Annotated in this window: 55 protein-coding genes and 1 riboswitch (1 of these 56 running past the window's edge); of the genes, 39 read left to right on the top strand and 16 right to left on the bottom strand. The window is 53.8% G+C overall.

Annotated elements, in window-relative coordinates:
• The 7 genes from leuB to thiQ all read left to right on the top strand — a co-directional run.
• A protein-coding gene (gene leuB, locus SPK40_RS10205; RefSeq protein ID WP_330960408.1) for a 3-isopropylmalate dehydrogenase crosses the window boundary here: on the top strand, positions 1-806 show its 3' portion. It extends 286 nt beyond the left edge of the window; 806 of the gene's 1,092 nt are visible here — the last part of the coding sequence; the start codon falls outside the window, past its left edge; its stop codon occupies positions 804-806.
• Between the two features lie 26 nt (positions 807-832).
• Complete coding sequence (gene leuC, locus SPK40_RS10200; RefSeq protein WP_330960407.1) at positions 833-2,269, top strand: 3-isopropylmalate dehydratase large subunit; 1,437 nt, start codon at positions 833-835, stop codon at positions 2,267-2,269.
• 35 nt (positions 2,270-2,304) lie between these two features.
• A complete protein-coding gene (gene leuD, locus SPK40_RS10195) occupies positions 2,305-2,907 on the top strand; it encodes a 3-isopropylmalate dehydratase small subunit (protein WP_330960406.1) in 603 nt (200 codons plus the stop codon).
• A 141-nt stretch (positions 2,908-3,048) separates the two neighbouring features.
• Positions 3,049-3,849 (top strand): DUF547 domain-containing protein, encoded by an 801-nt coding sequence (locus tag SPK40_RS10190; protein ID WP_330960405.1) that lies wholly within the window; start codon positions 3,049-3,051, stop codon positions 3,847-3,849.
• Between the two features lie 72 nt (positions 3,850-3,921).
• Positions 3,922-4,040: riboswitch (TPP riboswitch) on the top strand.
• Positions 4,041-4,149: 109 nt separating this feature from the next.
• The gene (thiB, locus tag SPK40_RS10185) at positions 4,150-5,136 is read left to right on the top strand and encodes a thiamine ABC transporter substrate binding subunit (RefSeq protein WP_442957565.1); all 987 of its coding nucleotides are present in this window, start codon (positions 4,150-4,152) and stop codon (positions 5,134-5,136) included.
• Positions 5,137-5,152: 16 nt separating this feature from the next.
• A complete protein-coding gene (thiP, locus tag SPK40_RS10180) occupies positions 5,153-6,766 on the top strand; it encodes a thiamine/thiamine pyrophosphate ABC transporter permease ThiP (protein WP_330960404.1) in 1,614 nt (537 codons plus the stop codon).
• Positions 6,767-6,781: 15 nt separating this feature from the next.
• Positions 6,782-7,495 carry a thiamine ABC transporter ATP-binding protein gene (thiQ, locus tag SPK40_RS10175; protein WP_330960622.1) on the top strand — a complete coding sequence of 238 codons (714 nt, stop codon included), beginning with the start codon at positions 6,782-6,784 and terminating at the stop codon, positions 7,493-7,495.
• Between the two features lie 28 nt (positions 7,496-7,523).
• Here the strand turns inward: thiQ and SPK40_RS10170 are convergent, their stop codons facing one another.
• Positions 7,524-8,900 carry a PhoH family protein gene (locus tag SPK40_RS10170; RefSeq protein ID WP_330960403.1) on the bottom strand — a complete coding sequence of 459 codons (1,377 nt, stop codon included), beginning with the start codon at positions 8,898-8,900 and terminating at the stop codon, positions 7,524-7,526.
• Positions 8,901-9,186: 286 nt separating this feature from the next.
• Here SPK40_RS10170 and rapA point away from each other — a divergent pair, with 286 nt between their 5' ends.
• From rapA to SPK40_RS10135, 7 genes are all read left to right on the top strand, one after another.
• Positions 9,187-12,102: an RNA polymerase-associated protein RapA gene (gene rapA / locus SPK40_RS10165; protein WP_330960402.1), complete on the top strand. Its 2,916-nt coding sequence runs from the start codon at positions 9,187-9,189 to the stop codon at positions 12,100-12,102.
• Between the two features lie 102 nt (positions 12,103-12,204).
• On the top strand, positions 12,205-12,897 hold the full coding sequence (rluA, locus tag SPK40_RS10160) for a bifunctional tRNA pseudouridine(32) synthase/23S rRNA pseudouridine(746) synthase RluA (protein WP_248141538.1): 693 nt from the start codon (positions 12,205-12,207) through the stop codon (positions 12,895-12,897).
• Between the two features lie 309 nt (positions 12,898-13,206).
• Positions 13,207-15,009, top strand: a complete 1,803-nt coding sequence (gene frdA / locus SPK40_RS10155) for a fumarate reductase (quinol) flavoprotein subunit (RefSeq protein ID WP_330960401.1) — start codon at positions 13,207-13,209, stop codon at positions 15,007-15,009.
• Positions 15,006-15,770 carry a succinate dehydrogenase/fumarate reductase iron-sulfur subunit gene (locus SPK40_RS10150; RefSeq protein WP_330960400.1) on the top strand — a complete coding sequence of 255 codons (765 nt, stop codon included), beginning with the start codon at positions 15,006-15,008 and terminating at the stop codon, positions 15,768-15,770. The genes frdA and SPK40_RS10150 overlap by 4 nt, the downstream gene beginning before the upstream one ends.
• A complete protein-coding gene (gene frdC, locus SPK40_RS10145; RefSeq protein ID WP_330960399.1) occupies positions 15,767-16,150 on the top strand; it encodes a fumarate reductase subunit FrdC in 384 nt (127 codons plus the stop codon). Before SPK40_RS10150 ends, frdC begins: the two co-directional genes overlap by 4 nt.
• A gap of 4 nt (positions 16,151-16,154) precedes the next feature.
• Positions 16,155-16,538 (top strand): fumarate reductase subunit FrdD, encoded by a 384-nt coding sequence (gene frdD / locus SPK40_RS10140; protein WP_442957564.1) that lies wholly within the window; start codon positions 16,155-16,157, stop codon positions 16,536-16,538.
• Between the two features lie 169 nt (positions 16,539-16,707).
• Positions 16,708-17,661 carry a D-2-hydroxyacid dehydrogenase gene (locus SPK40_RS10135; RefSeq protein ID WP_330960397.1) on the top strand — a complete coding sequence of 318 codons (954 nt, stop codon included), beginning with the start codon at positions 16,708-16,710 and terminating at the stop codon, positions 17,659-17,661.
• 11 nt (positions 17,662-17,672) lie between these two features.
• Here the strand turns inward: SPK40_RS10135 and djlA are convergent, their stop codons facing one another.
• Complete coding sequence (gene djlA / locus SPK40_RS10130) at positions 17,673-18,527, bottom strand: co-chaperone DjlA (protein WP_248141544.1); 855 nt, start codon at positions 18,525-18,527, stop codon at positions 17,673-17,675.
• Between the two features lie 367 nt (positions 18,528-18,894).
• On the opposite strand from djlA, the gene lptD reads away from it, so the two are divergent.
• The 6 genes from lptD (at position 18,895) to SPK40_RS10100 (ending at position 25,658) form a co-directional block, all read left to right on the top strand.
• Complete coding sequence (lptD, locus tag SPK40_RS10125; RefSeq protein WP_248141545.1) at positions 18,895-21,234, top strand: LPS assembly protein LptD; 2,340 nt, start codon at positions 18,895-18,897, stop codon at positions 21,232-21,234.
• Positions 21,235-21,292: 58 nt separating this feature from the next.
• A complete protein-coding gene (gene surA, locus SPK40_RS10120; protein ID WP_330960396.1) occupies positions 21,293-22,597 on the top strand; it encodes a peptidylprolyl isomerase SurA in 1,305 nt (434 codons plus the stop codon).
• A complete protein-coding gene (gene pdxA, locus SPK40_RS10115; RefSeq protein WP_248141547.1) occupies positions 22,584-23,576 on the top strand; it encodes a 4-hydroxythreonine-4-phosphate dehydrogenase PdxA in 993 nt (330 codons plus the stop codon). Before surA ends, pdxA begins: the two co-directional genes overlap by 14 nt.
• On the top strand, positions 23,573-24,385 hold the full coding sequence (rsmA, locus tag SPK40_RS10110; protein WP_248141548.1) for a 16S rRNA (adenine(1518)-N(6)/adenine(1519)-N(6))-dimethyltransferase RsmA: 813 nt from the start codon (positions 23,573-23,575) through the stop codon (positions 24,383-24,385). The genes pdxA and rsmA overlap by 4 nt, the downstream gene beginning before the upstream one ends.
• Positions 24,386-24,447: 62 nt before the next feature.
• Complete coding sequence (gene apaG, locus SPK40_RS10105; RefSeq protein WP_248141549.1) at positions 24,448-24,831, top strand: Co2+/Mg2+ efflux protein ApaG; 384 nt, start codon at positions 24,448-24,450, stop codon at positions 24,829-24,831.
• An 11-nt stretch (positions 24,832-24,842) separates the two neighbouring features.
• Positions 24,843-25,658: a symmetrical bis(5'-nucleosyl)-tetraphosphatase gene (locus SPK40_RS10100; RefSeq protein WP_330960395.1), complete on the top strand. Its 816-nt coding sequence runs from the start codon at positions 24,843-24,845 to the stop codon at positions 25,656-25,658.
• On the opposite strand, the gene SPK40_RS10095 is transcribed toward SPK40_RS10100, so the two are convergent.
• Complete coding sequence (locus tag SPK40_RS10095) at positions 25,655-26,557, bottom strand: LysR family transcriptional regulator (RefSeq protein WP_248141551.1); 903 nt, start codon at positions 26,555-26,557, stop codon at positions 25,655-25,657. The two genes, SPK40_RS10100 and SPK40_RS10095, sit on opposite strands and share 4 nt — an antisense overlap.
• Before the next feature lie 110 nt (positions 26,558-26,667).
• On the opposite strand from SPK40_RS10095, the gene SPK40_RS10090 reads away from it, so the two are divergent.
• From SPK40_RS10090 to thrH, 3 genes are read left to right on the top strand one after another with little or no spacing between them, the layout of a single operon-like run.
• Positions 26,668-27,399, top strand: coding sequence for a 2OG-Fe dioxygenase family protein (locus SPK40_RS10090; RefSeq protein WP_330960621.1), 732 nt, complete (start codon positions 26,668-26,670; stop codon positions 27,397-27,399).
• Positions 27,400-27,423: 24 nt separating this feature from the next.
• Positions 27,424-28,041 carry a LysE family translocator gene (locus tag SPK40_RS10085; protein ID WP_330960394.1) on the top strand — a complete coding sequence of 206 codons (618 nt, stop codon included), beginning with the start codon at positions 27,424-27,426 and terminating at the stop codon, positions 28,039-28,041.
• Between the two features lie 4 nt (positions 28,042-28,045).
• Complete coding sequence (gene thrH / locus SPK40_RS10080; RefSeq protein ID WP_330960393.1) at positions 28,046-28,642, top strand: bifunctional phosphoserine phosphatase/homoserine phosphotransferase ThrH; 597 nt, start codon at positions 28,046-28,048, stop codon at positions 28,640-28,642.
• 63 nt (positions 28,643-28,705) lie between these two features.
• Here the strand turns inward: thrH and folA are convergent, their stop codons facing one another.
• The 6 genes from folA to rplU all read right to left on the bottom strand — a co-directional run bounded on the left by folA (position 28,706) and on the right by rplU (position 32,546).
• Positions 28,706-29,203 carry a type 3 dihydrofolate reductase gene (gene folA, locus SPK40_RS10075; RefSeq protein ID WP_330960392.1) on the bottom strand — a complete coding sequence of 166 codons (498 nt, stop codon included), beginning with the start codon at positions 29,201-29,203 and terminating at the stop codon, positions 28,706-28,708.
• A 14-nt stretch (positions 29,204-29,217) separates the two neighbouring features.
• Positions 29,218-29,691 (bottom strand): threonine/serine exporter family protein, encoded by a 474-nt coding sequence (locus tag SPK40_RS10070; RefSeq protein ID WP_330960391.1) that lies wholly within the window; start codon positions 29,689-29,691, stop codon positions 29,218-29,220.
• Positions 29,688-30,467, bottom strand: coding sequence for a threonine/serine exporter family protein (locus SPK40_RS10065; protein WP_248141559.1), 780 nt, complete (start codon positions 30,465-30,467; stop codon positions 29,688-29,690). The genes SPK40_RS10070 and SPK40_RS10065 overlap by 4 nt, the downstream gene beginning before the upstream one ends.
• 117 nt (positions 30,468-30,584) lie before the next feature.
• A complete protein-coding gene (cgtA, locus tag SPK40_RS10060) occupies positions 30,585-31,766 on the bottom strand; it encodes an Obg family GTPase CgtA (protein ID WP_248141562.1) in 1,182 nt (393 codons plus the stop codon).
• 191 nt (positions 31,767-31,957) lie between these two features.
• Complete coding sequence (rpmA, locus tag SPK40_RS10055) at positions 31,958-32,215, bottom strand: 50S ribosomal protein L27 (RefSeq protein ID WP_036750185.1); 258 nt, start codon at positions 32,213-32,215, stop codon at positions 31,958-31,960.
• Positions 32,216-32,234: 19 nt separating this feature from the next.
• The gene (gene rplU / locus SPK40_RS10050) at positions 32,235-32,546 is read right to left on the bottom strand and encodes a 50S ribosomal protein L21 (protein WP_036750187.1); all 312 of its coding nucleotides are present in this window, start codon (positions 32,544-32,546) and stop codon (positions 32,235-32,237) included.
• Between the two features lie 277 nt (positions 32,547-32,823).
• On the opposite strand from rplU, the gene ispB reads away from it, so the two are divergent.
• Positions 32,824-33,795, top strand: coding sequence for an octaprenyl diphosphate synthase (gene ispB / locus SPK40_RS10045; RefSeq protein ID WP_330960390.1), 972 nt, complete (start codon positions 32,824-32,826; stop codon positions 33,793-33,795).
• Between the two features lie 142 nt (positions 33,796-33,937).
• A complete protein-coding gene (locus tag SPK40_RS10040) occupies positions 33,938-34,129 on the top strand; it encodes a hypothetical protein (protein WP_036750193.1) in 192 nt (63 codons plus the stop codon).
• 101 nt (positions 34,130-34,230) lie between these two features.
• Here the strand turns inward: SPK40_RS10040 and mdh are convergent, their stop codons facing one another.
• Positions 34,231-35,169, bottom strand: coding sequence for a malate dehydrogenase (gene mdh / locus SPK40_RS10035; protein ID WP_248141565.1), 939 nt, complete (start codon positions 35,167-35,169; stop codon positions 34,231-34,233).
• Positions 35,170-35,537: 368 nt separating this feature from the next.
• Here mdh and argR point away from each other — a divergent pair, with 368 nt between their 5' ends.
• The 4 genes from argR (at position 35,538) to SPK40_RS10015 (ending at position 40,538) form a co-directional block, all read left to right on the top strand.
• A complete protein-coding gene (argR, locus tag SPK40_RS10030; RefSeq protein ID WP_036750199.1) occupies positions 35,538-36,008 on the top strand; it encodes a transcriptional regulator ArgR in 471 nt (156 codons plus the stop codon).
• Between the two features lie 293 nt (positions 36,009-36,301).
• Positions 36,302-37,270: a TAXI family TRAP transporter solute-binding subunit gene (locus SPK40_RS10025; protein WP_248141566.1), complete on the top strand. Its 969-nt coding sequence runs from the start codon at positions 36,302-36,304 to the stop codon at positions 37,268-37,270.
• 158 nt (positions 37,271-37,428) lie between these two features.
• Positions 37,429-40,023: a TRAP transporter permease gene (locus SPK40_RS10020; RefSeq protein ID WP_330960389.1), complete on the top strand. Its 2,595-nt coding sequence runs from the start codon at positions 37,429-37,431 to the stop codon at positions 40,021-40,023.
• Between the two features lie 80 nt (positions 40,024-40,103).
• Positions 40,104-40,538 (top strand): universal stress protein, encoded by a 435-nt coding sequence (locus SPK40_RS10015; protein WP_330960388.1) that lies wholly within the window; start codon positions 40,104-40,106, stop codon positions 40,536-40,538.
• Here the strand turns inward: SPK40_RS10015 and SPK40_RS10010 are convergent, their stop codons facing one another.
• A complete protein-coding gene (locus SPK40_RS10010; RefSeq protein WP_248141571.1) occupies positions 40,539-41,156 on the bottom strand; it encodes a flavin prenyltransferase UbiX in 618 nt (205 codons plus the stop codon).
• A complete protein-coding gene (gene mpl / locus SPK40_RS10005) occupies positions 41,146-42,510 on the bottom strand; it encodes a UDP-N-acetylmuramate:L-alanyl-gamma-D-glutamyl-meso-diaminopimelate ligase (protein ID WP_330960387.1) in 1,365 nt (454 codons plus the stop codon). The genes SPK40_RS10010 and mpl overlap by 11 nt, the downstream gene beginning before the upstream one ends.
• A gap of 194 nt (positions 42,511-42,704) precedes the next feature.
• On the opposite strand from mpl, the gene fbp reads away from it, so the two are divergent.
• Both fbp and ppa read left to right on the top strand, forming a co-directional pair.
• The gene (gene fbp, locus SPK40_RS10000) at positions 42,705-43,721 is read left to right on the top strand and encodes a class 1 fructose-bisphosphatase (protein ID WP_248141576.1); all 1,017 of its coding nucleotides are present in this window, start codon (positions 42,705-42,707) and stop codon (positions 43,719-43,721) included.
• A 149-nt stretch (positions 43,722-43,870) separates the two neighbouring features.
• Positions 43,871-44,401 carry an inorganic diphosphatase gene (gene ppa / locus SPK40_RS09995; protein WP_248141577.1) on the top strand — a complete coding sequence of 177 codons (531 nt, stop codon included), beginning with the start codon at positions 43,871-43,873 and terminating at the stop codon, positions 44,399-44,401.
• Positions 44,402-44,435: 34 nt separating this feature from the next.
• On the opposite strand, the gene SPK40_RS09990 is transcribed toward ppa, so the two are convergent.
• From SPK40_RS09990 to tamA, 3 genes are read right to left on the bottom strand one after another with little or no spacing between them, the layout of a single operon-like run.
• Positions 44,436-44,822, bottom strand: a complete 387-nt coding sequence (locus tag SPK40_RS09990) for a gamma-glutamylcyclotransferase family protein (protein ID WP_330960386.1) — start codon at positions 44,820-44,822, stop codon at positions 44,436-44,438.
• Between the two features lie 19 nt (positions 44,823-44,841).
• Positions 44,842-48,615 carry an autotransporter assembly complex protein TamB gene (gene tamB / locus SPK40_RS09985; protein WP_330960385.1) on the bottom strand — a complete coding sequence of 1,258 codons (3,774 nt, stop codon included), beginning with the start codon at positions 48,613-48,615 and terminating at the stop codon, positions 44,842-44,844.
• A complete protein-coding gene (gene tamA, locus SPK40_RS09980; RefSeq protein WP_330960384.1) occupies positions 48,612-50,333 on the bottom strand; it encodes an autotransporter assembly complex protein TamA in 1,722 nt (573 codons plus the stop codon). Before tamA ends, tamB begins: the two co-directional genes overlap by 4 nt.
• 210 nt (positions 50,334-50,543) lie before the next feature.
• On the opposite strand from tamA, the gene msrA reads away from it, so the two are divergent.
• The gene (gene msrA / locus SPK40_RS09975) at positions 50,544-51,176 is read left to right on the top strand and encodes a peptide-methionine (S)-S-oxide reductase MsrA (RefSeq protein WP_330960620.1); all 633 of its coding nucleotides are present in this window, start codon (positions 50,544-50,546) and stop codon (positions 51,174-51,176) included.
• 32 nt (positions 51,177-51,208) lie between these two features.
• Here msrA and SPK40_RS09970 read toward each other — a convergent pair whose 3' ends face one another.
• Positions 51,209-51,424, bottom strand: a complete 216-nt coding sequence (locus tag SPK40_RS09970; RefSeq protein WP_248141727.1) for a DUF1107 domain-containing protein — start codon at positions 51,422-51,424, stop codon at positions 51,209-51,211.
• 299 nt (positions 51,425-51,723) lie between these two features.
• Here SPK40_RS09970 and SPK40_RS09965 point away from each other — a divergent pair, with 299 nt between their 5' ends.
• From SPK40_RS09965 to SPK40_RS09935, 7 genes are all read left to right on the top strand, one after another.
• A complete protein-coding gene (locus SPK40_RS09965; protein WP_330960383.1) occupies positions 51,724-52,281 on the top strand; it encodes a YtfJ family protein in 558 nt (185 codons plus the stop codon).
• A 69-nt stretch (positions 52,282-52,350) separates the two neighbouring features.
• Positions 52,351-52,647, top strand: coding sequence for a hypothetical protein (locus SPK40_RS09960; RefSeq protein ID WP_330960382.1), 297 nt, complete (start codon positions 52,351-52,353; stop codon positions 52,645-52,647).
• 40 nt (positions 52,648-52,687) lie between these two features.
• Positions 52,688-53,296, top strand: a complete 609-nt coding sequence (gene zrgA, locus SPK40_RS09955) for a zinc uptake protein ZrgA (protein ID WP_330960381.1) — start codon at positions 52,688-52,690, stop codon at positions 53,294-53,296.
• 49 nt (positions 53,297-53,345) lie between these two features.
• A complete protein-coding gene (locus SPK40_RS09950; RefSeq protein ID WP_330960380.1) occupies positions 53,346-54,038 on the top strand; it encodes an ABC transporter ATP-binding protein in 693 nt (230 codons plus the stop codon).
• On the top strand, positions 54,035-55,294 hold the full coding sequence (locus tag SPK40_RS09945) for an ABC transporter permease (RefSeq protein ID WP_330960379.1): 1,260 nt from the start codon (positions 54,035-54,037) through the stop codon (positions 55,292-55,294). The genes SPK40_RS09950 and SPK40_RS09945 overlap by 4 nt, the downstream gene beginning before the upstream one ends.
• Positions 55,295-55,306: 12 nt before the next feature.
• Positions 55,307-55,795, top strand: a complete 489-nt coding sequence (locus tag SPK40_RS09940; RefSeq protein WP_248141587.1) for a DUF3299 domain-containing protein — start codon at positions 55,307-55,309, stop codon at positions 55,793-55,795.
• Positions 55,796-56,054: 259 nt separating this feature from the next.
• Positions 56,055-56,945 (top strand): TIGR03899 family protein, encoded by an 891-nt coding sequence (locus tag SPK40_RS09935; RefSeq protein WP_330960378.1) that lies wholly within the window; start codon positions 56,055-56,057, stop codon positions 56,943-56,945.
• Positions 56,946-57,671 lie beyond the last annotated feature (726 nt).

The raw sequence follows: 57,671 nt of genomic DNA, 5'->3' as shown, positions 1-57,671 counted from the left end.
TGCTGCCGCTGCGCAAACACTTCCAGCTGTTCTGTAACCTGCGTCCGGCGCAGATCCACAGTGGTCTGGAAGGATTTTCTCCGCTGCGTGCTGACATTTCTGCCCGTGGTTTCGACATCGTGGTGGTCCGCGAACTGACCGGCGGGATCTACTTCGGCCAGCCGAAGGGCCGCGAAGGGGAAGGCGCGATGGAAAAGGCCTTCGATACCGAGGTCTATCACCGTTACGAGATTGAACGGATTGCCCGGATTGCCTTTGAATCTGCACGCCTGCGCCGTAAAAAAGTCTGCTCAATCGACAAAGCCAACGTGCTGCAAAGCTCAATCCTGTGGCGCGAAGTGGTGGAACAGATCGCCAAAGATTATCCGGATGTCGAACTGAGCCACATGTACATCGACAACGCTACCATGCAGCTGATCAAAGATCCGTCCCAGTTCGACGTCATGCTGTGTTCCAACATCTTCGGCGACATCATCTCAGACGAGTGCGCCATGATCACCGGTTCCATGGGCATGCTGCCGTCAGCGAGCCTGAACCAGGACAAGTTTGGCATGTATGAACCTGCAGGCGGTTCCGCACCGGATATCGCAGGCAAAAACATCGCCAATCCGGTGGCACAAATCCTGTCGGCAGCCCTGATGCTGCGCTACAGCCTGGGTGAAGAAGAAGCGGCACGCGCCATTGAGCAAGCCGTCTCTCAGGCACTGGAAGCCGGGGAACTGACTGCAGATCTGGCCGGAGACCGTCCGGCACTGTCGACCGACGCCATAGGCGACAAGATCGCAGCCTACATTCGTCAGGCGTAAGCTGAACCACGAGGAGCAAACGAGCAATGTCAAACACAACAACAGGCAAAACGCTGTACGAAAAAGTTTATGATGCCCACATCGTGGTCGAGGCTGAAGGCGAAAACCCGATCCTGTATATCGACCGTCATCTGGTTCATGAAGTGACTTCTCCGCAGGCCTTTGACGGCCTGCGCGAAAAAAGCCGTCAGGTCCGCCAGACCGGCAAAACTTTTGCCACCATGGACCACAACGTCTCGACCCAGACCAAAGATATCAAGGCTTCGGGCGAGATGGCCCGCATCCAGATGGAAACGCTGGCGAAAAACTGCAAAGAATTCGGCGTCACACTGTATGACCTGAACCACAAATATCAGGGCATCGTGCACGTCATGGGGCCGGAACTGGGGATCACCCTGCCGGGCATGACCATCGTCTGCGGCGATTCCCATACCGCTACCCACGGTGCATTTGGCTCACTGGCCTTCGGTATCGGCACGTCTGAGGTTGAACATGTGCTGGCGACCCAAACCCTGAAACAGGCCCGCGCCAAGACCATGAAAATTGAGGTCAAAGGCAAAGTCGCACCGGGGATCACTGCCAAAGACATCATTCTGGCCATCATCGGAGAAACCACTGCCGCCGGTGGAACAGGCCATGTGGTGGAATTCTGCGGCGAAGCCATTACCGACCTGACCATGGAAGGCCGGATGACGGTCTGTAACATGGCGATCGAACTGGGCGCCAAAGCCGGTCTGATTGCGCCGGACCAGACCACCTTCGACTACATTCAGGGCCGCCACTTTGCACCAACGGATGCCAACTTTGAAGCTGCCGTCGCATACTGGAAAACCCTGAAATCTGATCCGGATGCGCAGTTCGACAAAGTCGTCACCCTGAATGCCGCAGACATCAAACCTCAGGTCACCTGGGGCACCAACCCGGGTCAGGTGATTGCGGTGGACGAGCCAATCCCGGCTCCGGAAAACTTCAGCGATCCGGTCGAGCGTGCTTCTGCCGAGAAAGCTCTGGCCTACATGGGTCTGCAGGCCGGCAAAAAACTGTCAGACTTCCCGGTCGATAAAGTCTTCATCGGCTCCTGCACCAACTCCCGCATTGAAGATATGCGTGCCGCGGCCGCCGTTGCCAAAGGCCGCAAGGTTGCACCAAACGTTCAGGCGCTGGTGGTTCCCGGCTCTGAGCAGGTGAAAGCGCAGGCGGAACAGGAAGGTCTGGACAAAATCTTCATTGAAGCCGGTTTTGAATGGCGTCTGCCGGGCTGCTCCATGTGTCTGGCGATGAACAACGACCGTCTGGGTCCCGGGGAGCGCTGCGCTTCCACCAGTAACCGGAACTTCGAAGGCCGTCAGGGCCGTGATGGCCGCACCCATCTGGTGAGCCCGGCCATGGCAGCTGCTGCAGCTTGTGCCGGTCACTTCGTGGATATCCGCGAGCTGGACCAAGAAACCCTTGCGACCGCCTAACAGAGCCACCGCCTAACAAGAGAAGGAAAATACCCATGGCAGGAATTCAACAACATACCGGACTGGTGGTGCCGCTGGATGCCGCGAACGTCGACACTGACGCCATCATTCCGAAACAGTTTTTACAGAAAGTAAACCGCATTGGCTTTGGCAAGCACCTGTTCCACGACTGGCGTTTTCTGGACGATGCGGGTGAGCAACCCAATCCGGAATTTGTCCTGAACTACCCGCGCTATCAGGGTGCCAGCATCTTGCTGGCCCGGGAAAACTTCGGCTGTGGTTCTTCCCGCGAACACGCCCCGTGGGCGCTGGCGGATTACGGCATCAAAGTAATGATTGCACCCAGCTTTGCCGACATCTTCTACGGTAACTCAATCAATAACCAGATGGTGCCGGTACGCCTGACGGAAACGGAAGTGAACGAAATCTTCCAGTATGTCGAAGCCAATGAAGGCGCCGAAGTGACGGTTGATCTGGAAACCATGACGGTCAGTGCCAACGGCAAATCGTATTCATTTGAAATCGACGAGTTCCGCCGCCACTGCCTGCTGAACGGTCTGGACAACATTGGCCTGACGCTGCAACACGAAGATAAAATCGCGGAATATGAAAGCAAGATCCCGGCTTTTTTAGCCTGATCTATACTCAAGAGTCAGCCTCAGACACCCTGCTCCGGCAGGGTGTTTTGTTCAGGTCTGCAGGCAAGACATCACACGAACCAGAAAGAAACGCGTTTCCTTTCGGTCTCTTAGATATCAACCATCTACAGAGGTGTTCACATGTTTTCGTTCCGCCGGGCTCTGCCTTTATTCACTGTCCTGATTTTACTCAGCTTCTCATCAGCCCCCATGGCCGCGCCAAAAGCCGACCTCTGGCCGTTCTGGCAAACCAGCAACCCCAAAAGCACCACCACAGTGGATCACAGCGTCTGGCAAAGTCTGCTGAACACCTACCTGCTCGTCGCCCCACAACAGACCCGTTTTCGCTACGCTGCAGTCAGTCCACAAGATAAAAGCAGCCTGAATCAGTATATTGCCGGGCTGACCTCACGCGATCCCCGTCGTTTAAACCGCAATGAGCAGTTCGCATACTGGGTGAATCTCTACAATGCGCTGACCGTCAAAGTGATCCTCGACCACTATCCGGTCAGCTCAATTACCAAGCTGGGGGGGCTGTTCAGTTTCGGGCCCTGGGATGAACAGCTGATCACCATTGACGGCAAAAAACTGTCCCTGAACGATATCGAGCACCGTATTCTCCGCCCGATCTGGCAGGACAAACGCATTCACTATGTGGTGAACTGCGCCAGTCTGGGCTGCCCGGATCTGCTGCCGGAAGTCATGCATGCCGACCAGATCAATGCTCAGCTCGACGGCGCCGCACGCCGCTTCACCAACAGCCCCAAAGGCGTCGATGACAAAGGCGGGCAAGTCCGGCTGTCTTCGATTTATGACTGGTATCAGTCTGATTTCGGCTCACTGACAGATCTGCAGAAACACCTCAACCGCTACCGTAAACAGCCGGTCACGCTCACCAGCCCAAGGTATGATTATGACTGGCGCCTGAATGAGATTCGCTAGTTCCCGGATCCCAGACTGGCATCCGCTAATAATTCCGGCTGGCAACCCGTGCCCGCCCCGTTTACAATGAGAGCCGTTCTCATGGGGAGTCTCCGGACTGAGATCGTGTCTGTTTATTCATATGCAGCACACGGGACCCATTGAACCTGAACCAGGTCATGCTGGCGTAGGAATTGAGAAACTGAAAGCACATCATTACTTTCCCTTTTCGTGACTTTCCTGGGACGTGCTCCCGCTCACTCAACGCCGCGCCTTGAAGAAATCGGAATTCCCTGCCAAGCAGGTACTCAGGAGCGCTTTGTGAAACACATACTGAAAGCTTTACCCTTACTGGTTGCCACCTCGTCTGCAGCCGCTGCTCAACCGACTCTGACGGTATACACCTACAGTTCGTTTACCGCAGACTGGGGCCCGGGCCCTGCAATTGAAAAAACCTTCGAAAAAGAATGTGGCTGTGATTTGCAGTTCGTTGCGCTGGACGATGGGGTGTCCATCCTCAACCGTGTCCGTCTGGAAGGCAAAAACACGAAAGCCGATGTCCTGCTGGGTCTGGACAACAACCTGATGACGGAAGCGAAGAAAACCGGGCTGCTGGCAAAAAGCGGTGTCGACACATCCGCTGTCACCATTCCGGGGGGCTGGCAGGATCAAACCTTCGTGCCTTTCGATTACGGTTATTTCGCCTTTATTTACGACAGCCAGAAGCTCAAGAACCCGCCAGCCAGCCTGAAAGCGCTGGTCGAACGTGACGACCTGAATCTGATCTATCAGGATCCGCGTACTTCGACCCCGGGTCAGGGGCTGATGCTGTGGGTGAAATCCGTCTACGGAGACCAGTCCTCTGATGCCTGGCAGCAACTGGCCAAGAAGACCGTGACCGTCACCAAAGGCTGGTCAGAAGCCTACAATATGTTCCTCAAGGGCGAGACCGATCTGGTGCTGTCTTACACCACTTCCCCGGCCTATCACATCATTGCCGAGAAGGAAGACAAATATAAAGCGGCCAACTTCAGTGAAGGCCACTACATGCAGGTGGAAGTTGCCGCTAAACTGAAGCACAGCCCAAATCAGGCGCTGGCGGATAAGTTCATGAACTTTATCCTGACGCCGGGCTTCCAGTCCCAGATCCCGACCGGCAACTGGATGTATCCGGTCACCGATCAGCCGCTGCCTGAAGCGTTCAAAGCACTGCCGCGTCCGGCCAAATCGCTGGAATTCAGTGCTGACGAAGTTGCGAAAGAGCGCAAAACCTGGGTCCGCGAATGGCAAACAGCCCTGACGCAATAATCCTGTAGGACTGACGTTGTTACTTTCCCGTTCCAGCCTGCCCGGCCTGCTGAGTGCCGGGCTCATTCTGATCCTGGTCGGCGGAGCGCTCAGCGCTCTGCTGGCGCAGGCGACCGACATCCGGCCGCTGGCGCTCTGGCAGGATCCTTACCTGCGCCATGTCACTGCATTCAGCTTTCAGCAGGCCATTTTATCAACGCTGCTGAGCGTGCTCCCGGCCATCCCAGTCGCTTATGCCCTGTCACGCCGCCGTTTTCCCGGCCGGGCGCTGCTGCTGCGCCTGTTCGCCATGACCGTCGTTCTGCCGGTTCTGGTCGCCGTGTTCGGTCTGCTGGCCATTTATGGCAACAGCGGCCTGCTGGCCCAGTGGCTGGCGACGCTGGAGATGAAACTGCCGTTCAGTATTTATGGCCTGAACGGCATTCTGCTGGCCCATGTTTTTCTTAACCTGCCGCTGGCCAGCCGGTTGATGCTGCAAAGTCTGGAAGGCATTCCCGCCGAACAGCATCAGCTCGCCGCACACTTAGGGATGCGAGGCTGGCCGCTGTTCCGGCTGGTCGCCTGGCCGCGGCTGCGTCAGCAACTGCCGCAGGTGGCAGGTCTGGTCTTCATGCTCTGTTTCACCAGTTTTGCCGTCATCATGTCTCTTGGCGGCGGCCCGAAAGCAACCACCATCGAGCTGGCCATTTATCAGGCGCTGCGATATGACTTTGATTTAGCCGCCGGTGCCATGCTGGCGCTTTGGCAGATGCTGCTTTGCTGCTCGCTGGTCCTCGTGAGTCAGCGCTTTGCCCGGCCACTGTCGACCCTTACCGGCCGGGTACAGCAGGGCCACCCGAACTATCTCGACAGCCGGGCGGCCCGATGCTGGGATGGATTCTGGATCGGTGCCGTGCTGCTGCTGGTGATACCGCCGATGCTGGCCGTGCTGAGTGCAGGGATCAACAGCAAACTGCCCGGCTTACTCAGTACGCCTGCACTCTGGCAGGCCGTCAGCCACTCGCTGCAAATCGCTGCACTGGCCTGCCTGCTGGCCCTGATCGGTGGGATTGCCATTCTCTGTGCCAGCCGGTTCTGGCGTTTGCAGCATTACAAAGCCTCAGCCGATGGCCTGGAGCTGATCGGCACCATCATTCTGGTCACGCCGGGCCTGGTGATCAGCACCGGGCTGTTTCTGTTACTGCGCGAGTTCACCGATGTATTTGCCTCGGCTTTCTGGGTGGTGGTCGCCGTCAATGCCCTGATGGCGCTGCCTTATGTCATCAAGACCCTGAGTCAGCCCATGCTGCATCTGGCCCAGCAGTACAACCCGCTGTGTCAGAGTCTGGGCATGCGCGGCCTGTCCCGGTTGTATCTGGTGGAATGGCGGGCGCTGCGCAAACCAGTCGCTCAGGCGATGGCAATCAGCTTTGTCCTGTCACTGGGCGATCTCGGGGCCATTGCCCTGTTCGGCAGTCAGGATTTTCAGACGCTGCCGCTCTACCTGTTCCAGCTGATGGACAGCTATCAGATGGATGCTGCTGCCGTTGCCGCACTATTCCTGCTGCTGCTCAGCCTGGGAATTTTTACTGCGGTGGAGCGCCTGCTCATATCCCGCACCGCTTCCTCCGTTCACGCTTCACATGGATAACCTATGACTGCCCCGATGCTGACCCTGTCCCAACTCTGTCACTGCTACCGCCATGGTCATCAGGAATCCATGACGCTGAGCTTCGATCTCAGCGTCGATAAAGGCGACATCCTGGCCGTAATCGGCCCCAGCGGGGCTGGCAAAAGTACCCTGCTGGCGATGATTGCCGGATTCCTCAAACCCGACAGTGGCGAGCTTTATATCGACGGTGAAAAAATTGACCGGCAATCACCGGCAGAGCGACCGCTGTCGATCCTGTTTCAGGATCACAACCTGTTTCCGCACCTGAGTGTGTTCGACAACATTGCGCTGGGGATCCATCCCGGCCTCAAGCTCAGCGCCGCAGAGAAAGTGCAGGTTCAAACGGCTGCCCAGCGGGTGGGGATCGGCCCGTATCTGGATCGCCTGCCGGAGCAGCTTTCCGGCGGCCAGAAACAACGGGTCGCACTGGCTCGCTGCCTGGTGCGCCACCGCCCGCTGCTGTTACTGGATGAGCCTTTTTCTGCCCTGGATCCGGCGCTGCGGCAGGAAATGCTGGATCTGGTTGCCGGTCTGGCGAAAGAAGCCGGGATCACGGTGCTGATGATCACCCACAGCCCGGATGACGCCATGAAGATCGCCGACCATTGTGCCTTTGTCGATCAGGGTCGCATTCAGGTGTGTGGCCCCACCCAGCAGGTGCTGAGTGAGGCATCAGATGATGGGTTAAGAAAATATCTGGGGCGCTGAGTACTCCGGCAGATCACACGCCCTGTGATTACAGGTTTTCTTCCGCAAATTCCGCCAGACGGCTGCGGACCACGCCATTCAGATAAATGTTGGCACTGCCTTCAAAATCCTTAAATCGTTCAACGATATAGGTCAGGCCTGATGTCACAGGCGACAGGTATGTAGAATCGATCTGTGCCAAGTTACCGGAACAGACCAGCTTGGTGCCCTCACCACACCGGGTGATGATGGTCTTGATTTGCGACGCGGTCAGGTTCTGACACTCATCCAGCAACACAAAGGCGTTCTGAATCGAGCGGCCGCGCATAAAGTTAATCGATTTGAACTGGATGTTGGCTTTTTCGAAAATGTATTTCATCGAGCCGTCGGTGCAGACATCATGCTTGTGCAGTGCTTCCATGGTATCTGTCACTGCGGCCAGCCAGGGCATCATCTTCTCTTCTTCCGTCCCCGGCAGGAAACCGATGGATTCGGCGATATCCGGGGTATTCCGGGTCACGATAATCTTGTCATACATCCCTTTTTCAATCACCTGCTCCAGCGCAGCCGCCATCGCCAGGATCGTCTTACCACAGCCGGCCGGGCCGGTCAGGATCACCAGATCAATATCCGGATCGAGCAGCGCATCGAGCGCCATGCCCTGATAAATATTCTTCGGATGAATCCCCCAGGCCTGACGGTGCATCAACCGCTCATGCCCCAGATCTTTCAGAGTGACGTTTTCCCCGTCGAGATCCTGGATCCGGGCGGCAAAATCCGTGTCCTGATCAATCAGGTACTGATTGACAAAAGGTGAATCAAACAATTCCTGCGGCAGCTTGTGCAGGGTTGAGCGGCCGCGTTTTTCAGAGTGACATTCTCCCACCCGCTCCCAGAAACTGCCCGGATAGCGGTGGAACCCTTTGGTCAGCAGACTGACATCGTCAATCAGCTGGTCGGAACGGTAATCATCGACATTAAACACCCCGGCCCCTTTGGCACGCAGACGCATGTTAATGTCTTTGGTGATCAGCACCACTTCCCGGGGAGCATAGTGATGCTGCAAGTAGAGCACCCCATTCAGAATCCGGTTGTCACCGGCTTTATCCGCAAACGCATGCACCGTTTCGTGAATCTCATAGTCGGCAAAAATCGCGATCCGACCCTGATGTTCACCGTCGCGCGTGAGCGGAATACCGGCAGAGATCTGTTCCGGCGTTGCATCATGAAAAATATCTTCCAGCGCGCGAATCGCGACCCGGGCATCTCGGGCAACATCCCGTTTGCTGTCTTTGATCCGGTCGAGTTCTTCCAGGACCGTCATGGGAATCACAACGTCGTGCTCTTTGAAGGAGTAGATGGCGAGGGGTTCATGTAACAGGATGTTGGTATCAAGTACAAAGACTTTCCTATCAGCATCGTCCATAGACGTCTCCTTGATCATCTGGGATAGCCATTGGTCTCGGCTATCATTATTAAGCGTAAACCCGCATCCCATTAATGACCGCAAAAAATGAAAATATTGTGACAATTTTCTCACTCGATAAGAGTCTCACTTAGCTCGTGACCTCGCTCCCATCATGCAGTACCATTAGCCCCCTTTTTTCTGGTGCGATTTCTGGCTTACACTTAATTTCAGTGTAGCCAAAATATAAACCGCCACCGGAAAGCAACTCCCCAGTATTTCAAATAATTAGAAGGTTTTTTCCACTATGCCATTTGCTTTGGGTCAACGCTGGATCAGTGACACGGAAAGTGATTTAGGGTTAGGAACTGTGGTCGCGCTGGATGCACGTACCGTCACCCTGATGTTTGCCGCCAGTGAAGAGAATCGCGTTTACGCCCGTCATGATGCCCCTGTCACCCGTGTGATGTTTAACACCGGCGATCTGGCTGAAAGCCAGGAGGGCTGGTCACTCAAGGTAGCGCAGGTGGAAGAACAACAGGGCATGCTGACCTATATCGGCACCCGCACGGACACCGGAGAAGAAAATGTCACACTGCGTGAAATTTTCCTTAGCAATCAGATCCGTTTTAACAAGCCTCAGGACAAGCTGTTCGCCGGTCAGATTGACCGCATGGACCGTTTCGCCCTGCGCTACCGTGCGCTGAAAAACCAGCACGAACAACACAAAAGTCCGTTGCGTGGCCTGTGCGGCATGCGTGCCGGACTGATCCCGCATCAGCTGTTCATTGCCCATGAAGTCGGCCGCCGTTTTGCACCGCGCGTCCTGCTGGCGGATGAAGTCGGTCTGGGTAAAACCATCGAGGCCGGGATGATCATCCACCAGCAGGTGCTGGCCGGCCGTGCCGAACGGATTTTGATCCTGGTGCCGGAAACCCTGCAGCACCAGTGGCTGGTGGAGATGATGCGCCGCTTCAACCTGCATTTCTCTATCTTTGACGAAGAGCGCTGCGTCGAATCCTTTGCAGATGCACACAACCCATTTGATACTGCCCAATATGTGCTGTGCTCACTGGATTTCCTGCGCAAGAGCAAACGTCGCTTTGAACAGGCTCTGGAAGCCGACTGGGATCTGCTGGTGGTCGATGAAGCGCACCATCTGGTGTGGAGCGAAGACAAACCGAGCCGTGAATATCAGGTCGTTGAAGCGCTGGCTGAGAAAACGCCGGGCTGCCTGCTGCTGACGGCAACCCCGGACCAGCTGGGCCATCAGAGTCACTTTGCCCGTCTGCGCCTGCTCGACCCGGATCGCTTCTACGATTACGACGCGTTTCTGGAAGAAGAGCGCCAGTATGCCCCGGTCGCTGATGCAGTTTCCGAGCTGCTGGCCGGAAAGGCACTGGATGACCACACCCGCCAGGCGCTGATCAGCCTGCTGCCGGAGCAGGACATCGCTCCGCTGCTGGAAACACTGACTTCAGACAGCGATGAAACCGCTCAGGCAGCCGCCCGTCAGGAACTGATCGACAGCCTGATGGACCGCCACGGCACCGGCCGTGTGCTATTCCGGAATACCCGTGCCGCCGTGCAGGGCTTCCCGCAGCGCCACCTGAATCTGTATCCGCTGGCGATGCCGTCTCAGTACAGCACAGCGATGCGTGTCGCGGGCATGATGATGGGCAAGATCAGCGAAGAGGAAAAAGTCCTCAAGTTGCTGTATCCGGAAGATATTTATCATGAATTTGAAGGCGACGCAGCCACCTGGTGGAACTTCGATCCCCGCGTGACCTGGCTGCTGGATTTCCTCAAAGCCAACCGCAACGAAAAAGTGCTGGTGATCTGCTCCCGTGCGCAGACCGCGCTGAATCTGGAACAGGCACTGCGGGAAAAAGAAGGCATTCGTGCCACCGTGTTCCATGAGGGCATGTCGATTCTGGAGCGTGACAAGGCAGCGGCTTACTTCGCTCAGGCCGAAGACGGCGCTCAGGTGCTGCTGTGTTCCGAAATCGGATCTGAAGGCCGGAACTTCCAATTTGCCAACCAGCTGGTGATGTTCGATCTGCCGAACAACCCGGATCTGCTGGAGCAGCGGATCGGCCGTCTGGACCGGATTGGTCAGCTGCGCGATATCGAGATTCATGTGCCGCATCTGCAAGGCACTTCGCAGGCGCTGCTGGCGCACTGGTATAACGAAGGCCTGAACGCCTTTGAGGAAACCTGTCCGACCGGCCGTGCCGTGTACGAAGCCGTGCAGCCACAACTGATCAGCCTGCTGGCCAGCGATAACCACAGTCCGGAAGCACTGGAAGCGCTGATTACCGACAGTGCCCGCCTGCACAGCGAACTGAAAAGCAAGATGGAACAGGGCCGCGACCGCCTGCTGGAAATCCATTCCAACGGGGGCGAAGCTGCCCGTGAACTGGTCAGCAAGATTGCCGCCAAAGACGGCGACACCAATCTGGTGACGTTCGCACTGGGTCTGTTTGACACCATCGGTCTGAATCAGGATGACCGCGGTGAAAATGCCCTGGTGATCACGCCGTCCGAGCACATGCTGGTCTCCAGCTTCCCGGGACTGCCGCAGGACGGCTGCACCATCACGTTCGACCGTGATACCGCACTGTCGCGCGAAGACATGCACTTTATCAGCTGGGAACACCCGATGATTCAGGGCGGGATCGACCTGCTGCTGTCAGAAGGCGTGGGGACCACTGCGGTTTCCCTGCTGAAAAACAAAGCGCTGCCGGCCGGGACATTGCTGCTGGAACTGGTGTATGTGGTGGATGCGCAGGCTCCGAAACAATCCGGAATCGGCCGCTTCCTGCCGCACACGCCAATCCGCATTCTTCTGGATGCCAAGGGCAACAACCTGTCCGACAAGGTGGAATTTGAAGGCTTCAACCGTCAGCTGAGCCCGGTCAACCGTCACCTCGGCAGCAAGCTGGTCAACTCGGTCCAGAAGGAAATTCACGCCCTGATTGCGGCGGGTGACCAACTGGTCGACCCTGAGCTGGACAAAGTCCGCCATGCGGCACGCCAGGAGATGGAAGCGACGCTCGGCGCTGAGCTGGCCCGATTGCAGGCGCTGAAGGCGGTGAACCCGAATATCCGTGATGACGAACTGGACCTGCTGCAAAGCCAGATTCAGGATCTGACCGCTTACATCAGCAAAGCCCAGATCCAGCTGGATTCGCTGCGCCTGATCGCTGTCAGTCATAACTAATCTGACTGGCCGAACCCGGCCAGCCTTCAGGGCGGTAGGCAGTGTCTGCCGCCCTGTGATACCATCCCGCCGCAACGACGATAACCCTGAGATGACCCGAGCATGAAATCCTTACCGCCGATGGCCTATAACCCGCCGACTGATCCCTGGCTGGATGTTCTCTACATCGATCGCGACATTATTGCCGTGAATAAGCCGTCCGGCCTGCTGTCCAATCCGGGCCGCGATCCGGCTCATGCCGACAGTGTGTTCAGCCGGGTACTGGCAGACCACCCGAAGTCGCAGATTGTCCACCGTCTGGACATGGCAACCTCGGGCCTGATCGTGCTGGCTTTGAACAAGGATGCCGAACGTCATCTCAAAGCCCAGTTCCGCGAGCGTCAGACCGAAAAAGTCTATTATGCCCGGGTGTGGGGAACACCGGAACCACAAAGCGGCACGGTAGATTTACCGCTGATCTGCGACTGGCCGAATCGTCCGAAACAGAAAGTGTGCTTTGACGATGGTAAACCGTCCGTCACCCATTACGAAGTGCTGGAAAGTGACGGCCAGACCAGTCTGGTCAGACTCCGCCCAATCACCGGTCGTTCCCACCAGCTGCGTGTCCATATGCAGGCGCTGGGTCACCCGATCCTGGGTGATGAGTTTTACGCCCATGAAGCCGCCGAAGCGCTGGCACCCCGCCTGCAACTTCATGCGGCAGAGCTGAGCTTTTTCCATCCGTATACCGGTGAGCCTCAGCATCAGTTTGCGCCGTGCGATTTCTTCCCGGACGCGCCTGAACGCACTATCTGAGCCGGTCACAACTCAAACTATTCGGCTTGAACAAAGCCGAATAGCTCGCCCGAAAAGCAACAACACTGTCTCCCCCGCATCAATACAACAGCTGCCAAACAGACGAGCCAGACTGATTGAATGTCTCTGGCGCTTTACCGTTAGCCCCGTCACATTCAATGCAACACCTCGCAATATCGAAGCAAAACCCTAATCAAATCAATTCCTCCCTCTGATTGCTCTTCTACACTGTCGGTACAGTTCAGACGCCCTCGGCGTCGGCGTACTCAATCACCAGCGGATACCCGCATTATTTACTGGAGGATAACTGTGCAGACCATCACCACAGATATCGCAGTCATCGGCGCCGGTGGCGCCGGCCTTCGCACCGCAATTGCAGCCGCAGAGAGCAATCCGGAGTTGGAAATCGCCCTGATCTCCAAAGTCTATCCGATGCGTTCGCATACCGTGGCAGCAGAAGGCGGCTCAGCCGCAGTGATCAAGGAAGAAGACAGCCTGGACAACCACTTCAACGATACCGTGAGTGGCGGCGACTGGCTGTGCGAACAGGACGTTGTTGAATATTTTGTCAAAAACGCAACGCGCGAAATGATTCAGATGGAGCTGTGGGGCTGCCCGTGGAGCCGCAAGGAAAACGGCGAAGTGAACGTGCGCCGCTTTGGCGGCATGAAAGTCGAGCGCACCTGGTTCGCAGCCGACAAGACCGGCTTCCACATGCTGCACACCCTGTTCCAGACCTCCATGAAATACACCAACATCAAGCGCTTTGATGAGTTCTTCGTGCTCGATCTGCTGGTCGACGACGGGCAAATCCAGGGACTGGTCGCAATTCACATGGCTGAAGGTGAACTGGTCACCATCAGGGCGAAATCTGTGGTTCTGGCAACAGGTGGTGCCGGCCGGGTATATCATTGCAACACCAACGGCGGCATCGTCACCGGTGACGGCATGGCCATGGCCTACCGTCATGGCATTCCGCTGCGGGATATGGAGTTCGTCCAGTACCACCCGACCGGCCTGCCGGGCACCGGGATTCTGATGACCGAAGGCTGCCGCGGCGAGGGCGGCATTATCGTCAACAAGCACGGTTATCGTTACCTGCAGGACTATGGCATGGGGCCGGAAACCCCGGTCGGTCAGCCGAAAAACAAATATATGGAGCTGGGCCCTCGGGACAAAGTGTCGCAGGCCTTCTGGCATGAACAGCAGAAAGGCAACACCATCGACCATCCGCTGGGCGATGTGGTGCATCTGGACCTTCGCCATCTGGGAGAAGACTACCTGAACGAGCGCCTGCCCTTTATCTGCGAGCTGGCGAAAGCCTACGTCAATGTCGACCCGGCCAAAGAACCGATCCCGATCCGCCCGACCGTCCACTACACCATGGGCGGTATTGAGACCGATGCCACCTGCGAAACCCGCATCAGCGGCCTGTTTGCCGTCGGTGAATGTGCCTCTGTCGGGCTGCACGGCGCCAACCGTTTGGGTTCCAACTCTCTGGCAGAGTTCGTGGTCTTTGGCCGCGTCGCCGGTGAGCACGCCGCCAGACACGCCGCCGGATTCCGGGGCTGGAATGACACCGCAATTGAAACCCAGGCCGAAGCGGCTGCCGCACGAATTGAAGCCCTGATGCATCAGGAAGGCGACGAAAACTGGGCCGAAATCCGCACCGAAATGGGACACGCCATGGAAGCCGGTTGCGGTATCTACCGTCAGGCCGATCTGATGCAGCAAACCATGGATAAACTGGCCGAGCTGAAAGCGCGCTACAAGCGCATCAGCATTCACGACAAAGGCAAGGTGTTTAACACGGATCTGCTTTATGCCATTGAAATCGGCTACGGGCTGGATGTGGCGGAAGCTATGGTCCACTCAGCCATGCTGCGCCGGGAATCCCGCGGCGCCCACCAGCGCCTCGACGCCGGTTGCACCGAACGGGATGATGCCAACTTCCTGAAGCACACGCTGGCCTTCTACAACGAAGGGGGTGCCCCCGTCATTGATTACAGCGATGTCACCATCACCAAGTCCCAGCCCAAAGCCCGGCTGTACGGCGAAGCCGCTGAAAAAGCTGCCGCAGATGCGTCAAAAGCAGAGGAGCACCCCGAATGACAGCCAACCGTATCCAAAACGTCGCCATTCTGCGTTACGACCCGGAGCAGGACACTGAGCCGCACATGCAGTCTTTCAGCGTCCCCTTTGACGAGACCATGTCCGTGCTGGATGCACTCAATCATGTGAAGGACCATCTCGACAAGCACCTGACCTACCGCTGCTCCTGTCGGATGGCAATCTGCGGCTCATGTGGTGTGATGGTCAATGGGGTCCCGAAACTGGCCTGTAAAAGCTTCCTGCGCGACTACCCGGACGGCGTGACCATTGAACCACTGGCCAACTTCCCGATCGAGAAAGATCTGGTCGTCGACATGACGCCTTTTATTGAACGTCTGGAGGCTATCAAACCTTACCTTATCGGCAACGACCGGACACCAGAGGACGGGACGAACCTGCAGACCCCGGCACAAATGGATATCTATAAGCAGTTCGCTGGGTGCATCAACTGCGGCCTGTGTTATGCAGCCTGCCCGCAGTTTGGCCTCAATCCGCAATTTCTCGGCCCGGCCGCGCTGACCCTGGCCCATCGTTACAACCTCGACAACCGCGATCGGGGCAAAGCCGAACGGATGCCACTGATCAACGGGGACAACGGGGCCTGGGGCTGTACCTTCGTCGGCTATTGCTCCGAAGTCTGCCCGAAAAACGTCGACCCGGCCACAGCGGTCAACCAGAGCAAACTCGCATCCTCAAAAGACTTTGTGATTGCCATGCTCAAACCGGATGGTTCACCGAAGAAAGCGGAGGTATCCAGATGAGTCACCGCAACCCGTATGTACGTCCGATGACAAGGAACTGGTGGCAAAGCCATCCGTTCTACCGTTTTTACATGCTGCGAGAAGCCACGGTCCTGCCGCTGGTTTTGTTTACCCTGTTTCTGACCTATGGACTGGGCGCACTGGTGACCGGGCCTGAAGCCTGGCAGGGCTGGCTGGATTTCATGGCCCATCCTGTGATCGTGGCGGTGAACCTCGTGGCGCTGGCTGGCAGCCTGCTGCACGCCGCAACCTTTTTCAAGCTGATGCCGCAGGTCATGCCTATCCGCCTGAAAGGCAAGGTGATCAAAAAAGAGCTCGTCATCGCAGCTCAGTGGGCCGCGGTCGCTGTGATTTCCCTGATTGTCCTGATTGTGGTCTAAGGAGATGCCTGTGAATTCATCTGATAAGGTCAATCCTCACCCGAAACGTTCTGACGAACCGATCTGGTGGGGACTGTTTGGCGCGGGCGGTACCTGGTTTGCTATGGTCACGCCGGTCACCATTCTGGTCCTGGGGATTCTGATGCCCCTGGGTATCCTTGATGCTGAGCATTTTGAATATCAGCGGGTCGAAGCCTTCGCATCCAGCCTGATCGGGGCGGCGTTTCTGATCCTGACGCTGGCCCTGCCGATGTGGCACGCGATGCACCGGGTGCACCACGGATTACACGACCTGAAAATTCATGCCGGACGAACCGGAAAAATCGCCTGCTATGGTTTTGCCGCTTTCATCACGGCTCTGGCCATCGTGCTGATTGTCCTGCTGTAGCCTGAAAACCGGCCTCCATCCCCGGTCTGCCCGGGGATGTTTTCTCTCCGTCTGAAGCTGCCTCAGACTTGCAGCGATCCGCCCGCTGGTGTTTACTGTCTGGCGCTGATTCTCACGCTGAACACCATTGCGCCCATAGTCAAAGCCATCACCACAAGGAGCCCGTGCGATGCAACAGATTGTTTTTCTTGACCGAGATACCATTCCCAGCCAGATCACGTTGCCCCGCCCCGCCTTTGACCATCAGTGGCAGGAATACCCGGCAACCCGCCCGGCGCAAGTTGTCGAACGCCTGCAACATGCCACCATTGCCGTCACCAACAAAGTCGTCTTAAATGCCACGACACTCAGCCAGTTGCCGCAGCTCAGAATGGTTGCCATCGCTGCGACCGGGACCAACAATGTCGATCTGGATTACTGCCGCGAACACGGCATTGTGGTCAGTAACATTCGCGGCTATGCCACCGGTTCAGTCCCGGAACATGTCATCGCGATGCTGTTTGCGCTCCGGCGAAATCTGTTCGCCTATCATCAGGATATTCAGGCGGGCGTCTGGCAGGAAAAAAAACAGTTCTGCTTTTTCACCCATCCGATCGGGGATGTTGCAGGCAGCACGCTGGGGATCATTGGCAGCGGCAGTCTGGGACAGGCCGTCGCCAAACTGGCATCAGCGATTGGTATGAAGGTGATCTTTGCCGAACGGAAGGGTGCTAGCGAATGTCGTGAGGGATATCTGCCTTTTACGCAGGTGCTGAAAGAGGCTGACGTGATCACCCTGCACTGTCCGCTCAGCGAAGCAACAACCAACCTGATTGCCGCACCGGAACTGGCACTGATGAAACCCGGCAGTCTGCTGATCAATACCGGTCGCGGCGGGCTGGTCAACGAAACCGATTTAGTCGCCGCGCTGCAATCCGGCCATCTGGGCGGGGCCGGCTGTGATGTGTTTACGGCCGAGCCAGCCGATTTGTCCAATCCGTTGCTGGCTCATGCAGACTTACCGAACCTGCTGCTGACGCCCCATGTGGCCTGGGGCGCGGATTCAGCCATTCAGGCGCTGGCCAACCAACTGACCGAAAATCTGGAAGCTTTTGTTGCAGGACATCCGCAAAACCGCGTCTGAGACGCGGAGGATCACTTAAAGCCTTTTTCTTTTTTGATCAGCTCATAGGCCGCTGTCAGTTCCTGCGCTTTCTGCTTCGCCAGCTCCATCATCTCCGGCGGCAGACCTTTGGCCGCCAGTTTGTCCGGATGGTGCTCGTTCATCAGCTTCCGGTAAGCACGCTTGAGATCTTTGGCTCCGGCGTCTTTCTCTACCCCCAGCAGTTCATAGGCATCCGCCAGCTGATCCCGGGTTGGCGCCTGACGGAAACCGCCCTGTTGCTGCTGAGACTGCTGACGATAGAAACCACCGCCCTGCTGAAAGCGAAACGCGGCTTCCTGCATGTGCAGACGGCGCTCTAATTGCTGCTCAGAAAAGCCCAGCCCGCGGCCAATGACAAACAGCAGCTGACGCTCTTTCGGATGCAGACTGCCGTCGGCAAACGCGGCCTGAATCTGCAACTCCAGAAAGAACTGCAACAGATCCAGCCGTCCCTGGGTACTCTGACGTACCCGGGCCAGCACTTCCTGCAACGGAAAATCTTCAGCCTTACCTTCGCGGAATGCCTCCTGCGCCAGACGGCGGGCATTTCCGTGCAGTTGCATGCGATCCATAATGGCACTGGCGACCCGGATTTCCTCCTGTGTCACCCGCCCTTTCGCCTTGGCCACATGGCCCATCACCGCAAAACCGGCATGGAAGAACTCCGCCTGACGTGCCTGCTGATCGGCCTGACCGCCGGAAAAACGGCCGAATCCACCGCCTGGATAAACACCGGCGCGAGCCTGATCGAACTTATGACCTAAAAAGATGCCTAATAACAAACCGATAGGTCCACCAAGGAGGAAACCAAAAAATGCACCTAAAATCTTGCCCAACACCTGCATGTTATACTCTCTGGTAATTTGCTAAATTGTGCCCGCGTATGCCGTCTAATCTTATGAAAAGAGTGGCTTGTCAGCTTGACCTGCATGCCATAACGCAAGACTCTGACCGCCAAAAGACTCGCGGCATCATAGCAGAAAAAACAATAATGATTTTATCCGGTCCATTGATTACCGCTGTCCTTTCAGATGCTGTAAAGACGAATTTGCATTATCATAACCACCTTCTACTGGAGGGGACAGTTGGTCCGGTCTGGATACCCGGGGATGTTGACCTTTGTTGCTTGTTTTCGAGAAAATCCAAACAAAAAAGTTCAGCACTCCAGGTGTCACTTTGCGCTATATCATGAACACAGGAAATTAAATCTCAATGTCATTCACTTCCCGCAGCTTATTGGCGACCATGATCAGCATTGCTTTATATGGCCCGTCAGCTTTCGCCAATGATGCCCTCATTGAAAGTGATGTCAGCCCCTCTGCCGAAGAAGAACTGGCATTGGTCAAAGGCATGTGCCTGACCCCGGATCCGAGTGCGGGTGATCCCAACAATGCACCCATCCGGATCTCTGCAGAGCAGGCCGTGGCCGAAAGCGGCGAAAGCGTGACTTACTCCGGTGATGTGGTGATTCGCCAGTCCAACCGTACCGTGGCTGCCGATGTCGCCACCATGAACCAGCGTAAGAATACAGTCAGCGCGGAAGGCAACGTCTATTTTCACGACGGCACGCTCGAAGTCTACGCCGACAGTATGCATAACAATCTGGAAACAGACGACGCCGAGATCAATAACGCCGTCTACAGCCTGACCTGCGAGGCTGGCCGGGGGGAAGCCACTAAGATTGAAAAAGAAGGCATGACCTACTACCGCCTGCGCAACGGGACATACACAACCTGTCCGCCGGGCGATAAAAGCTGGCAGTTTACCGCCACCAGTATTGAACGCGAGACAGACTCGCCGTTTGCCGATCTGTATAACGCCCGCTTTGAAGTGCTGGATGTTCCGATTTTTTACATGCCTTATCTGCGTGTGCCGGTCGGCAATGAGCGCCTGACCGGTTTCCTGTATCCGACAGTCAGTTACGGTTCCCGGGACGGCTTTGAACTGGAAACGCCGTTCTACTGGAATATCGCGCCAAACTACGATCTGACCCTGACACCCAAGTATATGAGTAACCGCGGCGTCCAGCTGAACAGTGACTTCCGCTATCTCACAGAGCTCGGTCAGGGAAGTCTCAAGGGAGAATACCTGCCGGACGACAGTGCAGCTGAAGACAATGACGCGCGCTGGGCCTTCAACTGGTCCCACAGCGGTCAATATGGGGACCACTGGCGTTTTAATGCGGATTACAGCAAGGTCAGTGATGTGACCTACTTCTCTGATGTCGACTCAGGTATCGGTAATCGGGAAGACAACAACCTGTTGCAAACCGGCGAGGTGTCCTATCAGGACTACAACTGGAACTCGACCCTGCGGGTGCGGAACTTCCAGCCGCTGACACCGGGGGTGTCATCCAACTACCGCCTGATGCCGCAGCTGACCTTTAATTACTACGAACCGGATCTGGGCTACGGCCTGGACTTTGGCTTGCTGAGCCATATCAGCCGCTTTGAAAATGACGATGCCAAAAAGCCTTCGGCAGACCGGGTTCACCTCGAACCGTCGCTGACGCTGCCGTTTGCCACGCCTTGGTGGTCGATGACGACCGAAGCCAAGCTGATGTACACCTATTACAATCAGGACTTCGATCCGACGGTTGACGGCCTTGAAGATCTGGATGAGACCGCGACCCGGACCGTGCCCAGTCTGCGCATGCTGACCGGACTCTACTTTGAGCGGGATGCCGACCTGTTTGGCAGTGCCTATACCCAGAGCCTTGAACCTCAGCTGCAGTACCTGTACGTGAAGGATGTGGATCAGAGCCAAATCTATGGCGCTTACGATACCACCATTTTGCAGACGGATTATTACGGCCTGTTCCGTGACCGCCGTTACTCCAGCGTGGACCGAATTGCTGCGGCCAATCAGTTCACTGTCGGGGCAACCACCCGTTTCTTCGACGATGATTACAAGGAACGCTTCAACCTGTCTTTCGGCCAGATTTTCTACCTCAATGATTCCGGCCGGAATCTACAGGAAGAAGGCGAGTCTCAGCCGAACTACTCGGCTTCAGCTTTTGAGTCGGACTTCAACTATAACGACTGGTTGTTCTTCCATGGCAGTCTGCAATATGACGCCAGCGAACAGGACATGCAGTTTGCCAATGCCGCGATTGAATACCGGGAAGGCAGTCTGTTCAGCCAGCTGAATTATCGCTATGTCTCGAAGCAATACATTCAGCAGAGCCTGCCGGATAACAATCAGATCGATAACTACACCGAGGAAGGGATCTCGCAGGTTGGTTTCTCAACCGGTTTTCCAATCCATGCCGGTCTGAGCATCCGGGGTGACTACTATCACGACGTGACCGAGAATCAGATGGTAGAAGGTCAGATCTCGCTGAACTATCGTTCCGACTGCTGGATGATTACCCTGGGTTACAACGAGTACATGGTGGCACGCAGCAACGTGAATACCCAGCCTGTGGATTACGAGCAGAACTTCAGTATTTCGTTCTCTCTGCTGGGTCTGGCCGGTGTTTCACCGGTTGGTGCAGCGTCAGCCAGCGGCAATGCCATTGCCTATGGCCGTCCTTTCTACCTGAATAATTAACTGGCCGGGCCTCGGCCCGTCCATACCAACTGCGCATTGAAGCGCCCTGGATACGGATATGAAAATGTGGAAGTCTCTAATTCTCGGCCTGTCTCTTCTGGGCCTGACGACCGGCTCGATGGCCGCTCTGAAGCCGCTCGATAAGGTAGTCACCATTGTCAACGACAGCGTGATCCTGCAAAGCGATGTTGATGCCATGCTGAAAACCGTCCATCTGAACGCCGCCCGTCAGGGACAGCCGCTGCCGGATGACAGCATTCTGGTCAATCAGGTGCTGGAAAAGCTCATCATGGAAACCCTGCAATTGCAGCAGGCCGATCAGTTCGGGATCCGTATTGATGACAACCGGCTCGACAGCGCCATTGCCCAGCTCGCAGCAGAGCGCAAAATGTCGGTTGCCCAGCTCCAGCAGGAACTGGCCGGTGCCGGAATCAGCTACGCCATCTTCCGCGAACAGATCCGCCGTGATCTGACAGCCAGTGAAGCCCGCACCATTATGGTCCGCCGCCGGATCAACATTCTGCCGCAGGAAGTTGAAAACCTGGCCACTCAGCTCAACCAGCAACAGCAGGAAGGTGTTCAGTACAATGTCAGCCACATCCTGATCCGTCTGGAGGAAGGCGCCAGCCAGACCGACCGCCAGTCCGCTGAACGTAAAGCGAAAGATCTGGTTGCCCAACTGAACAAAGGCGCCGACTTCGCCAGCCTGGCCTACAGCGCCTCGAATGGCCCGAAAGCCCTTCAGGGCGGTGCCTGGGGCTGGATGAGCCCGGAAGAAATGCCGACTATCTTCGCCGATCAGATCCATGCACAGGGGAAAGGTGCTATCATAGGGCCATTCCGCAGTGGTGTGGGTTACCACATTCTCAAAGTCAATGATGTGAAAGGTCTGGAGACTGTTTCGGTCACCGAAGTGAATGCCCGCCACATCCTGCTGAAAACCTCCGTTATTCTGAGTGATGACGGAGCGAAAAAAGAGCTGGAGCAGGTTCGCAAGGACATTTTGTCCGGTCAGCGCAGCTTTGCTGATGCGGCTCAGGCACTGAGTGCTGATCCGGGCTCTGCCGTCAACGGCGGTGAACTGGGCTGGCAAACGCCTGACATTTATGTCCCTGAATTCAAGGCACAGGTCGAAACGCTGCCGAAAGGCACCATCAGTGAACCGTTCAAAACGGTACACGGCTGGCACATTGTAGAAGTGCTGGATCGCCGCCAGGTCGACCGGACTGATGCAGCGGTGAAGAACCGTGCCTACCGGATCCTCTTCAGCCGGAAATTTAATGAGGAAGCACAGGCGTGGCTGCAGGAACTGCGGGCCGGCGCCTATATTGAACAACCAGGATATGATGATGAACAAGGTTAAACGTATTGCCATCACGCCGGGAGAACCGGCGGGAATTGGCCCGGATCTCGTGATCGCGCTGGCACAACAGTCCTGGCCACACGAGCTGGTGATTTGTGCCAACACCGGGCTGATGGCAGAACGTGCAGCCCTGTTGGGTTTACCACTGGAAATCATCCCTTATGATGCAAACCGCCCGGCACAACCGCACCGTCCGGGCACGCTGGTGGTTGCTGACCATCCGCTGAAAGCCACTGTGACGCCGGGTGAACTGGACGAACAGAACGGTCACTATGTACTGGATACCCTGAGGCGCGCCGCCGAGGGCAACATGGACGGCGAATTCGCCGCCCTGGTTACCGGTCCGGTTCACAAGGGCATTATTAACCGTGCAGGCGTGTCATTCAGCGGCCACACGGAATTTTTCGCCCAGCAGGCTCAGTCCAACCAGGTAGTCATGATGCTGGCAACCGAAGGCTTACGGGTCGCGCTGGTCACAACGCATATTCCGCTGGCTTACGTGGCGAAAGCCATCACTGTGGATCGCATCCATCAGGTGATCCGCGTACTGCACGCTGATCTGATCAGTAAGTTCGGTATCCGGAAACCTAAAATTTATGTCTGTGGCCTCAACCCGCATGCCGGGGAAGGCGGACACCTTGGCCGGGAGGAGATCGAAGTGATCACTCCGGCACTGGATATCCTCAGAGAAGAGGACGGGATGGATCTGGTTGGCCCGCTGCCAGCCGATACCATCTTCCAGGATAAATATCTGGCAGAAGCTGATGCGGTACTGGCGATGTATCACGATCAGGGTCTGCCAGTTCTGAAATTCAAAGGTTTTGGTAATGCCGTCAACATCACGTTGGGGCTGCCTTTTATCAGAACATCAGTTGATCATGGTACCGCACTGGAACTTGCGGGTACCGGACAGGCGGATATCGGGAGCCTCAGGACAGCGCTTTCCCACGCCATCGAAATGGTAGACAAACAACAATGAGCAGTGATCAGGTCCATTTAGGCCACCGCGCCCGTAAGCGCTTTGGCCAGAACTTCTTGCACGACGACTACATCATCGACAATATCGTCGCCGCCATTAACCCGAGACCCGGCCAGAACCTGGTGGAAATCGGTCCGGGACTTGGCGCCCTGACAGAGCCTGTCGGCAAGCAGGTCGACAAATTCACCGTCATTGAGCTGGACCGCGATCTGGCCGAGCGTCTGCGTCACCATCCGGATCTGTCCAGCAAGCTGACGATCCACGAAGGCGATGCCATGCGTTTCGACTTCACACAGCTGATCAAAGAAAACAACAAACTGCGGATTTTTGGCAACCTGCCATACAACATTTCGACTCCGCTGATGTTCCACCTGTTCAGCTTCCACCAGCATATCGAAGATATGCACTTCATGCTGCAGAAAGAAGTGGTTAATCGTCTGGCGGCAGGTCCTGGCAGCAAAGCCTATGGCCGTCTGACTGTCATGGCACAGTACTACTGCAAAGTCATGCCGGTACTGGAAGTACCGCCAAGTGCCTTCAAACCGGCACCGAAGGTCGATTCAGCGGTGGTACGCCTGTCGCCGTATGAGACGTTGCCGCACCCGTGTACGAACCTGAAATGGCTGGATCGTGTGACTCGCGAAGGTTTTAACCAGCGCCGCAAAACCGTGCGAAACTGTTATAAAGCACTGATGGACAGTGAGACACTGGAGAGTCTGGGGATCACCCCATCATCCCGACCTGAAAACCTGAGCCTTGAGCAATTCGTGGCGATGGCGAACTGGCTGGATGCTAACCACAGCCATTAAGCAGGAAGCCGGACCAAAGGTCCGGCAGCTGGTCAGAGTCGTAATCGAAAGGAAGCAGCAAGGTGAACAACAAAGCTAACCCAACCATCAAATGCCGGGTCATCACCCACTACATTGATGACCAGTCCGAACCGGAACAGGATCGCTACGTTTTTTCCTATACCATTACCATTTGCAATCTCGGTCAGGGTTCAGCACAGCTCCTACGCCGCAGCTGGCTGATCACAGATGCCAATGGTAAAAAGCTGGTCGTCGAAGGTGAAGGCGTTGTGGGTGAGCAGCCGACGATCGCAGCCAATGATGAATATACCTATACCAGCGGAACCATCATCGAAACCCCGCTGGGCGTGATGGAAGGTCATTACATCATGATTGATGAAGCCGGCAATGAATTCACGGCAGAAATTCTGCCATTCCGCCTCGCCATTCCGAATATTCTTCACTGAGCAGGACTGCCATGGCAACCTATCTGGTCGGCGACATTCAGGGCTGTTACCGTGAACTCTGTACTTTGCTGGAGCAAGTTGGCTTCAGTGAAAAATCAGATGAACTCTGGCTGGCGGGTGATCTTGTCGCCCGGGGACCGGACTCCCTTTCCACCCTGCGCCTTATAAAATCGCTGGGCAGCAATGCCACCACGGTTCTGGGAAACCACGATCTGCACTTACTTGCTATCGCCCGCGGGATTGGCAGCGCCAAACCCAAAGACCGTGTCGATCCGATTCTGACCGCCAATGACAGCGATGCACTGCTGGACTGGCTCAGCCACCAGCCTTTGTTTGCTGAACATCCTGTCCATCCGATCGTCATGGCGCATGCCGGCATCCCACCTCAATGGCAGCTCGAAGATGCCCGCCGCTGTGCCCGTGAAGTTGAAAGCATGCTTCAGGGTGAAAATCAGTTGTGGCTGCTGACCCATATGTACGGCAATGAGCCCGATTTGTGGGATCCGGAGTTATCCGGACTGAAACGGATGCGCTACAGCATCAACGCCCTGACCCGGATGCGTTTTCTGCACCCGGACGGACGCCTGGAAATGCACTGCAAACTGCCGCCGGGTGAACCGGGGACAGAACAGTTCATTTCGTGGTTTGACTTTCCCCGCGCACAACCGCTGGGCAAAACCGTTATTTTTGGACACTGGGCTTCACTGATGGGCCACCGGGATGATCATGTGATCGGACTGGATACCGGTTGCGTCTGGGGCAATCAGCTCACCATGCTGCGCTGGGAAGATCAGCAGCAATTTCAGCAAGATCGGCTGGAACCTTAGTCCGCCCCACTAACGGAAGCAATCACGGCTTCCCGGGTCGCGGCAAATTCTTCTCTTAACCAATTCAGAAAAATCCCCACCCTTTCATCCGCTTCAATCGCATGCGGTGACAGCAGGTAATAAAAAGAGTCATCCGGTGTGAAGCCGCAGGGGGCAGCCAGCTGCCCGTTCCGGATGTCACTCCCGACCATATAAATTGAACTCAGCCCATAACCTGAACCGGCGTGTACCGCTTCCAGCATAATGTAGAAGTGTTCAAACCACATATCATCACTGCTGTTGACAGGCTGCTGGGTTCGTTGCTGCCACTCATTCCAGGCATCTGGCCGGGTTTTGGTGTGCAGCGTTGTGACTGAACCAGACAGTACTTTCCCGCTGGCAAACTTTTCAGCCAGAATGACCGGTCCCATCATCTCCGGGCCGATCGGCTCAGCATGATAATCCGGCTTCCAGTTGAAATCGTTGCGACGAATGGCGATGTCTGCCTGACTTTTCACAAAATCAATCGGTCCGCCGGACGCACTCAGGTGCAATTCAATCTCAGGATGTGCCGCTTTAAAATCAGCCAGCCGGGGGATCAGCCACTTCATCATAATGGTCGGCTCACAGGAAACGACGAGAGGCGCCTGACTTCCTTCCGTGTTCAGCTCTTTCAGCGCATTCTTCAGAATCGCCAGCATCTCATGGCAGGCTGTTCTTAATTTCACGCCGTCTTTCGTGAGGAAAATGCCACGATTCCGCCGCTCAAATAAGGTCACACCCAGCACACTTTCCAGTTGCTTGATCTGACGACTGACCGCTGATTGCGTCACACACAGTTCGTCTGCCGCTTTCACCAGACTCTGATGTCGCGCGGCAGCCTCAAAAAAACGCAAAGCATTTAAGGAAGGAAGATTCATATCCGTGACTTTTTCTCAAGTATTTTGATTACAACAAATCAATATTCATTTTACGAGAAATCATCAACAATATGAACCAGATGACTTAACAAATATAACGACGTAAGTTGGTGATTGAAGTGTCAATTAAAGAAATCTGCAGTAGTTTAACGGAAAAAAGCTATTGTTTCATTAATGGTGAAACCATGTCGTCCATCATTCAAAAACGAGATCCTTACGGGTTAGATGACTGGACACAATTTAAAAACAGTTGGAATCATTTACAACTTGATACATATATGGCTGATGGCGGCACCTACAGAAAGCGTAAATATGCGACGCTGAGCTCCCCGGCCTCCAGTGGTGAATGGGTTCTGGAACCACATCAGCCTCATTATCAGGGACTTAATTATAACAACCTCAATGGCGGGGTTGAGCGTCATTATGTACCGATTGATGACGACATTATCTACAGCAATACTTTCAATCAAATTTTGAAATTAGGTTGTGAGATTTTCAGCCAGATGTCTCCCGAATCAGACTGGCACATTGAAACGCATCAATTTCGTATTGAATCCAATGGTGAAATAAGCGGAAAGCCGACCCCCGAAGGCATTCACCGGGACGGCGTTGATTACATTTTAATGATGATGGTCAACCATCAAAATCTATCCGGCGGTGTCACCACAATTTATGATTTGGATAAAAACCCGCTGACAAGCTTCTCCCTAAATAAGTCGATGGATACGGCTGTACTGAATGACCACAACCTGTTCCATGGCGTAAGTGAAATATTACAAGACAATCCGGACCAACAGACCATCAGGGACGTGCTTGTCGCTACATATCGTAAGAAAACATAATAAAACAACTGAGGGAATATACTCATGACAGAACTTATTGCTGTTGCCATTATTACGATTCTGGCCGTCATCAGCCCGGGAGCTGATTTCGCCATGGTTACACGAAACAGTTATCTTTATGGCAGAAAAGCAGGCATGCTGGCCGCCATTGGTATCGCACTCGGAGTGCTGATTCATGTCAGCTATACCATTCTGGGTGTCGGCCTGGTGATTTCGAAGTCGCCCATCCTGTTTTCAGTGATTAAAATCGTGGGTGCAGTTTACCTGATTTACCTGGGCTTCAATACGTTCAGTACCAAGGTGAAGCTTGCAATCGACCTGACTGAAACCGCCGCTATGTCGAACTTTCAGTCACTGCGTCAGGGCTTTTTCACCAATGCACTCAACCCGAAAACAACCCTGTTTGTCCTGAGTACATACACCCAGGTTGTGAACCCGGAAACCCCGCTGACATTGCAGATTGCTTACGGTCTCTTTATGTCGTTCGCCCACTGGTTCTGGTTCAGCCTCGTCGCCCTGTTTTTTTCTCAGGAAAAATTACGTGCCGCAATGCTGAATAAACAAATCGTTTTAAACAGGACAATTGGCGGCATCTTAATGTTCCTTGGTATTTCACTGGCCCTCTCACCCATGGTAGGTTAATCCAATGAATATTGCTTGTATCGACATGGAAGGTGTTCTTATTCCTGAGCTTTGGCCTTTATTAGCGGAAAAATATGATATTCCGGAACTGACCAAAACAACCCGGGAAGAACCTGATTATGAAAAACTGGTTTCGGAAAGAATTAACATTCTGAACCAGGAAAAGATCACACTGCTGGATGTTATTAAAACTGTAGATGATATTGAACCTCTGGAAGGGGCAAAATCATTTATTGATAAGCTGTCAAAGAAATATAAAGTTGTTTTGGTATCTGATGCTTTTTATCAAATGCTTTACCCATTATGGTTAAAGATCGGTCAACCCAAACTTTATTGCCATTACTTTCAGCTAAATAAAAGTGGGTTTATTGAAAAAGCAGACTATACACGCAAGAAAGGAAAAATTGAGATCATCGAAAAATACAACCGAAACAATAATAATATTATTTCGATTGGTGATGCTTTCAACGATCTGGAAATGCTGTCTGCTTCCAGCACTGGTTATTTATTTAAACCGTCCGAAATCGTTCGGAAAATGGCACCACCAGTGAATATTGTTGATTCCTATGATCAGATTCTGACCATGGAGCAACTGAATTAAAACACCCTGAAGTATGCTTCAAACAGCTCCCGTCCAATAGAGCGGGAGCTGAATTGATCAGACTCACGAATCAGATGATGAGTTTCGCTCCAGCACCACAAATGTCATGTCATGGGCATTCTTTTCATCCGCACGGTAAGCTTCACTGTAGCTTTGCTGCCAGTCGCTCCCCCAGTCAGGAAAGCAGGTATCGCCTGCCACGCTGAGATCAATAAAAGTCAGATACAGGCGGTCAGCCATCGGCAGACATTCAGCATACACACTGCCACCACCAATGATCATCAGTTCATCCGTGTCTCCGGCGGCGGTTTTTGCAGCATCAAGGCTACTGACGACCGTAACCCCTGCCGCGGCAAATTCAGGGCTGCGACTGATCACAATATTGTGCCGTCCCGGCAATGGCCGGCCGATGGATTCAAAAGTTTTGCGTCCCATAACAACCGGTTTCCCCATGGTCACTTTCTTAAACCAGGCGAAGTCTGCGGGCAGGTGCCAGGGCATCGCATTGTCTTTACCAATCACTCTGTTCTTTGCCATCGCGGCAACCATACTGATGATCACGCATCTCACTCCTTTTAAATCACTGGTCGGCGACGATAAAACATTAAGCCGGGCATTGCCAGCCCGATTGCCAGCGCTGCAATTGTAAAAACAGCGGTGATCCCGTTTGCAACCATCGACTGCCACAAAGCCTGACTATAGCCCTGCTGATTAATTTCCACCAAGGCAATCATTGTCTTAAATGCATACACACCCGGAACCATCGGGATCACTGCAGCAACCGTAAAGACATGCGGTGGAGCCACTAAACGCCTTGACCAGAAAATGCCGGTCATGCCCACCAGCATTGCAGCAAAAAAACTGGCCCATTCAATCGGCATTGCCTGATGCATCAGGACAAATCGACAGCCATGGCCGATCGCCCCCGCCAGCGCGCAATATTTCAATGCCCGGACCGGTACATTGAAAACCATCGCAAAGCCGACCGCAGGGATCGCCGCCAATGCCATATCGGCAGATAATGCGTACACCCATTGCCATATCGTCATGCCAGCCACCCCCAGACATGAAACAGATTCATCGCAGCAACAATCCCCAGACTGGTTGCTAACGTCAGCAAACTGGCCATCACCCAACGGGAAATTCCCAGATTCACAAATCCAGAGACCATATCCGCCACCGCATTTATCAGCGGAAACCCGGGCACCAGTAACAACACGGAAGAAGCCATCGCCAGAAAAGGCTGATTTCCCCAGCCAAATAATGGCGCTACGGCAGAGACAGACGTGGCGGTAAATGCCGCTGCGGCAAAGGTAACCAGCGGATTGAAATGATGCTGCGCCATGTACAACCGCAGTGCCATCGCAGCTGCCGCGGCCAGGGTGGTGATTACCGCAATCATCCCGTCACCGCCCGCCAGGATACTGAACGCCCCGCAGGACAATCCGATCATCACAATCACCAGCACCGGCGGGTATCGCTGAGGCTGAATGCGATCCAGCCGCTTCGCCAGCGTCGCAGGATCCAGCAGACCTTTTTCAGCCATGATACACACATGATGGATCCGGGTGATCACCGCCATGTTGATCCCATGATCCCGGCATCGGCGTGTGGTCGTAATACAATGACCCTGACGCCGGACAGTCACCACGATGGCATTAGCCGTCAGGGCAATATCGACTTCCTCAGCCCCCATGGCCAGACCGAGCCGCTGGCTGACATTCACAACCACAGCGGATTCAGCACCATGCTGGAGCAGCTTTTGTCCGGCCTGAGCCACGATTCGGGCAATGTCCCGCAACACACTCACTGATACTTCCTCCATGCCTTCCCTCCCGAGAGTCACCTCTCTTGCCGATTATCTCCGTTGAGCAGAATATCAGTTTGATGAAGCACAAAAAAACCGCTCCTGAGAGCGGTTTTTTGCAACAAAGACTGTTCGTTAAGGCTTGTAAATGATTTCGACGTCATAGTCGTCTTCATTCCAGTCATCCCAGTCGTCATCATCGTCGTCATCTTTCTCAGCAGCGCCTTTCTTCAGCTGCTGTTCGTGGTAATCATCCCACTTAAAGTCGACTTTGGTTTCTTCCGCTTCATCTTCTTCCACAATCACTTGCGGAATTGATTCGATCAGCGTCATCAGCTCATAAGTCAGCGGTTTGGTACCGGTACGGTTCAGTGCCGAGATGCAGAAGTACTTGTCTTCCCATGCCAGCGCTTCCAGAACTTCCTGGATCTTTTCCTGAGCTTCATCTTCCGGCAGCAGATCCACCTTGTTGAACAGGATCCAGCGTGGCTTGTTTGCCAGTTTATCGCTGTACTGCTCCAGCTCATTGATGATGGTGAAGGCATTCTCCACCGGATCAGAGCCATCAGCCGGCAGCAGATCGATCATGTGCAGCAGGACCCGGCAACGTTCCAGGTGTTTCAGGAAACGGATCCCCAGACCAGCACCGTCAGCTGCACCTTCAATCAGTCCCGGAATATCCGCAACGACGAAACTGCGCTCGTTATCCACACGGACGACACCCAGGCTTGGTACCAGTGTGGTAAACGGATAATCCGCCACTTTTGGCTTCGCCGCAGATACCGCACGGATAAAGGTCGACTTACCCGCATTCGGCAGACCCAGCATACCGACGTCAGCAAGCAGCAGCAGCTCCAGACGCAGATGACGTATCTCACCCTTGGTACCCATGGTTTTCTGGCGTGGTGCACGGTTCACGGACGATTTGAAGCGTGTATTGCCCAGACCGTGGAATCCGCCCTTCGCCACCATAATTTTCATACCATGCTTCGTCAGGTCAGCAATGACTTCACCGGTTTCTTCATCGACCGCGCGTGTCCCGACAGGCACAGACAGAACGCAGTCATTTCCGCGTTTACCGGTACAGTTGCCGCCGCGGCCATTTTCGCCACGTTCCGCAGCATGAAAACGTTCGAAACGGTAATCGATCAGGGTATTGAGGTTTTCGTCAGCCAGCAGGTAAACATCACCACCGTCGCCGCCATCACCACCGTCAGGACCGCCTTTCGGAACATACTTTTCACGGCGGAAGCTGACAGTACCATTACCGCCGTCACCGGCATCGACCCGGATTACCGCTTCATCTACAAATTTCATCTTATTCTCCGCACTCTGGCGTTCACTCAATCAGGCAGCTGTACGCCACTCTGCTTATTGTAATACCAATCGGAATAATTCTCAGGCAAGGCTTTGCCTATGGGCAGTAGGCAGCAGAACGGCAGCGCTCTGCGCCATAACAAAAAGCCCCGCCAGTTGGCAGGGCTTTCTCGTTCTTGGCGAACCCGAGATTACTCAGCTTCGATAGAAACGAATTTACGGTTCTTAGGACCTTTCACTTCGAATTTCACTTTGCCGTCAGACAGAGCGAACAGAGTGTGGTCTTTACCGCAACCTACGTTGTTACCAGCGTGGAACTTGGTACCACGTTGACGAACGATGATGTTGCCTGCCAGTACAGATTCACCACCGAAGCGCTTAACACCCAGGCGTTTACTTTCTGAGTCACGGCCGTTACGAGTAGAACCGCCAGCTTTTTTGTGTGCCATCTCTAAACTCTCCTAATTCTTAAGCGCTGATGCCAGTGATCTTGACTTCAGTGAACCACTGACGGTGGCCCATTTGCTTACGAGAATGCTTACGACGACGGAACTTAACGATTTTCACTTTATCGCCGCGACCGTGTGTAATTACTTCTGCAGTCACTTTGCCACCAGCTACGAATGGCGCACCAACTTTAACGTCTTCACCGTTAGCAACCAGAAGAACGCTGTCAAATTCAACGTTCGCACCAGTTTCAACGTCCAGTTTTTCCAAGCGTAAGGTCTGGCCTTCGCTTACTCGGTGTTGCTTACCACCACTTTGGAAAACAGCGTACATGTCTTACTCCGCTCTTCCGCATAGGCCATTCGCCACGCAAAAATTGGGCAATGGGTATGCGCTTAATCTTGTCATCAATAGGGCGCGAATATTACTGGAAAACGCGGGTCTTGGCAAGCCGTTGGCTAAAGAAAATTGGCGAAAAGCTGCTCAGCAGGAAAAGTCATTCAATTTGCTCGACCAGAGGTTAGGAAGCTGACAAGTTTTTAGTGTAGTATGCGTGCATATTTCTTATTTTGATTGCGCCGATACGGCTTACAATTTTGCTGGATGTATCATGGATTTCAAAGCTATCCAAGCACTCACCGCCGATGACATGGCGGCGGTTGACGCAAAGATTCAAGCACAACTGACCTCAGAAGTCGCCCTGATCAACCAACTGGGATATTACATTGTCAGCAGTGGCGGAAAACGACTCCGTCCGATGCTGGCCGTGCTGGCAGCCCGGGCCTTAGGTTACGACGGTGATCAGCACACCACTGCCGCTGCCTTTATCGAATTTACCCATACAGCCACCCTGCTCCATGATGATGTGGTGGACGAGTCTGACATGCGCCGTGGAAAGGCAACCGCCAACGCTGCTTTTGGAAATGCAGCCAGTGTTCTGGTGGGCGATTATATCTACACCCGCTCGTTTCAGATGATGACCAGCCTGCGATCATTGCGGATCCTGGATATCATGAGTGAAGCGGTGAATGTCATCGCGGAAGGTGAAGTTCAGCAGTTGATGAACTGCAACGATCCCGATACGACCGAAGCCAGCTACATGCAGGTGATTTATTCCAAAACAGCCCGTCTGTTCGAAGCTGCAACTCAAGTCGCTGCCATTCTGGCTGAAGCACCGGAAACCGTGGAAGCCGCCATGCAGGATTATGGCCGCTACCTGGGCACGGCTTTCCAGCTCATTGATGACGTTCTGGATTACAGTGCCGACGGCGAAGAGATGGGTAAAAACGTCGGTGATGATCTGGCGGAAGGCAAACCAACGTTGCCGCTGCTGCATGCCATGCATCATGGAAATGCCGAGCAGTCAGCCATGATCCGCGAAGCCATTGAGCAAGGCAACGGACTGGATAAACTGCAACCGATTCTGGCCTGTATGGAAGAACACGGCTCTCTGACCTACACACAAAAGCGTGCTGAGGAAGAGGCAGAAAAAGCCATTACTGCGCTGTCTGTGCTGCCTGACAGTGACTATAAAACAGCGCTGGTCGCATTAGCTCGCCTGTCGGTTAACCGCACTAAATAACCCTTTCAACACCCCTTTTAAACGGCCTGACATCTGCTCAGGCCGTATGCTGCCGCAAACCAGCCCGTTCTCATCTCCGGATCTTCCATACGCTATAGTTAAACAGACCCTGGTTAGATTTCTTCCAGAGCGGGAGGTCAGTATGCAAGCCAAAGATCTGAAACGGGGAATGTGGGTAGAGTATCCGCAAGGGATCGCAGAAGTGATCGAGATCGATCCGGATCATGACACTGCGCTGATCGAAAACCTCAAGGATCATAAAAGGATCCATATCCAATGCAGCGAGCTGATTGACGAGCCGCAGCTGCACGGTAACTGCCGGGATTATTACTGAGCCGGTCAGCAAACACAAAAGTGTAATCCACAAAAACAACAAAGCGGCCCGTTGGCCGCTTTGTTTCGTGTTCTCCGGCCACACACCGGAAAGTTGGCAGCTTACTTGGCTGCGAACTCTTCACCCAGCTTGATATCGCCTTTCAGGGTATCCAGCATGCTGTCCAGTGCGTTTTGTTCAAATGCACTCAGCTTGCCGTAATCCAGGATCTCTTCAATCCCGTTTTTACCCAGACGAACTGGCTGTGCAAAGAAACGGGCATGTTTGCCATTTCCTTCAACATAAGCGCACTCAACCACGTTCTGCTCACCTTGCAGGGCACGAACCAGAGACAGACCGAAACGGCAAGCCGCCTGACCCATAGATAGCGTTGCAGAGCCACCACCAGCTTTTGCTTCAACAACTTCAGTACCAGCGTTCTGGATGCGAGGCGTCAGCGCTTTCACTTCTTCTTCAGTGAACTCAACACCTTCAACCTGAGACAGCAGCGGCAGAATTGTGACGCCTGAGTGACCACCGATGACCGGTACTTTCACTTCACGAGGGTTGAGACCTTTCAGTTCACCGACGAACGTTTCAGAACGGATCACATCCAGTGTGGTCACACCAAACAGTTTACGCTCGTCGTAAACACCGGCTTTCTTCAGCACGTCTGCAGCAATTGCAACCGTCGTGTTCACCGGGTTGGTGATGATACCCACGCAAGCCTGAGGACAAACAACGGCAATTTTCTCAGCCAGAGATTTCACGATGCCCGCGTTCACATTGAACAGATCCGCACGATCCATACCTGGTTTACGCGCAACACCCGCAGAAATCAGAACCACATCTGCACCTTCAAGCGCAGGAGTTGGATCTTCACCCGCATAACCTTTGATAGAAACAGGCGTTGGGATGTGGCTCAGGTCAGCCGCGACACCTGGAGTTACAGGGGCAATATCATAAAGTGCCAGGTCAGAGCCGGCAGGCAGTTCATTTTTCAGCAGCAGAGCCAGAGCCTGGCCAATACCACCAGCCGCGCCAATAACAGCAACTTTCATTTTCGTTCTCCTTTACGATAGATGTGAGGGTTCATGAGGCAGACCCTTCGCACTGACATCAGGTATAGGCCCAATGTTTCAAACCCTTACTTATATATCTCAGTTTCTCGGGCACCAAGACGGTATAGCAAGCCTTCGCGAAATACAATCATACCCCCTCAGCTTTGCGATGTTACGCAGGCTGTCATCACATTTTCCACTCAACAAAAAAGGTAAACATCAGTCTCGCTTGCAATTATTTTCAATAATTATGCAGTCAGCTAAACTCAGAACAATAACTTAGTCCCAAGTTTGCATGAACACTGTTTGCTACAGCCTAGGTGGTTGTGACAAAATATGACCCCTCTCCCTGTACATGAAATTTACTTATGCGTAGCTCCGATAAACAAGAACGCTTGATCAAAGCATTCAAAGCCATACTCAAGGAAGAAAAATTCAGCTCTCAAGGTGAGATCGTCGATGCCTTGAAAGCACAGGGTTTCGATAATATTAACCAATCGAAAGTGTCACGGATGCTGACGAAATTCGGTGCGGTACGTACCCGAAATGCCAAAATGGAAATGGTGTACTGCCTGCCGGTCGAACTGGGTGTGCCAACCATCAGCAGCCCGCTGAAAGAGCTGGTGATGGAAGTTGGCTATAACCATGCCATGGTCGTGATCCACACGGGTCCCGGGGCTGCTCAGGTCATTGCCCGCCTCCTGGACTCACTGGGCCGCGCTGAAGGTATCCTGGGCGTTGTCGCGGGTGACGATACAATTTTCATCACCCCGACACTGACGACGACCGCCGAGCAGCTGTTCGACTCAGTCTGTTCACTGTTTGATTACAGCAAGTAAGTCAATCGTCGCACAACGCTCTCTCTGAGGAATAGAGAGAGCGTGCATCTCCTCCCCTGCTGAAAAATCCCCTCTGCCTGAGCCAAAAGACCGTAAATGAATGGATAGTTATGCTATTTATTCGGGTGTGATGTCTCAATCTCATTACTTTTTCACAAAAATGTGTTTACATAATTTTAAATACACTTAAATCGTTTGCTATTATCTCCTTGATTTGTTTAAAGCATTGCGAACTGAAAACCGGAAGCACCGTTCGCTGCTGATAAGAATTTACACAACAGGAAGGGATCACAATGGCCTTAACAAAACTGCTCAAAGTCGGCGCATTGTCTGCGACGGTTCTGGCTTCAGGGCTGGCACAAGCTGCAGATTTCATCACAATCGGAACCGGCTCAGTGACCGGTGTTTACTACCCGACGGGTGGCGCGATCTGTAAGCTGGTGAATAACGAACGACAAACCAATGGCATTCGCTGTTCTGTCGAATCAACCGGCGGTTCCATTTACAACGTGAACACCATGCGTGCCGGAGAACTGGACTTCGGTGTGGTTCAGTCTGACTGGCAATACCACGGCTACAACGGAACCAGTGAATTCAAGGAAATGGGCCCGTATAAAGACATGCGTGCCGTATTCTCCCTGCATACCGAACCCTTCAACGTCATTGCCCGTGCCGACTCCGGCATTAACAACATTGAAGACCTGAAGGGTAAACGCGTGAACATCGGTAACCCGGGTTCAGGTGACCGTGCCACGATGGAAGTCGTGATGAAAGCGCTGGGCTGGACCAAAGATGACTTCAAACTGGCCGCTGAACTGAAGGGTTCTGAGCGTTCTCAGGCTCTGTGTGACAACAAGATCGATGCCTTTGTCTACGTTGTTGGCCATCCGAACGGTTCCATCAAAGAAGCAACAACCTCCTGTGATGCCAAACTGGTTTCTGTGACTGGTCCGGCGATCGACAAACTGGTTGCAGACAACCCGTACTACGCAAAATCTACGGTACCGGGTGGTATGTATCGTGGTTCTGACAAGGATGTGCACAGCTTTGGTGTCGCAGCGACGCTGGTCACTTCAACCAAAGTGTCTGACGATGTCGTTTACGCGCTGACCAAAGCCGTCTTCGAAAACTTCCATGTCTTTACCCGTCTGCATCCAAGCTTCGCCAACCTGAAAAAAGAGGACATGGTGAAAGCCGGTATTTCTATCCCGCTTCATCCGGGCGCAGAGAAATACTACAAAGAAGTTGGCCTGATTAAATAAGCCGGCCATATCTCGACTGACTAAGGTGCACCGTCTCTGCGGTGCACTTTTGTCTGTAAGCACAATGAAATACGCCAACAGGCGAATGAGTCTGTCCAAGATAAAGACTTAAACCTCAAACTTGAAACTCCGGATCGCTCCTGAAATAAGGAAGTAGTATGACAAAAACCGACTCGAACGATGTCCAGGACATGGTGGCACAGGCGGATACCGGCGCACGCAGTCCCGAAGGACTGCAGGGACGAATTTTGTGGGTGGTGGCCCTTTGCTGGTCATTGTTCCAGCTTTGGTATGCATCCCCGCTCCCTTTTATCACCGATATCGGTAAATTTAACAGCACCGAAGCGCGTGCTATCCATCTGGCCTTTGCGATTTTTCTCGCCTTTACTGCTTTTCCGGCCCTCAAAAGCTCGCCCAGAGACAGAATTCCGCTGCAGGACTGGATATTAGCCCTGCTGGCCAGCTTTGCAGCTGGTTATATCCTTCTGTTCTACGAAGCTCTGTCCGGCCGTGCCGGAGCACCGACCACCTTTGATGTGGCCACAGCCGTCATGGGGATGGTGCTGTTGCTGGAAGCGACACGCCGGGCCCTGGGGCCGCCGTTGATGATCGTGGCCTCCGTATTCCTGCTGTACACCTTTGCCGGTCCGTACATGCCGGATGTCATTGCCCACAAAGGGGCCAGTCTCAACAAAGCCATGTCACATCTGTGGCTGACGACAGAAGGGGTCTTCGGTGTCGCGCTGGGTGTATCCACGGCTTTTGTTTTCTTATTCGTGCTGTTTGGCGCCATGCTGGAACGTGCCGGTGCCGGCGCCTACTTCATCAAAGTCGCTTTTTCATTGCTGGGCCACATGCGCGGCGGTCCGGCCAAAGCGGCCGTCGTTGCATCCGGTTTGTCCGGACTGGTTTCCGGTTCGTCAATTGCGAACGTAGTGACCACAGGCACATTCACCATTCCCCTGATGAAACGCGTCGGCTTTCCCGGCTACAAAGCCGGTGCTGTTGAAGTTGCCGCATCAACAAACGGCCAGCTGACACCACCAATTATGGGGGCCGCCGCTTTCCTGATGGTGGAATATGTCGGTGTGTCTTATGTGGAAGTCATTAAAGCCGCCATTCTGCCTGCGCTGATCTCCTACATCGCGCTGCTTTACATCGTCCATCTGGAAGCCTGTAAAGCCGGAATGACCGGACTGCCGCGCCGTTACCGTCCCACACTGGTACAAAAGCTCCTCTCATTTACCGGGATCATCGTCGGTCTGATTGTGATCAGTGCCCTCGTTTATTACGGGATTGGCTGGACCAAAGATGTCTTCGGTGCAGCAGCCACGCCTATCATTGCCGTTGCGATCCTGATCGCCTATGTGGCTCTGATCCGGGTTGCCGCCGACTACAAGGATCATTTACTGGAAGATCCCGATCAAGAGCTGACCGAAGTCCCGGATCCGGGTCCGACCGTAAAATCCGGCCTGTACTTCCTGCTTCCGATTGTCGTGCTGGTCTGGTGTCTGACCGTGGAGCGCTTCTCTCCGGGCCTGTCTGCTTTCTGGGCAACCGTCTTCATGATTTTCATTCTGCTGACTCAGCGTCCGTTGATGGCGTTGTTCACCAAAGAGCAGTCGTTGGCAAATGCTGCCCGAGAGGGCTGGCATGACCTGCTGGAAAGCCTGGTTTCCGGCGGCCGGAATATGATTGGGATCGGTGTTGCGACAGCAGCAGCCGGGATCATCGTTGGGGTGGTCACCCTGACCGGTATCGGGCTGGTCATGACGGACTTCGTCGAGTTCATTTCCGGCGGCAACATTATGCTGATGCTGCTGTTTACGGCGGTGATCAGCCTGGTCCTCGGCATGGGACTGCCCACTACAGCAAACTACATCGTGGTCTCGACCCTGATGGCGCCGGTCATCGTCACCCTGGGTGCGGAAAACGGCCTGATCATCCCGTTACTGGCCGTGCATTTATTTGTGTTCTATTTCGGGATCCTGGCAGATGACACGCCGCCGGTCGGTCTGGCCGCCTTTGCCGCCGCTGCGATTGCCAAAAGCGATCCCATCCGGACTGGTATTCAGGGCTTCACCTATGACATCCGCACCGCGATCCTGCCATTCATGTTTATCTTTAACACCCAGCTGTTACTGATGGACATTGATACTTGGTGGCACCTGATGCTGACTGTGATATCAGCTATTCTTGCCATGCTGACGTTCTCGGCTGCCACACAGGGATGGTGGTTTACCAAAGTCAGATGGTGGGAAACCGTTGCCCTGTTAGTGATCACTTTCTCTCTGTTTCGTCCGGGGTTCTGGTGGGACATGGTCTATCCGCCCAAACATGAAATGCCGGGCACCCTGATTGTGGATGCGGCCGATAAACTGGCTGCCGGTGAACCACTTGAAGTACAGGTGACCGGGATGGATCTGCTGGGCGATCAAGTCACTAAGCATGTTCTGCTGCCATTTGATAAAGACGCCACAGATCCGAACCAAAAAATTGCCTCGACAGGTCTGATGCTCAAACAGGAAGGCGAGAAGATGATCGTCGAACTGGTTGAATTTGGCAGCCCTGCTGAGCAGGCAGGCATTGATTTTGGCTGGGAAATCGTGACCGTCAGTCTGCCGGCAGCACGGCCAATGAAAGAGTGGGTGTTTGTACCGACAATCGTACTGCTGGTGTTACTGGGCTGGAATCAGCGACGCAAAGCAAAGCTTGAAACAACTCACAAAGGTGAGCCAACCAAAAGTGCCTGACCGGGCTACACTCTAGTCAGACGAAACACCTTCACCCACAGGCAACCCTGCCTGTGGGTGTCTGACACAAAGAGGATGCCATGTATAAACACATTCTGGTGCCAGTCGATCTCAATGAAGAAGGGTTCTGCCACAAAGCCGTCGAACTGGCTGTCTGGCACGCCCGTCAATCCGGCGCAGTCGTCCACTTACTCAACGTCCTGCCCGGCATCCATATGGCGATCGTGTCCAGTTATTTTCCCAAAGATGCAGCCCGTAAAATCATGCAGGAGACCCAGCAGTCCCTGAAACAGTTCGCCGCAGAACATATTCCGGACGATGTTCAGCACACTGAAACCGTCTCAGAAGGCAAACCCTGGACAACCATTGTTGACCATGCGCATCAGCTCAAAGCGGATCTGATTATTATGCCCAGCCATCAGCGTTCGGGGGTCGATAAGCTGATGCTGGGTTCTGTCGCAGCCAAGGTTGTGGAAAATGCCCCGGGGCATATTCTGGTGCTGAAACCGGACTGATCAGGCGCGGTGATCATAACCCCAGCGCGGCACCAGTCCTTGCTCAACGCCAAGATGATCCAGAATCCGCGCCACCATAAAGTCGATCAGATCGTCAATCGTCTTCGGCTGATGATAAAAGCCCGGCGCGGCTGGCATAATGGTTGCGCCGAGATTAGAAAGCTTGAGCATGTTTTCCAGATGCAGGGATGAAAACGGGGTTTCCCTGACCACCATCAATAGCTGGCCCCGCTCTTTCAGCACCACATCCGCGGCACGCTCCAGCAGATTGTCCGACATGCCATGAGCTACAGAAGCCAGCGTACCGGCGGAACAGGGGCAGATCACCATTTTCTTCGGTGCCGCCGAACCTGAAGCGACCGGAGAAAACCAGTCCTCTTTGCCGCACACCACCAGCTTATCGCCCTGATAATTCAGGTGCTCTGCCAGAGCCGTTTGCGCCGCTTCCGGCCCCGATGGTAACTTCAGTCCATGCTCGGTTGCCAGAACCACCCGGGCTGCCGAAGAAATCAGCAGATACACCTGATAGTCCGCCGCCAGCAGACATTCCAGCAAACGCAGGCCATAGGGGGCACCGGATGCCCCGGTCCATGCAAGCGTGACCCGCTTATCCTGCATTGAAACCTCCCAGGGCGCGCAGCAGCTTGTCATGAATTCCGCCAAAACCACCGTTACTCATCACCAGAATGTTATCGCCCGGGCGAGCCGACGCGACAATCTGTTGCACCAGGGCATCAATATCGCCTTCACAGACAGCCGGTTGCGAGCACAGATCCGCAATCTCCTGCACTGACCACGGGATCGTGTCGGGCTGGAAGAGGAAAACTTCATCTGCTGCTGCCAGCGCAGGCGCCAGATCCGCTTTATGGACCCCCAGCTTCATGGTGTTCGAACGCGGCTCCAGCACCGCCAGAATGCGCGACTCGCCAACTTTGGCACGGAGCCCGCCAAGCGTCAGTTCGACTGCGGTTGGATGATGGGCAAAATCGTCATAGACCTTCACCCCGTGCTGTTCGCCTTTCAGCTCCAGTCGGCGCTTGGTATTAACGAAACGCGCCAGTGCATCGCAGGCCAGCTCCGGTGTCACGCCGACATGACGGGCCGCCGCGATCGCCATCAGGGCATTGCTGACATTATGATCGCCGACCAGATCCCAGCGGACTGTACCTGCGTGCTCGCCCAGGAACAGGACCTCAAACTCACTGCCGTCTGCACTCGATTTACGCGCCTGCCAATCGCCGTCTTCACCGCTGTATTCCAGCTCGCTCCAGCACCCCATGGCCAGGGTTTCATCAATCGCAGCTACGCCTTTCGGCGCCAGAATTTTTCCTTCACCCGGCACGGTCCGGACTAAATGATGGAACTGGCGCTGAATGGCGGCCAGATCCGAAAATATATCTGCGTGATCGAACTCCAGATTGTTCATAATCAGCGTTCGTGGTCGATAATGAACAAACTTAGAACGTTTATCGAAAAAAGCACTATCGTATTCGTCCGCTTCGACGACGAAAAAACAACTTTCGCCTAAGCGCGCGGAAACACCGAAGTTTCCGAGCACACCGCCCACCAGAAAACCGGGTTGATAACCACAATCCTCAAGGATCCAGGCCAGCATACTGGCGGTCGTCGTCTTCCCGTGAGTCCCGGAAACTGCCAGCACCCAGCGGTCATGTAACAAAAATTCCTGCAGCCACTGCGGGCCCGAGGTATAACGCAGGTTTTTATTCAGAACAGACTCCACACAAGGATTTCCGCGGCTCATGGCATTGCCAATCACCACCAAATCTGGTGCAGGTTCTAATTGGGCAGGATCATAACCCTGAATAATTTCAATACCTTGAGACTCAAGCATCGTACTCATCGGCGGATAAACATTGGCATCGCTACCGGTCACTTTATGGCCAAGCTGCTTCGCCAGCATGGCGGCACCGCCCATAAAAGTACCGCAGATTCCGAGAATATGGATATGCATAACTGTCGGCTCACAAACAAAAAATAGGTCACGACCACGCTTCAGTGTTACTTCGTTACCATAAAAAAGATCTTTATATACAATTGCATCAAACAATAACTGGCCAGTGGCCTGGGGTACAGTTCAATTGTCCGAAAAGAGGCATTGTACCCGACATTTCTTACCCCCATGACAACACGATGCAAGGATTGTATATGTCCGATATTAGAACCCTTGGCGAGTTCATTGTCGAGAATCAGCACGACTTCCCCCATGCCAGCGGTGAACTCTCTTCTCTGTTGGGTTCCATTAAACTGGCGGCCAAAATCGTCAACCGTGAAATCAATAAAGCAGGTCTGGTTGATATTACCGGCGATGTCGGCAGCGAAAACGTTCAGGGTGAAGCCCAGAAAAAACTGGATGTGTATGCCAACGAGAAATTCAAGGCTGCACTGGAAGCCCGCGGCCAGGTGTGCGGCGTGGCGAGTGAAGAAGAAGACGAACTGGTTGTCTTCAATAAAGAACTGAACCGCGAAGCGAAGTACGTGGTGTTAATGGACCCACTGGATGGTTCTTCGAACATTGACGTAAACGTTTCCGTCGGCACAATCTTCTCTATTTACCGTCGGGTTTCCTCCGTTGGCGGCCCTGCAGAAATTGAAGATTTCCTTCAGCCTGGCCACAAGCAGGTCGCTGCCGGTTACATTATTTACGGTTCATCCACCATGCTGGTGTACACCACCGGCAACGGCGTGCACGGTTTCACCTACGACCCGTCTCTGGGCGTGTTCTGCCTGTCACACGAGAACATGACCATTCCGGAAGATGGCCGGATTTACTCAATCAACGAAGGAAACTACATCCGTTTCCCGCAGGGCGTGAAAAAGTACATCAAGTACTGTCAGGAGAATGTGCCGGAAGATGATCGTCCGTACACCTCCCGCTATATCGGTTCTCTGGTCGCGGATTTCCACCGCAACCTGCTCAAAGGGGGGATTTATCTCTACCCGAGCACGGCCACGCACCCGAACGGCAAGCTCCGCCTGCTGTACGAGTGCAACCCGATGGCCTTCCTGATTGAACAGGCCGGCGGTGTCGCCTCGGATGGTCAAAACCGGATTATGGAGATCAAACCGACTGAACTGCACCAGCGCGTGCCTTTCTTTGTCGGTTCAACCAAGATGGTCCAGAAAGTGGAAAGCTTCCTGAAAGAATTCCCTGACGCCGAATAATCCAGCCCGTGCCCGGCTCCCTCAGCCGGGCATTCTTCCCTGCTGACCGCCCTGCAAGTTCCCGAAACGTCTTAGAAGCTGTTTTTTTCACAGCGAGTCGTTATAATTCCCGGCGATAAAATCATCTGAAAACTATCAAGGAATTCATCATGAGCCTGAACAACGTCCCTGCAGGTAAAGAACTGCCAGAAGACATCTACGTTGTCATCGAAATCCCGGCAAACGCTGATCCAATCAAATACGAAGTCGACAAAGACTCTGGCGCGGTATTCGTAGACCGTTTCATGTCTGCACCAATGTTCTACCCATGTAACTACGGTTACGTGAACAACACACTGTCTCTGGACGGTGACCCGGTTGACGTACTGGTTCCGACCCCATACCCGCTGCTGCCTGGCTCTGTGATCCGCTGCCGTCCGGTTGGTGTTCTGAAGATGACTGACGAGTCTGGTGAAGATGCGAAAGTTGTTGCCGTTCCTCACAGTAAGCTGACCAAAGAATACGATCACATCAAAGATGTGAACGATCTGCCAGAGCTGCTGAAAGCACAAATCACGCACTTCTTCGAGCGTTACAAAGAGCTGGAATCTGGTAAGTGGGTGAAAGTTGAAGGCTGGGCTGACGTTGAAGCAGCAAAAGCTGAAATCATGGCATCTTACGAGCGCGCTCAGGAAAAATAATTCCCGCGGTCGAAAGTCCATAAAAAAACGCTCCTCAGGGAGCGTTTTTTGTTTCCGGAGTCTGTCGTTCAGCCCAGGCGACCCAGTCACCTTCCGGAATGAGCGGTGAACGGCCAAGCGGCTGTAAATACAGGTAAATCCAGGCCTTACCATAGGGCGTCACGACACGCTCACGACAGTATTCTTCTCCCAGCCCTTCCAGAATATCCAGTTCACGAAAGGTTCCGGCATCCACGTCATAGACTTCACCGTGTACTGCAACATCAGCAGTGTCCTGCCTTAATGCCGCCGGATAAGGCCCAAGATCATACATCGCAAATCCGGGCAGCTGACAGGCGCCGCGAAATACTGCCGTCGCCATCAGGCCGTGATTCGACTGATACCGGCGAAGACTGCCATAGACAAACACCCGAGTGTACACGTCCAAACATCCTTTCTGGTTAATTAAACTCAAACTGATACAGCAGATCGACTGCACTCTCAAGCCCGGACACCGCTTCGACATACAAGTCCTGCAACAGTTTATACCGGATTGTAAACTCGCCGATCGGGTTAAATATCCCCACGCCGTATTTTACTTGCAGTCCCGGATAAATATAACCACTGATGGTGACCTGAGAATCATCTCCGGCACCGGCGGTATCCAGCGTCAGATCCTGTACACCGAAAGCCTCGCCGACATTGCCGATCAGCTGGCTGCTGCGCGACAACCCCATACTGATCAGTGCGGTGGTCATCGCACCGCCGCCTTCGGGTGATTCGCTGTCGAGGTTCCGCCCGCGCAGGATGTAAGACAGCGCATTCTGCTGAGGCATCGCCGGATCAGAGAAAATATCGACCCGAGGCTCATCCGCCGGGCCGGTCACCCGGATCCCTGCTGTGACTTCATCTTCAATATTGTTCGGGTTACGGATTGCTTCAACCGACAGGTAAGGCTGATCTGCAGGTCCATTGAAAGTGATCAGGCCTTTGCGGATCACCAGCTCCTGCCCAAAGGCGCGGTAAGTCCCGTCATCCACCTTAATTTCACCATAAACCAAAGGTGTTTTGTCCTGCTGGTTCACTTTGAGATTGCCCGACAGGCCCGCATCAAGACCGAAGGCAGACAACCTGACATCCGGGCCAATCCGGACCATCACGTTGGTTTTGATCTCAAATGGCACCTTAGTGTCAGTTTCTATCGGCTTGAGATCATCCGTCAGCAAAATTTCATCATCCGAAACCTGCACTGCCGATTCCGGCAAACGATCAACCGTGATCCGCCCCCACGGAATGATCACGTTCCCGCTGATCTCTGCCATTTTCGGTGCAGCGCTGATCTTGAGATCGGGCGAGACCTTCATGGAAATCATCGGAGGGACATTCACTTCCAGTTCGCGACCGTTCACTTTAAGATTCGTGCTCCAGCTCGCCATATCCGCCCAGTTTGCATCCCCCTGCAACAGCAACTGGCCATCCGGTGTATCCAGTTCACCGCGCAGCAGCGCGCTGTATCCGTTAAAGTTTGCGACAATCTCTCCGCGATCGAGATCCAGCGGGACTTTTCGGCCAATCGCTTTCAGCTGGGAGATTTTAAAAATTCCCTGAACCTGCGGATGCAAAATCGGCCCGCTCAGCGTCAGGTTTGTATCAACCTGACCGCCGAAGGTGTGATAATCAGCCACCAGTGGCTGCAAGAAGTCCAGCCGGAAAGCATCCAGCTTCACCGCAGCATCCAGTTGCTGCTCACCACTCAATTGAGTAATGCGTGCATTCCCGGACAGATCACCGTTATCTTTCACTGCCACCAGCCAGTCTGCGGTCAGCACATCATTGCGCATGTCGGCGTTCAGAGTGATCTGATCCCACCCGATGGTCATCCCCGGTTCATCTGCCGCGGCCTGCTGCCGCACGCCGCCTGCAGGCAATCTGACCTGCGCCTGCAGCACTGGTGGCTGCTGAGGAGACCAGCTTGCGTTTGCCGTTGCGTTCAGTTCTCCGTCCAGCTTCAGCTCCGGCGGCAGGAATGGTTTCAAAATCGCAAAGCCAAACTGATTGATCGAAAGTGCAGCCTGTCCCCGGGCCCCGGCTTGCAGCGGCTGGCTCAGGCAGACGGATGCTTTATCCTGTCCCCAGCAATGGGCAGCAACCGTCACATTTTGCTGACTCAAATTATAAGCCAGCGCCGTGGGTTGATTCAGGCGCCACGGCCCCACCGGTGTCTCCAGGCTGCCGCGCTGCAGTAATCCCTGCCAGCCCTGTTGCCGATCCAGACTGCCGCGTACAGCCAGTGACGTACTGACCGGCTCACCATCCAGCGTCAACGTCAGCGTGTGCTGCGCTTCGGTTCCCTGAAACAGAATATCCAGCTTTTTCAGCTTGGCCGCATCCTGATAGCTGCCTTCCTGTGCCGTCAGATGTATATCTGCGGCCAGTGTGGGTAAAGGCGTGACCCGTCCTTTCAATTTCAGGCTCTTCAGCTGTGCCAGATCCTGCCAACCCAGCGCCTGCCCCGTCAGATCCAGGTCAACCGCCGGTTCTGACATTTTACCGCTCAGTATCAGATTGCCGTTTACCCGTCCCCGCAGGCCGGGCACGGACTGCGCCAGATCCGGCGCCTTGACCGTCGCCGAAAGATTCCAGTTTTCCTTCAGACTTCCCTGCGCGCTCAGACCGTTGGGACCGTGCTTTAACGTCAGCCCCTGTGTCACCAGTTCAAACGCTCCCTTCCCGCTTTCGTCACCGGCATCCAGCTGACCGGCAAGATTGAACGGCTGGCCAATCACTTCCCCGTCGATATTCAGCTCAGGCAATTTCACATACCATCCGCCCTGTGCCGTTAAACCACCCGATGTACGCAGCCTGCCGCTCAGTTTTCCCTCTGCTTGCGGCCACTCCAGCCCCGGCTGGATATCGGTCAGGTTCAGTTGCCCCTGCCAGTTCACAAGCTTTGCCCAGCTCGCCTGTGCATTGCCTGAAACCTGCCCGCCCAGAGTATTCACCGTCAGGTTTTCCAAATCGACATCGTCCAGGGTCCCTTTTCCTTGCAGATTCACATCGATTGCCGGCATCGGCTCGCCGTCTGCCTTGGTTTTCACCGTAAAGGCGTAACCATTCAGATCACCTTTGGCATTAATCGCCGTATCCTGAGCCACAAACTCCGGTTTATCATCGAGCGGCCACTGTAAGTTATTGCTCACTACACTGATATCAAACGGCAGGTCTGCATCCAGCGGAGAAAGGGTTCCCTTTAGTTTGGCATCGAGCCGCCCCGTCAGCGCCAGGTCCAGTGCCAGCTTCGCCAGCGAACCGGAAGCTGCCAGCTTCACGTGATGTCCCTGCACCGGCTCCATGGCGATTTCTGACGTTGCCTTCAGGGTAAGCGGGTACTCACCTTTAAGTTCAGCTTCCCCGTTCACATCCAGGGTCGCCTGAGGAACATCCACATAGAGCCGCGTCAGTGTGACCTGGCTTTTGTCCGCCTCAGCCACCAGCTCCAGCGTATTGACCTTCTGGGGAGTCTTGCCTTCCAGCAGGAAGTCTTTCACTGTAAAACGCTCAATGGTGACTTTCAGCGGCAATACCACATCCGGCAGTACAATCGACTCCCGTTTCGTCTGGGTGTATGCCTCCGCAACATCTTCGGCCTGTGCCTGAGTCTGCTCCTGAATTTCCTTTTCTGCCGGAGGCGCCAGATTCAGGGCAATCCCTTCCCAGTCCGTTGGCTTCAGGGTCAGATGGCTGCCAGTCATGGTTGCAGCTGAGCTGAAATGCTGCCAGCGGGCCCGATTACCGAGAATATTCAGCTGAATATCATCCAGCGTGAGCCGCTCCAGCCGGACTGGCACCGGGAGCGCAATCTCCGTCAGCGGTTCACTGGGTTCGGGGGCTTCATCTGTCGTCGGTGGCAAGGATGTCATCACAAAGTCCAGCCCGCTCAGCGTCAGTTCACGGATACAAAGTTCAGGGATCGGCAAACAATCATCGTTGATGTTCAGTGTCAGCCGTTCACTGCTCAGCGTCATCAGCTCATCCTGATAGCGCACCCCATTGAGGGTAAAGCCTTTGAGCAGCGCTCCGGAACTGTCTCTGACGGATAAGGCCGGCACAAACTTTTGCGCCCCCCACAGTGCGAGCCTCACCCCGGCATGGCTATAGAGCAGCGCCCACAGCAATAAGGTCAGCAGCATCACCAAGGTCAGCAGCCCCAGGGACAGTCTTTTTAACCAGCTCATAATTCAGGCCCCAGAACGAAGTGAAGTTGGAAACGCTCGTCTGGCTTGTCGAGCCCCCAGGCAAAATCCAGTCGGATCGGCCCGACCGGCGAAGCCCAGCGGATCCCAAAACCAGCACCGGCCTGCCAGTCCGGATTTTCTATCCAGGAGGCGCCGTAATCATAGAACAGTGCCCCCCACCAGTTCCCGGTCAGGCGGTACTGGTATTCCAGCGTCGAAGCAAGCATGTTTTCACCACCGGTTTGCTTGCCTTCACTGTCATGTGGCGAAATAGACTCGTAGTGATAACCTCGTAAACTGTTATCGCCACCGATGAAAAAGCGCATAGACGGCGGAATATCTTCCAGCGCATCAGACCAGATTGTCCCGGCATCCAGCCGGGCCAGAAAACGGTGATCGGCCGCATAAGAACGGATCCAGGCACTCCGGCCTCTCAGCTTCACCAAACGGTGATCTGAACCAAACGCCGGATCGGAATATTCGAGCTGAAGCAGTTGCTTGTCGCCCCAGGTTGGCCAGCTGCCGCCCCTTAAGCGGGTACGGGACACACTCAAGCCCGGGATCACCATAAATGACGTGCCTTGCTCAAACTCACCCTGACGATAATCCTCATACAGCAGACGCACGGAGGCTACGCCATTCCAGGCATGATCAAACCGCCAGTGCCGCTCAACACCAAAGTGATATTCCGTGCTGATCGTATCGTGGTTATCGACATAACGAATCGCCCCGATTAACTGGTAGTAATCTTCAAGGACGTTATCGAGCGGAATTTTATACGTTGCCTGGACCTTGGGCTGGATCTTGGAAATTTCGGTACGGACATCCAGGCTGTGGCCTGCACTGTTGATCCAGGGTTTTCGCCAGTTGAACTTCAGGCGCGCGCCAACATCGGTTGAATAACCGATACCTGTCTCGATTTTATTTTTGACCTCGGGCTTGAGATCAACCCGGATCGGGACAGTCCCCTCGCCGAGTTCGTTCACATCACCGCCCACGAAAATAGAGGAAAACCAGCCCACGGTAGACAAACGCTGGTTATATTCGCCCACTTTAGACACCAGATAGTAGTCCCCCTCTTCAAACGGAGAAAGCGAACGGACCTTGTGTTCATCGATCTGGCTGCCGGTAATATCAATTTCCCCGAACTTGTAACGCCGGCCGGAATCAAATTCGATATGAATAAAGGCCTGATTACGGCCCGGAGCGACTTCCAGCCGGCTGCTCTTCAGCTTGGCGTCAAAATACCCTTTGCGCAGCGCCAGGCTCTCCAGGCTGGATTTGAAAGCATCATACTTGCCGTGGTTCAGGGTTCGTCCCTTTTCTAACCGGCTGTCCCGCTTCAGGACAAAAAAATCCAGATCGTCTGCCGCTTCGCCCGTGATCCGGATGTCACTGACAGCAATTTGTGTTTTCGGGCCTGGCTCTACCTGCACCGTCAGCGTGCTGTCCTGCCCGTTCTCTTCCAGACTGTACGTCAACACCGGCTGATAACGCCCCAGAGCTTTCAGTGCCGTCCGGATCTCAGTTTCCAGCTGGCTTCTGAAACGCAAAGACGGACTGTAATCTTCCTTCGGAATAGCAGCGACATAGATATCGACATTTTTCTTCAGACTGCCGCTCAGCCCGGTAATATTGAGCCCCATATCTGCCCTGACAGGCAAAGTCACCACGAATACAGCAACTGTTAACAAACAGCGCCGAAACAAAGTCATCATTCTTATTTGTCTTCACTTATTAGAATGTTATTAGATTGCGCGCATATTTTATTCTGACAAGAGCCGAGGCAAAGTGCCAACCCTAAAGACAAAAAGAAAACAATCGGGTCCGCACCGGTCTGTTGATCAAGCGGAAAAAACGGCGCTATTGATTGTCAGCCGCGAATCCTCTACTTTTTGCCTTATTAACCGTGTAATTAGGAACCCCACATCATGGATAAACAGCAGATGATCTCACCGGAATCGGCCCTGCCAGGCCGTTCTACGCCACTGATTCCGTCTGAGCCGCATGCGCTCTTCGGCACTCAGCTTGATGCACCTGTGCCGACAGGCATGGAAGAAGTTGTACTCGGCATGGGATGCTTCTGGGGGGCTGAACGCATGTTCTGGCGCCAGCCGGGTGTTCTCAACACAGCTGTCGGTTACAGCGGTGGTTTCACGCCAAATCCGACCTATCAGGAAGTGTGTACCGGCCAGACCGGCCATACTGAAGTGGTACGTGTCGTTTACGACCCGTCACAAACGTCGCTGGAACGCCTGCTTGCCCAGTTTTGGGAAAATCATGACCCAACTCAGGGCATGCGTCAGGGCAATGACATCGGCACACAGTACCGTTCGGTCATCTACACCACCAGCGACAGCCAGCAGGCCAAAGCCGAAAACAGCAAAGCCAGGTATCAAAATGCGTTGCAGAACAATAACCGGGATGCACTGATCACCACAGAGATCCAACCGGCACCCGAGTTTTTCTTTGCTGAGGATTACCATCAGCAATATCTGGAAAAAAATCCTCAGGGATACTGTGGCCTGGGTGGAACAGGGATCTGCCTGCCTCCGCAATAACCATCATCCGCTGCGCCAGACCGGCTCTGGCGCTAGCCGGTATAACTGGCGGCTGCCAGAACCTGGATCTCCCGGTTCACTTCAGACAAGACGTTCAATGCCTTTTTATCCCGGTTTAAGGGCGGCAGTAAGCGTCCGCAGTCAAATTCGAATGCGCCGACACCGACAATAAACAGACGGCCGCGAAAGTAATTTTTCACGTATCGTGCAATTTGGTTTGGACGATATTGTTTAAATATTTTCAGCATCATATCCCTCAACTCCCTGAACCTTTGATCCTGAGTAGACAAAAAAGTTGCATTAGCGATGTCAAATATATGCAAAAGGCTTGCCACGATTTTCTGCTTTTACTTCAGACCAAATGCTCAACAACGCCCAACTGTAGGATAAAAATGTTCAGCCTGCGCAATCCATTTTCAAGAAATCACATTTTTATCAGCAGACCGGAAAAACAGTGACCCGCTTCAAGGTTAACAATCTGGTTCTACCAGTTAACAAAAACTCAACTAAGATAAGGCAGCACAATCATAAAGAAGGAACAACCTACATGAAAATGAAGTCATTGATCGCAATTTGCGCATTTCTGCCTGCACTCGCATTTCAGGCTCAGGCCCACAATCTGACCGTCGGTCAGCCGCTGCCCAGCACCAGTGTCTCGGAACAGGGAGAGCTGATTTTAAACGGTGACGATATTGCCTATCAGCCATGGCAGTCCAGCCAGCTGACCGGCAAAGTCAGGGTGATCCAGGCCATTGCCGGGCGCAGTTCCGCCAAAGCTCTGAATGCTCCGATGATCGAAGCGATCAAAGCTGCCAATTTGCCTCATGATCAATACCAGACCACAACGATCATCAATCAGGATGATGCCATCTGGGGCACGGGCGGTTTCGTGAAATCCTCTGCTGAAGACAGCAAGAAAGAATTTTCCTGGTCATCTATTGTTCTGGATGCCAACGGTAAGGTCCGCTCACGCTGGGCACTGGAAGAAGAAAGTTCAGCCATTATCGTGCTGGATCAGGCTGGTAAAGTTGTATACGTCAAAGACGGACAGCTGAGTGACAGCGACATTCAGCAGGCAATGTCAAAAATTCAGTCCCTGCTGTAATCAGTCTTTCGGGAAAGGATGTAATGATATATTATTACATCCTTTCTCAGGAGTGACAGGGACAGACAGTTGCGTTATCCATTCGAGAGTGTATGGCACAAAGGGTTACTGGCCCTGCTCTTCAGCCTGTTCATTCTGACAACTCCTGTTCAGATCCTCCACGATCTCAGTGCCCTGAGTGATACACAGCATTCAGAGTTCGACTGCCCATACTGCCATGCAGCGCCTGCCGGTTTGCTCAGTTATGTGCATGCCATCCCGACACAGACATTCACCGCAGCGCCAGACATCCCCCCCGCTTTCAGCCGGGTCGATTGGCTGAGCCCTCCGCCGTCCGCCCGTGACCCGCCCATCCGCTTCCGATAAATCTTGAACATACATCATCTTTTTTTATTGGGAGTTTTACATGAATACTCAACATTTTCGTGCGGCCTCATGGCTGCTGGTTTCGGCTGCCGCTTTTTCCGGCGCCTCTCAGGCTCACACTCAGCATGAAGCCCATGTTCATGGCCAGGTTGAACTGAACATTGCACAGGACGGCAATGACCTGCTCATTGAATTCACAGCACCTGCAGCCGATATCGTGGGATTTGAACATCCGCCGCAGACTGAACAGGACCAGTCGATACTGAAACAGGCTCTGCAAAAACTGAATCAACCAACCCTGCTGTTCAACCTCAATACAACAGCAGGCTGTCATCTGCATGAAAGCCATGTCTCTGACACCTTATCGGGTCATTCCGAGACAGCACACGAGCACCACCACGAACATGAGCATGAGCATGAGCATGAGCATGAAAAACACGATCATCATGATCACGAAAATCACAATGAACATGCCGGGTTCAGCGCCCAATATACTTTCCGTTGCGACACCATCAGTAAACTGAAATCGCTTCATCTTGCCTGGTTCACAGCCTTCCCGGCGACAGAGAACATTCAGGTTCAGGCCATTACCGAAAGAGGACAGCAGGCAGCCACGCTTCAGGCAACGCAGCCTGTCTTCCGTTTCTGAGTCTCAGCCACCTGAAGGGAGGGGGCCATCCCCCTCCCCGGAGAACATCATGACTGTCATGCAACTGAACCAAGTTCGCTTTCGTTGGCCCGGGCAGCAAAGCGACATCCTGAACATTGACTCGCTGTCCCTGGCACCGGGGGAGAAAACCTTTCTGAAAGGTCCCAGCGGCAGCGGAAAGTCCACTTTACTTAGTCTTCTGGCTGGCATACATCAGCCCCAGACCGGTCATATCCGGCTACTGAACCACCCGTTCAGCGCGCTATCGGCTTCCAAAAGAGATCAACGCCGGGCCGATCATATCGGGTACATTTTTCAGCAATTTAACCTGCTCCCTTATCTCTCGGTTGTGGATAACGTCCTGCTGCCCTGCCATTTTTCCTCACTCAGAAAGAAAAATGCCGGACAGCCCGAGCGAGAAGCAAAGCGGCTGCTCAGTGCACTCCAGTTACCGGACGAATGCCTGTCACGACAGGTCAGTCAGCTCAGTATCGGCCAGCAGCAGCGCGTGGCCGCCGCCAGGGCCCTGATTGGCCGTCCGGCACTGCTGATTGCTGATGAGCCGACCTCAGCGCTGGATCACGAGAACCGAAATCACTTTATCAAACTGATCATGGATGAATGCGAACACGCCGGCACCAACCTGTTTTTTGTCAGCCATGATCCCACGCTGACTGATGGCTTTGATCAGATTCTCAGCCTGACGGAACTGAATCAATGCAAGTCAGGAGAATGCATATGAAAGCCCTGATTCTTCTCGCCTGGCAAAGCTTGCGTAACCGAAAAACGACAGCCATGCTGACCGTGCTGACGGTTGCGATTTCCACAACCTTACTGCTTGGGGTGGAAAAAGTACGTACACAGGCAAAAGCCAGCTTTGCACACACCATTTCAGGTACAGACCTCATTGTCGGTGCTCGTTCCGGGCAAGTGAACCTGCTGCTTTACTCGGTATTCCGTATTGGAAACGCCACCAACAATATCGACTGGCAGAGTTTTCAGACCCTGCGCCAGCAAAAAGCCGTCAAATGGGCAATTCCGATTTCTCTCGGAGATTCCCACCGCGGCTTTCGGGTGATCGGAACCAATCAGGATTACTTCCGACACTATCAATACGGAAACCGGCAACATCTGCAATTTCAGCAGGGCGCTGCTTTTCACGGACTCTTTGAGACAGTCATCGGCGCAGAGGTTGCCCGAAAACTCGGCTACAAAATTGGGGATGCCATTATTGTTGCCCATGGTATCAGCGACCAGGCGTTTACCCGTCATGACAAGCTGCCTTTCACAATCACCGGAATTCTGGCGCCGACAGGTACACCCGTGGATCGCAGCGTGCATGTCTCACTGGCAGCCATTGAAGCGATTCATGTGGGCTGGGAATCCGGTACCCATCTGGGTCATACGCCTGACTCTGAAACGCTGAGCCATCATCAGTTTCAGCCGCAGCAAATTACGGCAGTGCTCCTGGGACTGAACTCTAAGATTCAGACCTTTGCCTTACAACGCTTTATCAATACCTTCGCCGGGGAACCCTTAAGTGCGATTATGCCCGGTGTCGCGCTGCATGAACTCTGGGGAATGATGTCTGTTGCTGAGCAGGCTCTCTTGGTGATCTCCGTCTTTGTGGTCATTGCAGGGCTGCTGGGGATGCTGTCCAGCCTGCTGACCAGCCTGAACGAAAGACGCCGGGAAATGGCAATTCTGAGGGCGACGGGAGCCCGACCGGGCTGGATTGCCGGACTCCTGTTTCTCGAAGCAACCACCCTGACACTGATCGGCATTCTGGCCGGAACCATTGCACTCTATGGCGGGCTCTGGCTGAGTCACGAATGGCTGCTTGATACGTTTGGCTTATTCCTGCCTTTAACGGCACCGACGCCGTATGAATGGGGATTAGCAGGCATGATATTAGTCGCCGGCATGCTGACAAGCTTACTCCCGGCCTTGCGTGCTTATCATCTCTCACTGGCCGACGGCATGACCATTCGAATTTAAAAGGAAATCACCATGAAATACTGGATCGTTTTACTGTGCTGCTGGTTTTCATTCACAGCAACTGCAAAAGATACACTGACGCTGGACTGGATAGATCTGATCCCGGTAAAAGAAAGGAAGTTGTTTGACCAAAAAGGTATGCCGAACATCTCGCATGAGAACACTCAGAGCGCGCTGCAACAGCATATTGGCTCAGTACGATCTGAGCTGGATGGCAGTCTGGTCAAGATCCCTGGTTTCGTTATTCCGCTGGAAGGAGATGAGAATACGGTTACGGAATTCCTGTTGGTGCCTTACTTCGGCGCCTGTATTCATGTACCGCCGCCGCCGCCAAACCAGATTATCTATGTGAAATTTCCCAAAGGCGCACCAGTACAGCAACTCTGGGATGTGGTGTACGTGACAGGAAAACTGAAAGTGCAGACCGTAGAGCATGAGATCGCTGAAACAGGTTACCTGCTCAACGGAACAATAATAGAAGCATACGACGATGAAGGATAAGTAGTATCCTCACTGAACTGGCTTACCTTACACATGGGATGCAAGGTAGGCCAGGATCATGACATATCCGAGTAGTAACAAAATATCTGTTATACGCTTACTGTTCTTTTTCGTCATCAGCCCCTCCTTGATAGCACAGCTTCATCACACCGGGCGATTAACAAATTTAACCACTGATTAACACAAAAGTCACGCCTCTTGCTAAAGATTACGATCGAATGTAAAAACTATATAGATTGCAGCGGGGAGTGAACGTCGGATGAGCACTGATAATCAGGCCAGTGTCCAGCCAGTACAAGTCGTACCGGCATCAGAAAAAAAAAGTAACCAAAAAAGCTCTGTACGAAGCAGCCGTTTTCGAATTCAGTCAATCGCACGGCATCATGTCGTGGGAGCTCAGATCGACGAAGATCATGAGAAGACGCTTCAGGAACGGACCGAAAGTCGTCATCAAAAGCTGCAACAGCGCCAGCAGCAGAATCTGGAACGCATCTTTAAACTTAGCTATGACAGTTGCCTGGACGAAACCGCGGGCGAACCGGATCCGGACTGGATCCATCTTTTTATGACCATAGCACAAGATATTTTCAGCCCGCCAATGCAGAAACTTTGGAGCCGGATTCTCCGTCAGGAAGTCCTCGCACCAGGTTCGATCTCCCTGAAAACCATGCTGACCCTCAAGCAAATGACCCAGCGAGACGCTCAATTGTTTCGCCGCGCTTGTATGCTCACGTGTCATTTTGGCCAAGATCACAGCAAGAAACTGCTCACCGGCATCAAATACAAAACGGGTTTATTTCGCCAGCTGAAAAGCCCGTCGATCGATAAGCTTAACCTGGGCTATTATCAGCTGCCCTACTCCCATTTACTGGAATTAATCGGGTTAGGTCTGGTCTTGAATACGGAACTTGAGTCCGGGAAACTCCAAAATGATGTCGCCTTGCACTTTCACTACCAAGGCAGTGATTATCAGCTGCAGCCAGCTACAACGACCCTCAGCCTGCTCTATTATCGCCTGACCCCCGTTGGTCAGGAGATAGCACAATTATTGGGGAATCACCGCCATGATGAATACAAAAGCAATCTGACGGAATTGCTGAACAAGCACTTTATCGTCACCAGTGATGCTTCCTCTAGTCATGTGATCTGAATTTTCACACGCAGACCTGTTCACGGCTCTCGACTGAGCAGGTCGCAATCACATCACATTCCAGAGGAATGTACAGCTGATCATCTCCCCCCACTTTCATCCCTTCGCAAACGGTATTGATAGAAAGCACTTGGATGCGCTTATTCTTGGTCTACTACTTGGCTTCACACTGATTTACAGCCAGTTAGATGGCATATCGAACGTATCCAACGAAACAAACGAGCAAGAACACTCATCAAGCCGCTTGTAAGTTATCCTGACACAATTCATTCTTTATAAAGCAGAACCAACTCGTCATAACAGTGACGTTATGAACTTTGAGCAAACACAAAAGATTGCCACGTGAAGATCGCTTCTTTATCAAGGTTTCAGATGTACTTGGCCGGAGTTCTTTCGTCGAAGGATGAACATCAAGTTCTGATCGCCAAAAGCTCAGCTTTGGGTCGGAGGTGAGCCTCCTGAGACTCTGGACTCTGAAATGAATGGGGGAACGCCTAGGATCTCACACAACCGGGAGGCGTCCGGCCGAAGGACAGATATCAAATCCCAAACGTAAAAAAGCCCCACTCTTTCGACGGGGACGCCTAGTCTGCGGCTTTCGTCAGTGAGAAATTATCAGAACCCTGAATAGCAAAAAACCCAGTCATTGCTGACTGGGTTTCTCTAAGAAGTGGCGGAGCGGACGGGACTCGAACCCGCGACCCCCGGCGTGACAGGCCGGTATTC

Origin of the sequence: Photobacterium sp. 53610, assembly GCF_036409375.1 — a bacterium.
Taxonomy (GTDB): domain Bacteria; phylum Pseudomonadota; class Gammaproteobacteria; order Enterobacterales; family Vibrionaceae; genus Photobacterium.
Note: the sequence above shows the minus strand (reverse complement) of the source record. Positions and strands in the feature narration are given on the sequence as shown.

Bases quoted from the DNA above. Each gene is read 5' to 3' on its own strand.
- leuC (WP_330960407.1), top strand. From the start codon at position 833: ATGTCAAACACAACAACAGGCAAAACGCTGTACGAAAAAGTTTATGAT.
- leuD (WP_330960406.1), top strand. From the start codon at position 2,305: ATGGCAGGAATTCAACAACATACCGGACTGGTGGTGCCGCTGGATGCC.
- SPK40_RS10190 (WP_330960405.1), top strand. From the start codon at position 3,049: ATGTTTTCGTTCCGCCGGGCTCTGCCTTTATTCACTGTCCTGATTTTA.
- thiQ (WP_330960622.1), top strand. From the start codon at position 6,782: ATGCTGACCCTGTCCCAACTCTGTCACTGCTACCGCCATGGTCATCAG.
- SPK40_RS10170 (WP_330960403.1), bottom strand. From the start codon at position 8,900: ATGGACGATGCTGATAGGAAAGTCTTTGTACTTGATACCAACATCCTG.
- rapA (WP_330960402.1), top strand. From the start codon at position 9,187: ATGCCATTTGCTTTGGGTCAACGCTGGATCAGTGACACGGAAAGTGAT.
- rluA (WP_248141538.1), top strand. From the start codon at position 12,205: ATGAAATCCTTACCGCCGATGGCCTATAACCCGCCGACTGATCCCTGG.
- SPK40_RS10150 (WP_330960400.1), top strand. From the start codon at position 15,006: ATGACAGCCAACCGTATCCAAAACGTCGCCATTCTGCGTTACGACCCG.
- frdC (WP_330960399.1), top strand. From the start codon at position 15,767: ATGAGTCACCGCAACCCGTATGTACGTCCGATGACAAGGAACTGGTGG.
- frdD (WP_442957564.1), top strand. From the start codon at position 16,155: ATGCCTGTGAATTCATCTGATAAGGTCAATCCTCACCCGAAACGTTCT.
- SPK40_RS10135 (WP_330960397.1), top strand. From the start codon at position 16,708: ATGCAACAGATTGTTTTTCTTGACCGAGATACCATTCCCAGCCAGATC.
- djlA (WP_248141544.1), bottom strand. From the start codon at position 18,527: ATGCAGGTGTTGGGCAAGATTTTAGGTGCATTTTTTGGTTTCCTCCTT.
- lptD (WP_248141545.1), top strand. From the start codon at position 18,895: ATGTCATTCACTTCCCGCAGCTTATTGGCGACCATGATCAGCATTGCT.
- surA (WP_330960396.1), top strand. From the start codon at position 21,293: ATGAAAATGTGGAAGTCTCTAATTCTCGGCCTGTCTCTTCTGGGCCTG.
- pdxA (WP_248141547.1), top strand. From the start codon at position 22,584: ATGAACAAGGTTAAACGTATTGCCATCACGCCGGGAGAACCGGCGGGA.
- rsmA (WP_248141548.1), top strand. From the start codon at position 23,573: ATGAGCAGTGATCAGGTCCATTTAGGCCACCGCGCCCGTAAGCGCTTT.
- SPK40_RS10100 (WP_330960395.1), top strand. From the start codon at position 24,843: ATGGCAACCTATCTGGTCGGCGACATTCAGGGCTGTTACCGTGAACTC.
- SPK40_RS10095 (WP_248141551.1), bottom strand. From the start codon at position 26,557: ATGAATCTTCCTTCCTTAAATGCTTTGCGTTTTTTTGAGGCTGCCGCG.
- SPK40_RS10085 (WP_330960394.1), top strand. From the start codon at position 27,424: ATGACAGAACTTATTGCTGTTGCCATTATTACGATTCTGGCCGTCATC.
- thrH (WP_330960393.1), top strand. From the start codon at position 28,046: ATGAATATTGCTTGTATCGACATGGAAGGTGTTCTTATTCCTGAGCTT.
- SPK40_RS10070 (WP_330960391.1), bottom strand. From the start codon at position 29,691: ATGACGATATGGCAATGGGTGTACGCATTATCTGCCGATATGGCATTG.
- SPK40_RS10065 (WP_248141559.1), bottom strand. From the start codon at position 30,467: ATGGAGGAAGTATCAGTGAGTGTGTTGCGGGACATTGCCCGAATCGTG.
- cgtA (WP_248141562.1), bottom strand. From the start codon at position 31,766: ATGAAATTTGTAGATGAAGCGGTAATCCGGGTCGATGCCGGTGACGGC.
- rpmA (WP_036750185.1), bottom strand. From the start codon at position 32,215: ATGGCACACAAAAAAGCTGGCGGTTCTACTCGTAACGGCCGTGACTCA.
- rplU (WP_036750187.1), bottom strand. From the start codon at position 32,546: ATGTACGCTGTTTTCCAAAGTGGTGGTAAGCAACACCGAGTAAGCGAA.
- ispB (WP_330960390.1), top strand. From the start codon at position 32,824: ATGGATTTCAAAGCTATCCAAGCACTCACCGCCGATGACATGGCGGCG.
- SPK40_RS10040 (WP_036750193.1), top strand. From the start codon at position 33,938: ATGCAAGCCAAAGATCTGAAACGGGGAATGTGGGTAGAGTATCCGCAA.
- mdh (WP_248141565.1), bottom strand. From the start codon at position 35,169: ATGAAAGTTGCTGTTATTGGCGCGGCTGGTGGTATTGGCCAGGCTCTG.
- argR (WP_036750199.1), top strand. From the start codon at position 35,538: ATGCGTAGCTCCGATAAACAAGAACGCTTGATCAAAGCATTCAAAGCC.
- SPK40_RS10025 (WP_248141566.1), top strand. From the start codon at position 36,302: ATGGCCTTAACAAAACTGCTCAAAGTCGGCGCATTGTCTGCGACGGTT.
- SPK40_RS10020 (WP_330960389.1), top strand. From the start codon at position 37,429: ATGACAAAAACCGACTCGAACGATGTCCAGGACATGGTGGCACAGGCG.
- SPK40_RS10015 (WP_330960388.1), top strand. From the start codon at position 40,104: ATGTATAAACACATTCTGGTGCCAGTCGATCTCAATGAAGAAGGGTTC.
- SPK40_RS10010 (WP_248141571.1), bottom strand. From the start codon at position 41,156: ATGCAGGATAAGCGGGTCACGCTTGCATGGACCGGGGCATCCGGTGCC.
- mpl (WP_330960387.1), bottom strand. From the start codon at position 42,510: ATGCATATCCATATTCTCGGAATCTGCGGTACTTTTATGGGCGGTGCC.
- fbp (WP_248141576.1), top strand. From the start codon at position 42,705: ATGTCCGATATTAGAACCCTTGGCGAGTTCATTGTCGAGAATCAGCAC.
- ppa (WP_248141577.1), top strand. From the start codon at position 43,871: ATGAGCCTGAACAACGTCCCTGCAGGTAAAGAACTGCCAGAAGACATC.
- tamB (WP_330960385.1), bottom strand. From the start codon at position 48,615: ATGAGCTGGTTAAAAAGACTGTCCCTGGGGCTGCTGACCTTGGTGATG.
- tamA (WP_330960384.1), bottom strand. From the start codon at position 50,333: ATGATGACTTTGTTTCGGCGCTGTTTGTTAACAGTTGCTGTATTCGTG.
- SPK40_RS09970 (WP_248141727.1), bottom strand. From the start codon at position 51,424: ATGCTGAAAATATTTAAACAATATCGTCCAAACCAAATTGCACGATAC.
- SPK40_RS09965 (WP_330960383.1), top strand. From the start codon at position 51,724: ATGAAAATGAAGTCATTGATCGCAATTTGCGCATTTCTGCCTGCACTC.
- zrgA (WP_330960381.1), top strand. From the start codon at position 52,688: ATGAATACTCAACATTTTCGTGCGGCCTCATGGCTGCTGGTTTCGGCT.
- SPK40_RS09950 (WP_330960380.1), top strand. From the start codon at position 53,346: ATGACTGTCATGCAACTGAACCAAGTTCGCTTTCGTTGGCCCGGGCAG.
- SPK40_RS09945 (WP_330960379.1), top strand. From the start codon at position 54,035: ATGAAAGCCCTGATTCTTCTCGCCTGGCAAAGCTTGCGTAACCGAAAA.
- SPK40_RS09940 (WP_248141587.1), top strand. From the start codon at position 55,307: ATGAAATACTGGATCGTTTTACTGTGCTGCTGGTTTTCATTCACAGCA.
- SPK40_RS09935 (WP_330960378.1), top strand. From the start codon at position 56,055: ATGAGCACTGATAATCAGGCCAGTGTCCAGCCAGTACAAGTCGTACCG.